The organism is Delftia sp. WSY_10 (assembly GCF_043104705.1).
Taxonomy (GTDB): Bacteria; Pseudomonadota; Gammaproteobacteria; order Burkholderiales; family Burkholderiaceae_C; genus Comamonas; species Comamonas tsuruhatensis.
On record NZ_JBICKY010000046.1, the window covers coordinates 1 to 54,448 of the forward strand.

Annotated in this window: 51 protein-coding genes and 1 pseudogene (1 of these 52 cut by a window edge); 26 read left to right on the forward strand and 26 right to left on the reverse strand. The window is 69.4% G+C overall.

The window, feature by feature from the left end; all coding sequences use genetic code 11:
- Positions 1-485: pseudogene (locus ACF8ML_RS18430) on the reverse strand (phenylacetate--CoA ligase); the annotation flags it as partial.
- Positions 486-633: 148 nt separating this feature from the next.
- Here ACF8ML_RS18430 and paaN point away from each other — a divergent pair.
- Positions 634-2,292: a phenylacetic acid degradation protein PaaN gene (paaN, locus tag ACF8ML_RS18435; RefSeq protein WP_392407602.1), complete on the forward strand. Its 1,659-nt coding sequence runs from the start codon at positions 634-636 to the stop codon at positions 2,290-2,292.
- A gap of 15 nt (positions 2,293-2,307) precedes the next feature.
- On the opposite strand, the gene ACF8ML_RS18440 is transcribed toward paaN, so the two are convergent.
- Positions 2,308-2,943, reverse strand: coding sequence for a TetR/AcrR family transcriptional regulator (locus tag ACF8ML_RS18440; RefSeq protein ID WP_012202739.1), 636 nt, complete (start codon positions 2,941-2,943; stop codon positions 2,308-2,310).
- Positions 2,944-3,134: 191 nt separating this feature from the next.
- On the opposite strand from ACF8ML_RS18440, the gene ACF8ML_RS18445 reads away from it, so the two are divergent.
- Together ACF8ML_RS18445 and ACF8ML_RS18450 are read left to right on the forward strand one after the other, a co-directional pair.
- Positions 3,135-3,818 (forward strand): response regulator transcription factor, encoded by a 684-nt coding sequence (locus ACF8ML_RS18445; RefSeq protein ID WP_016449578.1) that lies wholly within the window; start codon positions 3,135-3,137, stop codon positions 3,816-3,818.
- 5 nt (positions 3,819-3,823) lie between these two features.
- Positions 3,824-5,794: an ATP-binding protein gene (locus ACF8ML_RS18450; protein WP_392407603.1), complete on the forward strand. Its 1,971-nt coding sequence runs from the start codon at positions 3,824-3,826 to the stop codon at positions 5,792-5,794.
- Here ACF8ML_RS18450 and ACF8ML_RS18455 read toward each other — a convergent pair.
- Positions 5,763-7,322, reverse strand: coding sequence for a serine hydrolase (locus ACF8ML_RS18455; RefSeq protein WP_074923602.1), 1,560 nt, complete (start codon positions 7,320-7,322; stop codon positions 5,763-5,765). The two genes, ACF8ML_RS18450 and ACF8ML_RS18455, sit on opposite strands and share 32 nt — an antisense overlap.
- Before the next feature lie 142 nt (positions 7,323-7,464).
- Positions 7,465-8,583 (reverse strand): tRNA 2-thiouridine(34) synthase MnmA, encoded by a 1,119-nt coding sequence (gene mnmA / locus ACF8ML_RS18460; RefSeq protein WP_065347090.1) that lies wholly within the window; start codon positions 8,581-8,583, stop codon positions 7,465-7,467.
- A 102-nt stretch (positions 8,584-8,685) separates the two neighbouring features.
- On the opposite strand from mnmA, the gene ACF8ML_RS18465 reads away from it, so the two are divergent.
- Positions 8,686-9,612, forward strand: coding sequence for a LysR substrate-binding domain-containing protein (locus tag ACF8ML_RS18465; RefSeq protein ID WP_013804639.1), 927 nt, complete (start codon positions 8,686-8,688; stop codon positions 9,610-9,612).
- Positions 9,613-9,614: 2 nt separating this feature from the next.
- On the opposite strand, the gene ACF8ML_RS18470 is transcribed toward ACF8ML_RS18465, so the two are convergent.
- From ACF8ML_RS18470 to ACF8ML_RS18495, 6 genes are read right to left on the reverse strand one after another with little or no spacing between them, the layout of a single operon-like run.
- Positions 9,615-10,391 (reverse strand): enoyl-CoA hydratase, encoded by a 777-nt coding sequence (locus ACF8ML_RS18470; RefSeq protein ID WP_047328030.1) that lies wholly within the window; start codon positions 10,389-10,391, stop codon positions 9,615-9,617.
- An 11-nt stretch (positions 10,392-10,402) separates the two neighbouring features.
- Positions 10,403-11,425 (reverse strand): Bug family tripartite tricarboxylate transporter substrate binding protein, encoded by a 1,023-nt coding sequence (locus ACF8ML_RS18475; protein ID WP_392407604.1) that lies wholly within the window; start codon positions 11,423-11,425, stop codon positions 10,403-10,405.
- Positions 11,426-11,461: 36 nt separating this feature from the next.
- Positions 11,462-12,628, reverse strand: coding sequence for a CaiB/BaiF CoA-transferase family protein (locus ACF8ML_RS18480; RefSeq protein ID WP_174538926.1), 1,167 nt, complete (start codon positions 12,626-12,628; stop codon positions 11,462-11,464).
- Positions 12,629-12,676: 48 nt separating this feature from the next.
- Complete coding sequence (locus ACF8ML_RS18485) at positions 12,677-13,462, reverse strand: citryl-CoA lyase (RefSeq protein WP_392407605.1); 786 nt, start codon at positions 13,460-13,462, stop codon at positions 12,677-12,679.
- Between the two features lie 31 nt (positions 13,463-13,493).
- Positions 13,494-14,993, reverse strand: a complete 1,500-nt coding sequence (locus ACF8ML_RS18490) for a class I adenylate-forming enzyme family protein (protein ID WP_392407606.1) — start codon at positions 14,991-14,993, stop codon at positions 13,494-13,496.
- A 56-nt stretch (positions 14,994-15,049) separates the two neighbouring features.
- Positions 15,050-16,078, reverse strand: a complete 1,029-nt coding sequence (locus ACF8ML_RS18495) for a tripartite tricarboxylate transporter substrate binding protein (RefSeq protein ID WP_392407607.1) — start codon at positions 16,076-16,078, stop codon at positions 15,050-15,052.
- A gap of 153 nt (positions 16,079-16,231) precedes the next feature.
- On the opposite strand from ACF8ML_RS18495, the gene ACF8ML_RS18500 reads away from it, so the two are divergent.
- The 5 genes from ACF8ML_RS18500 (at position 16,232) to ACF8ML_RS18520 (ending at position 21,961) form a co-directional block, all read left to right on the forward strand.
- Positions 16,232-17,038: an IclR family transcriptional regulator gene (locus ACF8ML_RS18500; protein WP_133072503.1), complete on the forward strand. Its 807-nt coding sequence runs from the start codon at positions 16,232-16,234 to the stop codon at positions 17,036-17,038.
- Positions 17,039-17,125: 87 nt separating this feature from the next.
- Entirely contained in the window at positions 17,126-18,088 is a 963-nt protein-coding gene (locus ACF8ML_RS18505) for a LysR substrate-binding domain-containing protein (protein WP_012202727.1), read from the forward strand.
- A gap of 87 nt (positions 18,089-18,175) precedes the next feature.
- Entirely contained in the window at positions 18,176-19,591 is a 1,416-nt protein-coding gene (gene tcuA / locus ACF8ML_RS18510; protein ID WP_392407609.1) for an FAD-dependent tricarballylate dehydrogenase TcuA, read from the forward strand.
- A 141-nt stretch (positions 19,592-19,732) separates the two neighbouring features.
- Positions 19,733-20,938 (forward strand): tricarballylate utilization 4Fe-4S protein TcuB, encoded by a 1,206-nt coding sequence (gene tcuB / locus ACF8ML_RS18515; protein WP_277849119.1) that lies wholly within the window; start codon positions 19,733-19,735, stop codon positions 20,936-20,938.
- A gap of 42 nt (positions 20,939-20,980) precedes the next feature.
- Positions 20,981-21,961 (forward strand): tripartite tricarboxylate transporter substrate binding protein, encoded by a 981-nt coding sequence (locus tag ACF8ML_RS18520; RefSeq protein WP_193726181.1) that lies wholly within the window; start codon positions 20,981-20,983, stop codon positions 21,959-21,961.
- Between the two features lie 15 nt (positions 21,962-21,976).
- On the opposite strand, the gene ACF8ML_RS18525 is transcribed toward ACF8ML_RS18520, so the two are convergent.
- The 3 genes from ACF8ML_RS18525 to ACF8ML_RS18535 all read right to left on the reverse strand — a co-directional run bounded on the left by ACF8ML_RS18525 (position 21,977) and on the right by ACF8ML_RS18535 (position 24,892).
- Positions 21,977-22,480, reverse strand: a complete 504-nt coding sequence (locus ACF8ML_RS18525; protein WP_034398063.1) for a carboxymuconolactone decarboxylase family protein — start codon at positions 22,478-22,480, stop codon at positions 21,977-21,979.
- Between the two features lie 137 nt (positions 22,481-22,617).
- Entirely contained in the window at positions 22,618-23,604 is a 987-nt protein-coding gene (locus ACF8ML_RS18530) for a tripartite tricarboxylate transporter substrate-binding protein (RefSeq protein ID WP_017405899.1), read from the reverse strand.
- A gap of 52 nt (positions 23,605-23,656) precedes the next feature.
- Positions 23,657-24,892, reverse strand: a complete 1,236-nt coding sequence (locus tag ACF8ML_RS18535; protein ID WP_392407610.1) for an alpha-hydroxy acid oxidase — start codon at positions 24,890-24,892, stop codon at positions 23,657-23,659.
- Positions 24,893-25,003: 111 nt separating this feature from the next.
- Between ACF8ML_RS18535 and ACF8ML_RS18540 the strand changes: the two genes are divergently transcribed.
- From ACF8ML_RS18540 to ACF8ML_RS18550, 3 genes are read left to right on the forward strand one after another with little or no spacing between them, the layout of a single operon-like run.
- Positions 25,004-26,041, forward strand: coding sequence for a LysR family transcriptional regulator (locus ACF8ML_RS18540; RefSeq protein ID WP_392407611.1), 1,038 nt, complete (start codon positions 25,004-25,006; stop codon positions 26,039-26,041).
- A complete protein-coding gene (locus ACF8ML_RS18545; RefSeq protein ID WP_392407612.1) occupies positions 26,022-26,750 on the forward strand; it encodes a HipA family kinase in 729 nt (242 codons plus the stop codon). Before ACF8ML_RS18540 ends, ACF8ML_RS18545 begins: the two co-directional genes overlap by 20 nt.
- A complete protein-coding gene (locus tag ACF8ML_RS18550; protein ID WP_099734931.1) occupies positions 26,747-27,580 on the forward strand; it encodes a DUF3037 domain-containing protein in 834 nt (277 codons plus the stop codon). Before ACF8ML_RS18545 ends, ACF8ML_RS18550 begins: the two co-directional genes overlap by 4 nt.
- A gap of 33 nt (positions 27,581-27,613) precedes the next feature.
- On the opposite strand, the gene ACF8ML_RS18555 is transcribed toward ACF8ML_RS18550, so the two are convergent.
- On the reverse strand, positions 27,614-28,633 hold the full coding sequence (locus tag ACF8ML_RS18555) for a LacI family DNA-binding transcriptional regulator (RefSeq protein WP_392407613.1): 1,020 nt from the start codon (positions 28,631-28,633) through the stop codon (positions 27,614-27,616).
- 177 nt (positions 28,634-28,810) lie between these two features.
- Here ACF8ML_RS18555 and ACF8ML_RS18560 point away from each other — a divergent pair, with 177 nt between their 5' ends.
- From ACF8ML_RS18560 to ACF8ML_RS18585, 6 genes are read left to right on the forward strand one after another with little or no spacing between them, the layout of a single operon-like run.
- A complete protein-coding gene (locus tag ACF8ML_RS18560; RefSeq protein WP_209672404.1) occupies positions 28,811-29,800 on the forward strand; it encodes a substrate-binding domain-containing protein in 990 nt (329 codons plus the stop codon).
- Positions 29,801-29,813: 13 nt separating this feature from the next.
- On the forward strand, positions 29,814-31,313 hold the full coding sequence (locus ACF8ML_RS18565) for a sugar ABC transporter ATP-binding protein (RefSeq protein WP_392407615.1): 1,500 nt from the start codon (positions 29,814-29,816) through the stop codon (positions 31,311-31,313).
- Positions 31,306-32,340, forward strand: a complete 1,035-nt coding sequence (locus ACF8ML_RS18570; RefSeq protein ID WP_392407616.1) for an ABC transporter permease — start codon at positions 31,306-31,308, stop codon at positions 32,338-32,340. Before ACF8ML_RS18565 ends, ACF8ML_RS18570 begins: the two co-directional genes overlap by 8 nt.
- Entirely contained in the window at positions 32,337-33,374 is a 1,038-nt protein-coding gene (locus ACF8ML_RS18575) for an ABC transporter permease (RefSeq protein WP_392407617.1), read from the forward strand. The genes ACF8ML_RS18570 and ACF8ML_RS18575 overlap by 4 nt, the downstream gene beginning before the upstream one ends.
- Entirely contained in the window at positions 33,371-34,240 is an 870-nt protein-coding gene (locus tag ACF8ML_RS18580; RefSeq protein WP_392407619.1) for a sugar phosphate isomerase/epimerase family protein, read from the forward strand. Before ACF8ML_RS18575 ends, ACF8ML_RS18580 begins: the two co-directional genes overlap by 4 nt.
- Positions 34,237-34,878, forward strand: a complete 642-nt coding sequence (locus ACF8ML_RS18585) for a nucleoside/nucleotide kinase family protein (protein WP_392407620.1) — start codon at positions 34,237-34,239, stop codon at positions 34,876-34,878. The genes ACF8ML_RS18580 and ACF8ML_RS18585 overlap by 4 nt, the downstream gene beginning before the upstream one ends.
- A 21-nt stretch (positions 34,879-34,899) precedes the next feature.
- Here ACF8ML_RS18585 and ACF8ML_RS18590 read toward each other — a convergent pair whose 3' ends face one another.
- Together ACF8ML_RS18590 and ACF8ML_RS18595 are read right to left on the reverse strand one after the other, a co-directional pair.
- Positions 34,900-36,501 carry a gamma-glutamyltransferase family protein gene (locus tag ACF8ML_RS18590; protein ID WP_392407621.1) on the reverse strand — a complete coding sequence of 534 codons (1,602 nt, stop codon included), beginning with the start codon at positions 36,499-36,501 and terminating at the stop codon, positions 34,900-34,902.
- A gap of 172 nt (positions 36,502-36,673) precedes the next feature.
- Complete coding sequence (locus ACF8ML_RS18595) at positions 36,674-37,681, reverse strand: tripartite tricarboxylate transporter substrate binding protein (RefSeq protein WP_310037120.1); 1,008 nt, start codon at positions 37,679-37,681, stop codon at positions 36,674-36,676.
- Between the two features lie 153 nt (positions 37,682-37,834).
- On the opposite strand from ACF8ML_RS18595, the gene ACF8ML_RS18600 reads away from it, so the two are divergent.
- From ACF8ML_RS18600 to ACF8ML_RS18620, 5 genes are all read left to right on the forward strand, one after another.
- Entirely contained in the window at positions 37,835-38,755 is a 921-nt protein-coding gene (locus ACF8ML_RS18600; RefSeq protein ID WP_016449550.1) for a LysR family transcriptional regulator, read from the forward strand.
- A gap of 445 nt (positions 38,756-39,200) precedes the next feature.
- Positions 39,201-39,869, forward strand: a complete 669-nt coding sequence (locus ACF8ML_RS18605) for a hypothetical protein (protein WP_392407624.1) — start codon at positions 39,201-39,203, stop codon at positions 39,867-39,869.
- Positions 39,866-40,414, forward strand: coding sequence for an ATP/GTP-binding protein (locus tag ACF8ML_RS18610; protein WP_392407626.1), 549 nt, complete (start codon positions 39,866-39,868; stop codon positions 40,412-40,414). The genes ACF8ML_RS18605 and ACF8ML_RS18610 overlap by 4 nt, the downstream gene beginning before the upstream one ends.
- Entirely contained in the window at positions 40,404-40,787 is a 384-nt protein-coding gene (locus ACF8ML_RS18615; RefSeq protein ID WP_016449547.1) for a roadblock/LC7 domain-containing protein, read from the forward strand. The genes ACF8ML_RS18610 and ACF8ML_RS18615 overlap by 11 nt, the downstream gene beginning before the upstream one ends.
- 95 nt (positions 40,788-40,882) lie before the next feature.
- The gene (locus ACF8ML_RS18620; protein WP_047328008.1) at positions 40,883-41,242 is read left to right on the forward strand and encodes a hypothetical protein; all 360 of its coding nucleotides are present in this window, start codon (positions 40,883-40,885) and stop codon (positions 41,240-41,242) included.
- Between the two features lie 27 nt (positions 41,243-41,269).
- On the opposite strand, the gene ACF8ML_RS18625 is transcribed toward ACF8ML_RS18620, so the two are convergent.
- The gene (locus tag ACF8ML_RS18625; protein ID WP_016453989.1) at positions 41,270-41,983 is read right to left on the reverse strand and encodes a Crp/Fnr family transcriptional regulator; all 714 of its coding nucleotides are present in this window, start codon (positions 41,981-41,983) and stop codon (positions 41,270-41,272) included.
- An 89-nt stretch (positions 41,984-42,072) separates the two neighbouring features.
- Between ACF8ML_RS18625 and ACF8ML_RS18630 the strand changes: the two genes are divergently transcribed.
- On the forward strand, positions 42,073-44,103 hold the full coding sequence (locus ACF8ML_RS18630; RefSeq protein ID WP_392407627.1) for an alkyl/aryl-sulfatase: 2,031 nt from the start codon (positions 42,073-42,075) through the stop codon (positions 44,101-44,103).
- Here the strand turns inward: ACF8ML_RS18630 and ACF8ML_RS18635 are convergent.
- Positions 44,097-44,828, reverse strand: a complete 732-nt coding sequence (locus ACF8ML_RS18635; protein WP_017405881.1) for a uracil-DNA glycosylase — start codon at positions 44,826-44,828, stop codon at positions 44,097-44,099. The genes ACF8ML_RS18630 and ACF8ML_RS18635 overlap by 7 nt on opposite strands.
- 233 nt (positions 44,829-45,061) lie before the next feature.
- Between ACF8ML_RS18635 and ACF8ML_RS18640 the strand changes: the two genes are divergently transcribed.
- Together ACF8ML_RS18640 and ACF8ML_RS18645 are read left to right on the forward strand one after the other, a co-directional pair.
- Positions 45,062-45,535 (forward strand): HipA domain-containing protein, encoded by a 474-nt coding sequence (locus ACF8ML_RS18640; RefSeq protein WP_392407628.1) that lies wholly within the window; start codon positions 45,062-45,064, stop codon positions 45,533-45,535.
- A gap of 5 nt (positions 45,536-45,540) precedes the next feature.
- The gene (locus tag ACF8ML_RS18645) at positions 45,541-45,864 is read left to right on the forward strand and encodes a helix-turn-helix transcriptional regulator (protein WP_016449541.1); all 324 of its coding nucleotides are present in this window, start codon (positions 45,541-45,543) and stop codon (positions 45,862-45,864) included.
- Here ACF8ML_RS18645 and trpC read toward each other — a convergent pair.
- The 8 genes from trpC to ACF8ML_RS18685 form a co-directional block, all read right to left on the reverse strand.
- Positions 45,861-46,664 (reverse strand): indole-3-glycerol phosphate synthase TrpC, encoded by an 804-nt coding sequence (gene trpC / locus ACF8ML_RS18650; RefSeq protein ID WP_012202702.1) that lies wholly within the window; start codon positions 46,662-46,664, stop codon positions 45,861-45,863. The genes ACF8ML_RS18645 and trpC overlap by 4 nt on opposite strands.
- 50 nt (positions 46,665-46,714) lie before the next feature.
- Positions 46,715-47,749 carry an anthranilate phosphoribosyltransferase gene (gene trpD / locus ACF8ML_RS18655; protein ID WP_013804671.1) on the reverse strand — a complete coding sequence of 345 codons (1,035 nt, stop codon included), beginning with the start codon at positions 47,747-47,749 and terminating at the stop codon, positions 46,715-46,717.
- 29 nt (positions 47,750-47,778) lie between these two features.
- Positions 47,779-48,366 carry an aminodeoxychorismate/anthranilate synthase component II gene (locus ACF8ML_RS18660; protein WP_046240302.1) on the reverse strand — a complete coding sequence of 196 codons (588 nt, stop codon included), beginning with the start codon at positions 48,364-48,366 and terminating at the stop codon, positions 47,779-47,781.
- Positions 48,367-48,764: 398 nt separating this feature from the next.
- On the reverse strand, positions 48,765-49,388 hold the full coding sequence (locus ACF8ML_RS18665; RefSeq protein ID WP_392407629.1) for a hypothetical protein: 624 nt from the start codon (positions 49,386-49,388) through the stop codon (positions 48,765-48,767).
- Positions 49,389-49,416: 28 nt separating this feature from the next.
- A complete protein-coding gene (locus ACF8ML_RS18670; protein ID WP_392407630.1) occupies positions 49,417-51,027 on the reverse strand; it encodes a substrate-binding domain-containing protein in 1,611 nt (536 codons plus the stop codon).
- A 2-nt stretch (positions 51,028-51,029) separates the two neighbouring features.
- A complete protein-coding gene (locus ACF8ML_RS18675; protein ID WP_392407631.1) occupies positions 51,030-52,262 on the reverse strand; it encodes a toxic anion resistance protein in 1,233 nt (410 codons plus the stop codon).
- A 22-nt stretch (positions 52,263-52,284) separates the two neighbouring features.
- Positions 52,285-53,397, reverse strand: coding sequence for a hypothetical protein (locus ACF8ML_RS18680; protein WP_392407632.1), 1,113 nt, complete (start codon positions 53,395-53,397; stop codon positions 52,285-52,287).
- 163 nt (positions 53,398-53,560) lie between these two features.
- Positions 53,561-54,448 carry the 3' portion of a hypothetical protein gene (locus ACF8ML_RS18685; protein WP_392407633.1) on the reverse strand. It continues 615 nt past the right edge of the window, so the window shows 888 of its 1,503 coding nt (coding positions 616-1,503); its start codon lies off the right edge, out of view — the gene reads right to left on this strand; its stop codon occupies positions 53,561-53,563.

Genomic DNA, 54,448 nt, shown 5'->3' on the forward strand with positions numbered 1-54,448 from the left:
GTGCAGCCCGCGCGCTCGGCTCCGTAGTGCGCGCCCAGCCCGCCCGTGAACAGGCCATAGCCATAGGCCACATGCACCATGTCGCCAGGCCGCCCGCCCGCAGCGCGGATGGAGCGCGCCACCAGGTTGGCCCAGCTGTCGATGTCATTCAACGTGTAGCCCACGACCGTGGGCTTGCCCGTGGTGCCCGAGGAGGCATGCACGCGCGCCACCTTCTGGCGCGGCACGGCGAACATGCCGAACGGGTAGTTCTCGCGCAGGTCCTTCTTGGTGGTGAAGGGAAAGCGGGCCAGGTCGGACAGCGTGCGCAGGTCGGACGGATGAACGCCCTTCTCATCGAAGGCGCGGCGGTAATGCGGCACGTTGTCGTAGGCATGCTGCAGCGACCAGCGCAGGCGCTGCAGCTGCAACGAGGCGATCTCGTCGCGGCTGGCGGTTTCGATGGGGTCGAGTTCGCCGGGGGCGGGGCGCAGGTCTTTGTTCATCGGGGTTCTGGCGTCGTGAGGCAAGGGGTTCAGAATAATTGACCGACCGGACGGTAGGATTATAAGATGCAGCTTTCTTGAGCAACAAGGCTTGTTGTCCGGTACTAACCCTGATAGCGACGCCACATTCCAACCCAGGAGACATCCCATGCCCGCCCACGCCCTCTACGAACGCCACCGCCCCCTGCTCGACGACGCCCTGCAGGCCCTGTCCCGCCGGGGCCACTGGTCGCCCTTCCCCGAGGCGCCCTCGCCCAAGGTGTATGGCGAGACCGCCCAGGCCCAGGGCCACGCCGCCGTGCAGGCGCTGTTCGGCAAGGACTATCCGCTGCGGCAGCCCGGCGAACGCGCCCGCGTGGCCACCGAGCAATCGCCCTATGGCGTGGCCCTGGACATCCGCTACCCCGAGTGCGATGCCCAGGCGCTGGTGGATGCCGCCCAGGCGGCCGAGCCTGCGTGGCAGGCGCTCGGACCCCAGGGCCGCACCGGCGTGCTGCTGGAGGCGCTGACGCGCATCCACCAGCGCAGCTTCGAGATCGCGCATGCGGTGATGCTGACCACGGGCCAGGGCGCGATGATGGCCTTCCAGGCCGGCGGCCCCCATGCCCAGGACCGCGCCCTGGAAGCCATTGCCGTGGCCTGGAAGGCCATGGCCGACGTGCCTGCCGAGGCCGTCTGGGAAAAGCCCCAGGGCAAGCATGCGCCCGCCGTGCTGCACAAGCGCTTCGAGATCGTGGGGCGTGGCGTGGCCCTGGTCATCGGCTGCGCCACCTTCCCGACCTGGAACACCTACCCGGGCCTGTTCGCCGCGCTGGCCACGGGCAACCCCGTGATCGTCAAGCCCCACCCCAACGCCGTGCTGCCGGCCGCGCTCACCGTGAGCGTGTTGCGCGATGTGCTGACCGAGCAGGGCCTGGACCCCAACCTCGTGACCCTGGCCGTGAGCGACAAGCCCGAATTGACCCAGGCCCTGGCCACGCACGCCGCCGTGGCCTCCATCGACTTCACCGGCGGCAATGCCTTCGGCCAGTGGCTGCAGTCCAACGCGCCGCAGGCACGCCTGTATGCCGAGATGGCCGGCGTGAACCTGGTGGTGATCGAGTCCACCGATGCCTACGCAGGCATGCTGCGCAATCTGGCCCTGTCACTGTCGCTGTACAGCGGCCAGATGTGCACCACCACGCAGAACCTGCTGATTCCGGCCGGCGGCATAGAGACTGACCAGGGCCACAAGAGCTTCGAGCAGGTCGGCGCCGATCTGGCCACCGCCATCGACCAGTTGCTGGCCGATCCCAAGGTGGCCTTCACCGTGCTGGGCGCCATAGGCTCTGCGCAGACCGTGGAGCGCGTGGAACAGGCCGCCACCGTGGGCCGCGCCGTGCGCGCCTCGCAAAAGCTCACCCATCCCGAGTACCCACAGGCCGAGGTGCGCACGCCCGCGCTGCGTGCGCTGGACGTGGCGGACGCCGCCATCTACGAGCGCGAATGCTTCGGCCCCGTCTCCTACCTGGTGGCAGTGCCCTCGGCCCAGGCCGCGCGCGAGCTGGCCGAGCGCAGCGTGCGCGCGCATGGCGCGATGACGCTGGGCCTGTACTCCACGGATGCGGCCTTCGTCGATGCCGTGGCGGCCTCGGCGCTGCGCTCGCGCGTGGCCCTGTCCATCAACCTCACGCAGGGCGTGATGGTCAACCAGTCGGCCGGTTTTTCCGACTTCCATGCCACGGGCGGCAATCCCGCGGCCAATGCCAGCTACACCACGCTGGCCTTCGTGGCCGACCGCTTCGTGGTCGTGCAGCGCCGGTGGTAAGGGACCGGGCCGAGCCTAGGCCTGGCGGGCCTTGCGCGGCTTCTTGCCATCCGGCACGCTGACCGCGCGCACGCCGCCGAAGAACAGCTGGGACACCATGGTGCCAATGGCGTCATGGTCCAGCGTGCCGCCCGGCTTGAGCCAGGTGAAGGTCCAGTTGATCATGCCGAACAGCAGCATGGCCAGGGGCTTGCCCAGGGCGCTGTCGGCGGGCTCGCCGCGCACCTGGGCAATGGTCTGCGCAAAGGCGGCGACCACGCGGCGCTCCACGTCCAGGATGCGCTGCTGGTCTTCCTCGCGCAGGAAACGCACGTCCTCGGTCAGCACGCGGTGGGCATTCTGGGCCTGGGCGTACTCCTGGCCGAAGCCGCGGATCAGCGCATGCAGGCGCTGCTCGGGATCGGCATGGGCCTGCAGGGTGTCGTTGACCAGGGCTTCGAGGCGCAGCACATGCTCTTCGGCAATGCGCACGGCCAGGTCGTGCTTGTCGAGCACATAGTGGTAGAGCGTGGCCTTGGAGACGCCGCAGGCCGCAGCCACCTCGTTCATGGAGGTGCCCGCATAGCCGCGCTGCGCGAACAGCTGGGCGGCGTGGGAGAGGATCATTTCACGCTGGCCATCGTAGCCAGCAGGGTCACGTACGCGTGCCATGCGGCGGCGTCCTTTCGGTAGATGTCGTTGCCAGGGTCCGCCCGTGCGGCCCGGGCCGGAATTATGGACGGCGCAGCGGCGCGCGCCCCCGCGATTACCAGTTTTCAGGGATATGCAAAGATGCGGGCTTCGCCCACAGTCGGGCGGCCATCCTGCCCCTTTTTACGCCCGCCGCTGCGCACGCCTTTTCCATGCCCGCCCACCTGCTTGTCCCAGAGTCCACGCTTCCGGCCCCGGTGCTGGTGGTGGAGGACGAGCCGCTGATCCGCCAGCGGCTGCAGTCCGTGCTGGGCCAGCTGGGCTACACGCCCGATGCCCTGCTGTTCGCCGGCTCCCTGGCCCAGGCCCGCGCCTGCCTGGCCGAGCCCGTGGCCCTGGCCCTGGTGGACCTGGGCCTGCCCGACGGCAGCGGCATCGACCTGATCGCCGAGATGCGCAGCGCAGACCCGGCCGTGGGCATCCTGGTGATCTCGGCCTGGAGCACGGAGGACGCCATCCTCGCGGCGCTGCGCGCAGGCGCCACCGGCTATGTGCTCAAGGAGCGCGACGACCTGGAAGTGTCGCTGTCCATCCGCAGCGTGCTGCGCGGCGGCGCGCCCATCGACCCCTTCATCGCGCGCCGCGTGATCGCCGAGCTGCAGGGCGCGGCACCCGCCACGCCGGAGAGCACCGGCACCGAGTCCACGCTGAGCGCGCGCGAAAGCCAGATCCTGCGCCTGGTGGCCGACGGCCTGACCAACCGCGAGATCGCCGAGCAGCTGCACCTGTCGCGCTACACGGTGGAATGCCACATCAAGCACATCTACCGCAAGCTGGCCGTGTCCTCGCGCACGCGCGCCGTCAACACGGCACGCGTGCGCGGATTGCTGGGCTGACGGCCATGGGCTGGGGGCGCAGGTGGTGCGGCCTGGTGCGGCACTTCGCCCTGGGCCTGGCGGTTCTCCTGTGCAGTAGCTGCGCCTTGGCCCAGGCCTGCCTGCCGCAGATCCTGTCCATCCAGTCCGCCAAGGCCGCAGGCCAGGGACCGCCGCCCATCGCCAGCGCGGTACGCGACTGGCACAACGTGACCCTGCCCGACCACTGGCTGGACCGCTGGCCCGGCTACAGCGGCGCCGTCTGGTACCGCATCGACTGGCAGCGCGGCTGCGCTCACCCCGCTGCCGCCGCTGCCACCGCTCCCGCCGCCGCCGATCCCGTGGCGCTGGCCCTGCACTCCATGGTCATGGCCGGCGAGGTCTTCGTGAACGGCGACCTGCTGTGGCGCGACCGGCACCTGGTCGAGCCCCTGTCGCGCAGCTGGAACATGCCGCGCTTTTGGCTGCTGCCCGAATCCGCCCTGCATGCGGGCACCAACAGCGTGTGGATCCGCGTGCACGGCCTGGCCGAGCAGACGCCGGGCCTGGGCGAGGTGCGCCTGGGCGAGCCCGAGGCGCTGCGCCGGTGGCACGCGCAGACCTGGTGGAACCAGCGCACGCTGTTTGCCATGAACATCGTGGTCTCGCTGGTGCTGGGCGTGCTGTTCGCCTTTGCCTGGCTGCAGCGGCGCGCCAGCAAGGCCTTTGGCTGGTACGCGCTCAATGCCTTCTGCTGGGCGCTGTTCCTGGCCAATATCCTGGCCACCGAGGCCTGGCCCTTCCCCGACACCCTGGCCGTGGCACGCGGCAACCTGCTGGTCTTCTTGCTGTTCAGCCAGAGCTTTTGCCTGTTCACCTGGCGCTTCGGCAGGCTGCACCTGCCCCGGCTGGAAAAGCTGCTGTGGGCGCTGACGCTGGCCGGCATGGCCGCCGCCATCTTCGCGCCCTGGTGGCTGGTGGACGGCGTGCTGCACATCGGCCTGGTGTACTTCGGCATCTGCGTGGCCGTGTCGCTGCACTTTCCGCTGCACGCCTGGCGCACGCGCGAGCCGGGCCACCTGGTCTACGCGGCCTGCCTGCTGGTCTTCCTGTGTGCGGGCCTGCACGACATGCTGGCGCTCAAGAAAGTGATCGGCCCCGCCACGCCCTGGATGCCCTATACCGCACCGCTGACCATGCTGGCCCTGTCCATGGTGCTGGGCCGGCAGTTCGTGCTCAGCATGCGCCGCATCGAGCAGTTCAACCAGGAGCTGACCGACAGCGTGGCGCGTGCCTGCGACGAGCTCGGCGGCACGCTGGCGCGCGAGCATGCGCTGGCGCTCAGCCACTCGCGGCTGCAGGAACGGATGCAGCTGGCGCACGACCTGCACGACAGCCTGGGCGGCTCCCTGGTGCGCTCCATCGCCATGGTGGAGCAGGCCGGCACCCCCATGCACAACCGCCAGTTCCTGTCCGTGCTCAAGCTGCTGCGCGACGACCTGCGCCAGATGATCGACAGCGGCACCAGCGTCTCCGTCACCGTGCCGGACACGCCCCAGGCCTGGATTGCGCCGCTGCGCCACCGCTTTGCCAGCCTGTTCGACGCGCTGGACATGCAGTCCGACTGGCAGGTGCCGGCCGCCTGGCCGCAGCCGCCCGGTGCGCTGCAGTGCCTGGCGCTGACGCGCGTGCTGGAGGAAGCGCTGGCCAATGTGATCAAGCACAGCCGCGCCCAGTGCGTGCAGGTGCAGCTGCAGTGGCCCGAGCCGCATTGGCTGATGCTGCGCATCACCGACGACGGCGCAGGCTTTGACGTGGCCGCCGTGCAGCAGGCCGGCATGGGCGTGGGCCTGCGCAGCATGCAGGCGCGCCTGCAGCGCCTGGGCGGCCATCTGGACATGGATTCAGAGCCCGGCGCCACCGTGCTGGCCGCCTGGCTGCCCGTGCCCGGCGATCACCTGCACGACGGCGCGGAGCAGGCCACCCTCAGCGCGAAAAGCGCCCTATCCCCGCACTGACGCCGGCCGGGGTCAGCACATCGTCGAAATACTCCAGCGTGAGCTGGTTGCCGTCGAACGTGGCCTTGGACAGGCTGCCCGGCGAATCGCCCTCGGGCACGAAGCTGAAGACCTCGCCATCCCAGTGGCTGAGCAGCATGCGCTGCGAACCCAGGCTGACCTGCAGCCCACCGCCGCCCGTCTGCAGGCTGACCTGGGCCGGCCCGTAGAAGCGGTTGGCGTAGCTGCCCACATAGGCGCCCAGCGGCCGGGGCGGTCGGGGAAAGCTGGGCCGGGTCTTGCCCACCAATTCGCCATGCGGCTGCATGATGGGTGCCAGCCGCTTGGTCCAGATGCTCTCCCAGTCCTGGCGCTGGCGGCCCCATTCGACCTGGTCCAGGAACTGCGAGACCACGATCTCGGGCACGCCGATGGGCATGCCGTTGGTCAGCACCACGATGCCCAGCTTGAGCTCGGGCATGACGGTGAAGCTGGTCGCGCTGCCCGTGCCGAAGGCGCCCGAGTGGCTGTAGGTGGTGCGCCCCGCCTCGGACACGCCCACGTTGAAGCCGAAGCCGTAGTAGCGCGCAGGCTCGCCGTTGCCGGCCGGCGACTGCAGCATCTGCGGCGACAGCGCCGTGCGCAGCGCCTGCGCATCGACCACCTGGCGGCCCTCGAAGCGGCCTTCGTCCAGCAGCATGGTCATCCAGCGCGCCATGTCGCGCACCGTGGAGCTGACGCCGCCGGCGGCCGACTGCGCATCGGGCCGGCGCACCGGCCCCGTCTGCCACACGCCGTTGACGCGCAGGTGGCCGGCCGCGCGGTTGGCGCGCGCCTCGAAATCTGCAAACAGCGAGCTGGTCTGCGTCATGCCCAGCGGGCCGTAGACGGCCTGCTGCGACAGCGCCGCCCAGGACTGGCCCGCGATGGCAGCCACGGCCTCGGCGCCCGTGGTCAGGCCGAAGTTGCTGTAGGCGTACTGGGTGCCCACGGGCCGCAGCGGCAGGTAGCGCAGGCGCTCCAGGATCTGGCGCTGGCTGAAGCCCAGTTCCTCCAGCGCATCGCCGGCCTGGCCGGGCAGGCCCGAGCGGTGGGCATACATGTCGCCCACGGTGATGCGCTGGGCAGCGTCGGCGTCCTCCAGCGTCCACCAGGGCAGGCCCTGCTGCACGCGCGTGTCCCAGGACACGCGGCGCTGGCCCACCTGCTGCGCCACCACGGTGGCGCCCACGGACTTGGAGACGGAGGCGAGCTGGAACACCGTGTCCGCATCCACGGCCAGCGACGAGCCCAGACGGCGCACGCCCATGCCCTGGGCATAGACCAGGCGCCCTTCATGCACGACCGCCACGGCCACGCCGGGCACGCCCGTGCGCCGCATCTGCGCGCGCACCTGGCCGTCGAGTTGATCGAGCGCACGCTTGACGCGGTCCGTCACGGGCGGATCGATGGGATCGCCCCAGGACACCTCGCCGTTGCATCCGGCCGTGGCCACGGCGCCCAGGGCCGCTCCCAGAAAATGCCGGCGCGCAAGAATCGATGAAGCCATGGGGTCTCCTGTGGTGCTGTCGTGAAGAACAAAAGGAAAAAGAAAAAGGGGCGGTTGTGCCGCCCCCCGTGACGATAGCAAAACGCGACGGGCCGAATCCTGCCCGGCATCAATGCCGCATCAGTGCCGCGTCAGTGCTGCATCAGTGCGGATCCACCGCCGCGATGATGCCGCCGCCCAGGCACACGTCGCCGTCGTAGAGCACGGCCGACTGGCCGGGCGTGACGGCCCATTGCGGCTCGGGAAAATCCAGCCGGAAGCCCTCGGGCGTGGCGCCCGAGATCAGGGCCGGCGAGTCGGGCTGGCGGTAGCGCGTCTTGGAGCCGTAGGCCTTGCCCTCGGCGGGCGCGTGGCCGGCCACCCAGCTGACCTGGTCGGCCAGCAGCGACTGCGACAGCAGCCAGGGATGGTCATGGCCCTGCACCACGCGCAGCGTGTTGGTGTCCAGCTCCTTGCGCGCCACGAACCAGGGCTCATGGTCGCCGCCACCGCGCGGCGCGCCCTTTTCCTTGACGCCGCCGATGCCCAGGCCCGAGCGCTGGCCCAGCGTGTAGAACGACAGGCCCACATGCTTGCCCAGCTTGCGGTTGCGGTCGTCGAGGATGTTGCCGGGCTCCTTGCTGATGTAGCGGTTCAGGAAGTCGCGGAACGGCCGCTCTCCGATGAAGCAGATGCCCGTGGAGTCCTTCTTCTTCGCGTTGGGCAGGCCGATCTCCTCGGCAATGCGGCGCACCTCGGTCTTCTTCAGCTCGCCCACGGGGAACATGGACCTGGACAGCTGGGCCTGGTTGAGGCGGTGCAGGAAGTAGCTCTGGTCCTTGGCCGGGTCCAGCCCCTTGAGCAGCTCGAACAGCTGCGTGTCGGGGTTCTGGCGCACGCGGGCGTAGTGGCCCGTGGCGATCTTCTCGGCGCCCAGGCGCATGGCGTGGTCCAGGAAAGCCTTGAACTTGATCTCGGCATTGCACAGCACGTCGGGGTTGGGCGTGCGGCCGGCCTGGTACTCGCGCAGGAACTCGGCGAAGACGCGGTCCTTGTACTCGGAGGCGAAGTTCACATGCTCGATCTCGATGCCGACCACGTCGGCCACGGCGGCGGCATCGACGAAATCGACATTGGACGAGCAGTATTCGCTGTCGTCGTCATCTTCCCAGTTCTTCATGAAGATGCCGACCACTTCATGGCCCTGTTGCTTGAGGAGATGGGCCGTGACAGCGGAGTCCACACCGCCCGACAGGCCCACCACGACGCGGTGTTTAGTCATGGCAGCGATTATCCCAGCGCCCTTCAAAGGCTGCGCGCCACGGGCTTTGCAGCCCTGCGCCAACAGGAATAATGGCCCTCTTGCCCCCTAGGAAACGCCCGCATGCGCTACGACCTGACCGATCTCAAGCTGTTCATGGCCATCGCCCAGGCCGGCAATCTCTCGCGTGCCAGCCAGGCGCGGCACCTGACGCCCTCGGCCGCCAGCCAGCGCCTGCGCAACCTGGAGCAGGCCCTGGGCTGCCAGCTGTTCACGCGCGAGCACAAGGGCATGCGGCTGACCGAGGAAGGCCACGCCATGCTCGAGCATGCGCGCGGCGTGTTCGCCGCCATCGACGGCATGGAGGCCGAGGCCGCCCTGCTGGGCAGCAGCCTGCAGGGCAAGGCAACGCTGGCAGCCAACAGCTCCTCGCTGCACGGCTTCATCGGTCCGCACATCGGCGAGTTCCTGACCGCCTTTCCCGAGGTGAACCTGACCCTGGTCGAGCAGACCAGCGAGACGATTGCCGCCAGCGTGGCCGAGGGCGAGGCCGACCTGGGCATCTACGCGGGCGAGCCCATGGCGGGCGCCGTGGCCTGCGAGACCTTTGCACTGGACCGCCTGGTGGTGATCGCCCCGCCCGGCCATCCGCTGGTACCCCAGCCGGGCGAGAGGCAAGACGACGGCGAAGGCCCTTCCTGCCGGTTCTTCGACACCCTGTCCCATGCCTTCGTGGGCATGGCGCTTACCAGCAGCAACTACGCCTTTCTGCGCGAGCTGGCCAAGCGCCATGGCCGGCCGCTGCGCTGCCGCATCCACGTGGATGATTTCACCTCCATCGTGCGGCTGGTCTCGCAGGGCGTGGGCCTGGCCATCATTCCGCACAGCATCTACCGCAGGCTCGGCACCGCGCATGCGGTGGCCTGCCTGCCGCTGGAGGAAACCTGGGCACGGCGCCCGCTGCAGCTGGTGCGCTCCAGCGAACGGCCGCTGACGCCCACCGCGCAGCGGCTGCGCAGCTTTCTGAAAGGGCTGGCCGACAAGGCCTAGGTTCAGGGCTGGGCCTGGGCCTTGGCCTGCTTGCGCTCCAGGAAGGCATTCATGTGGTGCTGCGGCTCGCCCGTGTTGAAGGCCGCGCCGAACTCGGCCACGCTGTCGGTGATGGCCGAGTCCACGCCCATGCCCTCCCAGCGGCGCAGCAGGCGCTTTTGCTGGCGCAGCGCCTCGATGCCGATCCCGCCCAGCCCCTCGGCAATCTGCGCGATGCGCGCATCGAGCTGGTCGCCGGGCACGCATTCGTTGAGCAAGCCCCAGCGCTCGGCCTGCAGGGCGCCGATGTTCTCGCCCGTGAGCAGCAGCCAGCTGGCGCGCGTGCCGCCGATCTGCGCGGGCATCATGGCCGCGTGGATCACCGAGGGAATGCCGACCTTGACCTCGGGCATGCCCACCACGGCATCATCGGCCGCGATGCGCAGGTCGGCCGCCATGGCCAGCTCCAGCCCGCCGCCCAGCGTATGGCCCTGCAGCCGGGCGATCACGGGCACGGGGAAATGCCGCACCGCGTTGCACAGATCGCGCAGCCCGCTGATGAAGGCGCGTGCCGAGGCGGCGTTGAGCGACGCCATCTCGCGGATGTCGGCCCCCGCCACGAAGGCGCGCGTGCCCGATCCGCGCAGCACCAGGCAGTGCAGATCGGGGCGCTCGGCCAGCTCGGCCAATTGCGCGGTCAGCGCGCGGATCACGGGCGTGCCCAGGATGTTCAGCGGCCCGCCGCCGGTGATGGTGAGCACGGCGGTCTGCGGGGTGGGAAAGGTCACTTGTGCATGCACGGCAGATCTCCTCAAAGTTTCTCGAATCCGATGTCGCGGATCAGCTGGGACCAGGCCCGGTTGGAGCGCTCCACCGTCTGCCTGAACTGCGCAGGCTCCTGGAAGTCCACGACGGCGCCCTGCTGCTCGATGGTCTTGATCAGCTCGGGCTTTTGCAAGGTCTTGCGCATGGCTTCGCTGAGCCTGGCAAGAATGGCGGGATCGAGCCTGGCAGGCGCGCCCAGGCCGTACCAGGACATGTCGTTCATGGGCTTGAGCCCGGCCTCGGCATAGGTGGGCACGCCGGGCAGGGCCGGAAGGCGCACGGGGCTGGACACGGCCAGCGCACGCAGCTGGCCGCCCGCGATCAGCGCGCCAGAGGACGGCATGTTGTCGAACACCACATCGAGCTGCCCCGCCATCAGGTCGTTGAGCGCCGGCCCCAGCCCCTTGTAGGGCACATGGGTGAGGGTGGTGCCCGTGGTGCTGCCGAACAGCGCACCGCTCAGGTGGCTGAGCCCGCCATTGCCCGAGGAGCCGTAGTTGAGCTTGCCCGGCGCGGCGCGCGCCGCGTCGCTGACGTCCCTGGCGCTCTTGTAGGCCGAGCCTGCGCTGACCACCATCACGCCCGGCACGTTGGCGATGTTGGTGATGGGCGTGAAATCCCTCACGGGGTCATACGCAGGCTTGGCGTAGACGTTGGGGTTCACGGCATGCGAGCTCTCCACCATCATCACCAGGGTGTAGCCGTCGGCCGGCTGCTTGGCCGCATAGGCCGAACCCGTGCTGCCGCCCGCGCCGGGGCGGTTTTCCACCACCACGGCCTGGCCCAGCGTCTCGCCCAGGTAGCGGGCCGCCACGCGCGCGATCACATCGGTGGCGCCGCCCACCGCATAGGGCACGACCAGGCGTACGGGCCGCTCGGGATAGCTTCCGGCCCCCGGTGCCCCCGGTGCCCCCGCTGCCCCCGCTGCCCCCGCTGCATATGCCAGCGGCATCCCCGCCAGCGCGGCGGCTGCCACGGCGGCCTTCAGTGCTTTCATGCGTTTCGTCATCCTTGTCTCCTTCTTGGCTTGTCGATGTCTAGGGATTCAGAGGTCCTGCGGCGCCGCACCGAGCACGGGCGGCGGCGGCACCTGGGCGCCACTGCCGGCCGGCACCATGGGGTTGCGCACCAGCCTCAGCGTGCCCAGCTGCGGGTGCTCCACCGTCTGCAGCATCTGGCGGTGCCGCACCTGCGGATGGGCGAAGACCTGCTCCATGGTGTTGATGCAGCCCCAGGGCACCTGGGCGGTGTCCAGCGCATCGGTCAGGGCCTGCAGCGGCCAGCGGCCCAGCGCCGCGCGCAGCAGCGGGCGCAGCTGCGCCATGCCGGTCAGGCGCGCGGCATTGGTGGCAAAGCGCGCGTCCAGGTGCCAGTCCGTGCCCAGCACGGAGCACAGGGCGGCGAACTGCCCGTCATTGCCGATGGCCAGGATGAAATGCCCGTCTGCGCAGGCAAACACCTCGTAGGGCGCGCAATTGGGATGGGCGTTGCCCGTGCGGCGCGGGTTCTCGCCGCTGACCAGGTAGTTGGCCGCCTGGTTGGCATTCATGGCCACGGCCACGTCCAGCAGGGCCAGGTCGATGTGCTGGCCGCGCCCCGTGCGCTGGCGCTGCACCACGGCCGCCAGCACGGCGCTGGTGGCATACATGCCCGTCATCAGGTCCACCACGGCCACGCCCGTGCGCAGCGGGCCCGCGCCCTCCTCGCCATCGGCCACGCCCGTGTAGCCCATGAGGCCGCCCAGCCCCTGGAACACATAGTCGTAGCCGGGCTTGTGCGCAAACGGGCCGCTCTGGCCGAAGCCCGTGATCGACAGGTAGATCAGCCCGGGGTTGATGGCGGCCAGCGCCGCGTAGTCCAGGCCGTGGCGCGCCAGCGCGCCGGCCTTGTAGTTTTCCACCAGCACGTCGGCATCGCGGATCTGGCGCAGCAGCCAGGCATGCGAGGCCGGCTCGGTGAAGTCCAGCGCCACCGACTGCTTGCCGCGGTTGCAGGACAGGAAGTAGGCCGACACGGTCTCGCCACCGGGCGCCTGCACGAAGGGCGGGCCCCAGGCGCGCGTGTCGTCGCCCGTGCCGGGACGCTCGATCTTGAGCACCGATGCGCCCAGGTCGGCAAGGTTCTGGGTGCACCAGGGTCCCGCCAGGATGCGGGACAGGTCCACCACGCGCAGGCCGTCGAGGGCGCTGGACAGTCCATGGGTTTGTTGCATGGACTCCATGCTCGCGGCATGGCGCGCGGTGGTCCATCGGTCATTGCTTCACGCAGCGTTCGCGGAAACTGCATGCCCCGCGTAGGGGATGGCCTCCTCCACCGTTTCCCAGATGAACCGGCCCGACGGGCTTTGCTGCTCCTCCACCACATGCGCCACCAGCCCGGCCGCCCGCGAGATGACGGCAAAGCCGCGCATCACGGCCGTGGGCACGCCGATCTCGCCCAGCAGGGCGGCCACGGCCCCCGTGGCATTGATGGTGATGGGCCGGCCCGCTGCGGCGTCCACGGCGGCGGACAGGGTTTCGAGCGCGCGGATTCTGCTGCCCGCCAGTTCGGGTTCGGCACGGCCCATGTCCAGCAGCTTGTAGGCGCGCGGGTCCACGGGCTTGTGCAGGTGGTGGCCGAAGCCGGGCACGGGGCTTTTCAACGCCTTGTGGTGCTGGGCGATGGCGAGGGCCTCGGCCTCTGGGTCGGCGGCGGCGGCAATGCGGTCGAGCAGCGCGGCGCAGTTCTCCATGGTGCCCACGAAGGAGCTGCCCACGGCCAGCAGGCCGGCCGAGACGGCGCCCTGCAGGTTCTCGGGCGCGCTCATGTAGATGAGGCGCGTGGCGATGGCGCTGGGCGTGAGGCCATGCTCCATGAGCACGATGAGCACCACATCGGCGATGCGCAGGTCCACGGGGCGCGGCGTGCGGCCCAGGATCTGCATCAGCATCACCTCGGTGAAGGTCTTCTTGCCCATCAGGTCCTCGACCAGGTCGGCATCGCGGTAATGCAGGCTGGTGAGGGTGTGGGTGCACAGGCGGGTGACGGGGGGTTGGGGGGTTGCCATGGCCAGGGTTTCCTTGTGATGGTGTGCGGGATCAGCGGGGTGCCAGCGCAAGCTCGCGCACGGCCGTCTTGAGCAGCTTGCCCACGGGCGAGCGCGGCAGGCTGGCGTGAAAGTGGATGCGCTTGGGTGTCTGCACGGGGCCCAGGCGCTGGCGCACGAAGGCGATCAGTTCGGCCTCGTCCGGCCGCTGGTCGGGGCGCAGTTCGGCGCGCAATTGCACGGCTGCCTGCACGGCCTCGCCCCAATGGTCGTCGGGGATGCCGAAGACCACGCACTCATGCACGGCCGGATGCTGGCCCAGGGCGTTTTCCACATCCACGGGATAGACGTTGAAGCCGCCCGTGATGACCAGGTCCTTCAGGCGGTCCTTGAGGTGCAGGTAGCCCTGCGCATCGATCAGGCCCCGGTCCCCCGTGTGCAGCCAGCCGTTCACCAGGGTCTCGGCCGTCTTGCCGGGCAGGCGCCAGTAGCCGCTCATCAGCAGATCGCCGCGCGCCACGACCTCGCCCACCTCGCCCCGGGGCAGCAGGCGGCCGTCGGGCGCCATGATGGCCAGGTCGCTGAACCAGGTGGCCCGGCCCACGGAGGTCCACAGGCCTTCGTCCTCGAAGTCCTCGGGCCGCATGGCCGTGAGGATCTGCGGCGCCTCGGTCTGGCCATAGGTGGTGGACAGCACGGGGCCGAAGAAGGCGCGCACCTGGCGGATTTTCTCGGGCGGCATGGCGGCGCCGCCGTAGATGAGGCGGCGCAGGCCGGGGAAGTCCGCACGGCTGGCGCCCGGCAGCGCCATCAGCATGTAGATCAGGGTGGGCGGCATGAAGCACACGGTGCCGCCGCGCACGGCAAAGGCGCTGCGCACGGCCTCGGCACCCGCACCATCCAGCAGCACATGGCAGCCGCCCTGCGCCAGGATGGGCAGCAGGTAGGTGGACGTGCCATGCGTGATGGGCGCGGCCATGACGTAGCGGTCATGCTCATCGAACCCCCAGGCCTGGATCTGGTTGGCAATGCCGGCCATCCAGGCGCGGCAGGGCTGCATCACGCCCTTGGGCAAGCCCGTGGTGCCACCCGTGAACTTGATGGCCTGGATGGCATCGGCGGGCAGGTCGGGTGTCACAGGCAAAGCGCCGGTCTGCGCCTGCTCCAGGGCCGCCGTGCCCTCGCCCAGCACCAGGTGGATGCCCGGCGCCCCTTGCACCAGTGCAGCGCCACCCGCATCGCACAGCACGATGGAGGGCTCGGTGGCATCGATGATGCGGCGCACCTCGGACTGCGTGCTCTTGGGATTGAGCGGCACCCAGACCTTGCCGCTGGCCATCACCGCCAGCAGGGCGGCGACATGGTCTGCGCTGTTGCCCGCGCAGATGCCCACGCGGCTTTGCACGGCGGGCTCCAGCACCTGCAGGCCGGCCGCCAGCGCGGCCACCTTGCGGGCCAGCGCGTCATAGCGGATGCAGCCGCCCGGTGCGTCGATGGCGATGCGCTGCGGCCAGCGTTCGGCCGCGCGCCAGAAAAAATCAATGGGTTGCATGGGGGTCGTCTCCTTATGGGGCGGTTGTGTTGAGCTTTTGCCGAACGTGTGCCGAACTACTGGGCGGTGGCGCCCGAGGCCTTGACCACCTCGCGCCAGCGCTTGATCTCCGACGCCGCAAAGCTGCGCATCTGCGCCGGGGTGCCGGGCTCGGGCGTGGCGGCCATCTCGCCCAGGCGCTGGCGCAGCTCGGGTGCGGCCAGGGCGGTATTCAGGGCATGGTTCAGGCGCTCGATCACGGCGGGCGGCGTGCCCGCAGGGGCGGCCAGGCCGAACCACGACTGCACGTCGAAGCCCGCATAGCCCGACTCCGCCAGCGTGGGCACATCGGGCAGCAGCGCCGAGCGCCGGGCGCTGGTGATGGCGATCGCGCGCAGCTTGCCGGCCTGCACATGGGGCAGGGCCGAGGGCGCGTTGTCGAACATGGAATCCACCTGCCCGCCCAGCAGGTCGGTGATGGCCGGTGCGCTGCCCCGGTAGGGCACGTGCAGCATGCGCAGGCCCGACAGCTGCCGGAACATCTCGCCCGACAGGTGGATCGACGAGCCGCTGCCCGACGAGGCGAAGCTGATGCCCTGCGCACTCTGCCGGGCATGGCGCACATAGTCGGCCACGTTCTGTATGGGCAGGCGCGGGTTGACCACGAGGATGTTGGGAATCTTGGCGATCAGGCCGATGGGCTCGAAGTCCTTGACCGGGTCATAGCCGAGCCGGGGGTAGAGCGAGGCATTGATGGTGTTGGCAATGGTGTAGACATACAGCGTGTAGCCGTCCGCAGGCGCCCGCGCCACGGCCTCGGCGCCCACATTGCTGTTGGCGCCCGTGCGGTTGTCCACCACCACGCTCTGGCCCAGCTGCTCGCCCATCCGGGCGGCCACCAGGCGTGCGATCACGTCGGTGGCGCCACCGGCCGCATAGCCCACCACGAGCCGCACGGGCCGGGCCGGCCAGGACGCCGGCTGCGCCAGCACGGGTGCGGGCGCCAACGCCACGGTCGCGGCGGCCATGCCGGCCAGTGCGCAGGTGAAGGAACAGGCCAGCAGGCGCCGGCGCGCCCACGGATTGAAACGGGCAGGGGTTGTCATGTCTTGTCTCCAGGTGATCGTTCTGATGTCCGCTGATGTCTGCTGATGTCCGCTCATGTCTGCCTGTGTGGGCTTTCGACGGCCTGCGGCACACTGCGCGCTGCACGCAGGCCCTTTTCTGCCCTGCCTGCAATCACCGGGAAATTCTTTTCCATGCCTTCGCGCAGCACCAATCCAAACGTCCGGCCAGCGGACATTCCACTCTCCGCCGACGATGCCGGCAGCCGCACGCTGCGCCGTGGCCTGCAGGTGCTGGACGCCGTGCTGGCCGCAGGCCGCGAGGGCCTGCGCGTCGCCGACCTGTGCCGCGCCACGGGGCTGGAGCGCGCCACGGTGTACCGCCTGCTGTCCACCCTGGTGGACAGCGGCTATGTGGCGCACAGGGGGCGCTTCGCCTATGCGGCCGGCCACCGGCTGGCGGCCACGGCCGCCAGCGCGGGCCAGCCCAACATGGCCGTGCGGCTGCAGCCCGTGCTGGAGCGCGTGAGCGCGGGCTGCGCGGACGCGGCCTTTGCCATCGTGCGCGAAGGCGCGGCATCGCACTGCATCGCCCGCCATGTGGGCACGCATCCGGTGCAGATCCTGGTGATCCAGGTGGGCACGCGCCAGCCGCTGGGCGTGGGAGCGGCGGGCCTGGCCCTGCTAGCCGCCCTGCCCGATGCCGAGGTGCAGGCCGCGATGGCGGCCAACGCGCCCGTGCTGGAGCAGTACGGCGGCATGACGCCCGAGCGCATGGCCCTGCTGGTGAAGGCCACGCGCCAGCGCGGCTGGTCCGTCATCGGCAACCACGCCACGCGCGGCGTGCTGGCCGTGGGCATGGCGGTGCGCAATGCCGAAGGCGAGCCCGTGGCCGCCGTCAGCGTGGCCTCCACGCTGGAGCGCATGCCCGGCGAGCGCCAGAAGCTGATTGCGCGCTCGATAGGCGAGGCCCTGGCGGCCCTGCTGCCGCGCGGCATCTGAGGCCAAGCCCCCGGTGCAGCGGCCCGCCCGGTCTGCACCGAGAATCTGCACCGACAATCGCCGCTGCCATCCACAAGCGCCGCCCCCATGGAACTGAGACAACTCCGCTACTTCGTCCGCATCGTCGAACTCGGCTCCATGAGCCGCGCCGCCCTGGACCTGGACATGGTCCAGTCCGCGCTGAGCCAGCAGGTCAGCCGCCTGGAAAGCGAGCTGTCCACCCGGCTGCTGCAGCGCACGCCGCGCGGCGTGGTGCCCACCGAGGCGGGCGTGGCCTTCTTCCGCGAGGCCCAGCTCACGCTGCGCCATGCCGAGCAGGCCGTGCGCAGCGCGCAGCAGGCGCGGCTGTCGGGCTCGGTCAGCGTGGGCCTGGCGCCCACCACCTCGGCCATGCTGGGCCTGCCCATGATGCAGGCCATGCGCGCGCGCTACCCCGATGTGCGCCTGCACATGGTGGAGGGCATGTCCGGCCACCTGACCGACATGCTCAATGCGCGCGCGCTGGACATGGCCGTGCTGTTCGACGCTCGCCTGCACGGCGGTCAGGCCCGCGCAGGCGGGCGGCGCTGGCAGGTGCACCCGCTGATCGAGGAAGAACTGTTCCTGATCCGCGCGCGCGGCCACCACCCCGAGCCGCTGCCGCCGCAGATGGCGCTGGCCGACCTGGCCGGCGAATCGCTGATCCTGCCCACGGGCCTGCACGGCCTGCGCAGCACGCTGGACACGGCCTTCTCGCAGGCGCGCTTCACGCCGCATCTGGTGCTGGAGGTGGACTCGCTGTCCATGGTCATGGCGGCCGTGGATGCAGGCCTGGGCAGCACGGTGCAGCCCTGGGCCTCCATGGGCCGCTATGCCGATGCCGCGCAGCGCTTCGAGTGGTCGCGTATCACGGACAAAGATGCCCTGCGCACCAACCTGCTGTGCAGCCTGTCCGAGGATGAGCTGTCGCCCGCCGCCCTGGCCGCGCGCGTGGTGCTGATCGACTGCGTGCGCCAGCTGCTGCGCGGCGGCGCCTGGGCCGGCACGGCCCTCATCCATCACGAAGACTGATACCCCCATGCCGACGGGCCCCTGCCCGCCGGGCGGCGTTCTCCCTACATTCGCAATCCCCACGATGGCGAATGCAAGGAGAACTCCATGGACCCCGATGTCCTGGTCATAGGCGGCGGCAATGCCGCCCTGTGCGCGGCCCTGATGGCGCGCGAGGCAGGCCGCAGCGTGCTGCTGCTGGAGGCGGCGCCGCGCGACTGGCGCGGCGGCAATTCCGGCCACACGCGCAACCTGCGCTGCATGCACGACGCGCCCCAGGACGTGCTGGTCGAGGCCTACCCCGAGGAGGAGTTCTGGCAGGACCTGCTCAAGGTCACGGGCGGCATCACCAACGAGCACCTGGCGCGCATGGTGATCCGTGCCTCCTCCACCTGCCGCGACTGGATGCGCCGCCACGGCGTGCATTTCCAGCCGCCGCTGTCGGGCGCCCTGCATGTGGCGCGCACCAATGCCTTCTTCATGGGCGGCGGCAAGGCCCTGGTCAATGCCTACTACCGCAGCGCCGAACGGCTGGGTGTGCAGGTGCGCTACGCGTCGCCCGTGGACCGGCTGGAGATCGAGGACGGCGAGTTCAAGGCCGCCTGGGTGGGCGAGCAGCGCATCACCGCAAAGACCTGCGTGCTGGCGGCGGGCGGCTTCGAGTCCAACCGCGAGTGGCTGCGCGAGGCCTGGGGGCAGAACGCACGCGGCGAATGGCCGTCCGACAACTTCCTGATCCGCGGCACGGCCTTCAACCGCGGCGTGCTGCTGCGCCACCTGCTCGAAGACCATGGCGCCGACCGCATCGGCGACCCCACCCAGGCCCACATGGTGGCCATCGATGCGCGCGCGCCGCTGTACGACGGCGGCATCTGCACGCGCATCGACTGCGTCTCGCTGGGTGTGGTGGTCAACCGCGAGGCCGAGCGCTTCTATGACGAGGGCGAGGACTTCTGGCCCAAGCGCTATGCCATCTGGGGCCGCCTGGTGGCCCAGCAGCCGGGCCAGACCGCCTGGTCCGTCATCGACGCCAAGGCCATAGGCCGCTTCATGCCGCCGGTCTTCCCGGGCGTGCGCGCCGACTCCCTGCCCGAGCTGGCACGCAAGCTGGGCCTGGACGAGGACCGCTTCATGCAGACCCTGGATGCCTACAACGGGGCCTGCCGCGTCGGCCACTTCGACCACACGGCGCTGGACGACTGCCATACCGAGGGCCTGGCGCCCGCCAAGACCCACTGGGCCCGCCCCATCGACACGGCGCCCTTCTACGGCTACCAGCTGCGCCCCGGCGTGACCTTCACCTACCTGGGCCTGGAGACCGACGACACGGCGGCCGTGCGCTTTGCCGGCCAGCCCAGCACCAACCTGTTCGTGGCCGGCGAAATGATGGCCGGCAACGTGCTGGGCAAGGGCTATACGGCCGGCGTGGGCATGTCCATCGGCACGGCCTTCGGCCGCATCGCGGGCCGCAACGCAGCCCTGGCCGCCGCCGGACAACCCGCCGTGCGCGGCGCAGTGAGATGAAGACCCCCCTGAGTCGCTGCGCGCCATCCCCCAAGGGGGACGACAGCCTCGCTGCGGGGCGGCCCTTGCTCGCTGTCCCTGGTCAGGAGCAGGCCTACTTCAAGCGCTGCGGGCGGCAAGCCAACCCCATGGACGACACATATGCAAAACACAATTAGCGCCCTGGCCCAAGAAGCCCAGGACCTGGCCGCAGGCCGGGTCATCCCCATCCTGCCGGTCTCCACCGAAACCGCCGCCGAAGGCGAGGTGGCGCGCGCCCTGCAGATCTGCAACGCCTGCCGCTACTGCGAAGGCTTTTGCGCGGTCTTCCCGGCCATGACGCGGCGGCTGGAGTTCGGCAAGGCCGATGTGCACTACCTGGCCAACCTGTGCCACAACTGCGGCGCCTGCCTGCATGCCTGCCAGTACGCGCCGCCGCACGAGTTCGCCATCAACATCCCCAAGGCCATGGCCGAGGTGCGCGGCCAGACCTATGCCGACTACGCCTGGCCGCCCGCCCTGGGGCGCCTGTACCAGAGGAACGGGCTCACGCTGTCGCTGGCCCTGGCCGCAGGCCTGTCGCTGTTCCTGGTGCTAGCCGTGGCCCTGCAGGGCGGCCCGGGCCGGCTGTGGGGCGCCGACCTGGGCGCCAACTTCTACAACCTGTTCCCGCACAACCTGCTGGTGGGCATCTTCGCGCCCGTGTTCCTGTTCGTGGTGCTGGCGCTGGCCATGGGCGTGCGCCGCTTCTGGAAGGACGTCAAGCCCGCCACCGGCGGCGTGGACGTGGGCACGCCGGCGGCGGCCGAGGCCGCGCACGACGTGCTGCGCCTCAAATACCTGGACGGCGGCCACGGCGAGGGCTGCCACAACGAGGACGATGCCTACACCCTGAGCCGCAGGCGCTTTCACCACCTGACCTTCTACGGATTCATGCTGTGCTTTGCGGCCACGGCGCTGGCCACGGTCTACCACTACGTGTTCGGCTGGGCCGCGCCCTACGAATTCCCCAGCCTGCCCAAGCTGCTGGGCGCCGTGGGCGGCACCAGCCTCATGCTGGGCACCGCAGGCCTGTGGCGCCTGAACCGCAGGCGCCACCCGCTGCATGGCGACGCGCGCCAGAAACCCATGGACCTGGGCTTCATCGCCCTGCTGTTCCTGGTCGCGGCCAGCGGCATGGCGCTGTGGCTGGGCCGCGGCACGCCGGCCCTGGCCCTGCTGCTGTGCCTGCACCTGGGCGCGGTGATCGCCCTGTTCGCCACCCTGCCCTACGGCAAGTTCGCGCACGGCGTGTTCCGCACGGCGTCCCTGCTGCGCCACAACACCGAAAAGCGCCAGCCCAGCCCCATCGGGCTGGGCGCCGACTAGCCGCATCCGCCCCGATTCCCAGCCAATGACGGAGACAACCCCATGATGAACAAGCGCAACTTCCTGCACGCCAGCGCCCTGGCCGCCTCCCTGCTCGCACTGGCCGCCAGTGCGCAGGCCCAGGACTTTCCTCCCAAAAAGCCCGTGTCCCTGGTCGTGGGCTTCGCCGCCGGCGGCGCCGCCGATGCGGCCGCGCGCCTGATCGCCAAGAAGCTGGGCGAGAACATCGGCCAGAGCGTGGTGGTGGAGAACAAGGGCGGCGCGGGCGGCAACATCGCCCACCAGCAGGTGGCCAATGCCGCGGCCGACGGCTCGGTGCTGCTGTTCGGCTCGGTGGGGCCGCTGACCATTGCGCCGCACCTGATGAAACTGCCCTACGACCCCTTCAAGGACCTGGCGCCCATCTCGGGCGGCGTGAACTTTCCCAACGTGCTGGTGGTGCACAAGGGCGCGGGCGTGAAGACCCTGGCCGAGTTCGTGGCCAAGGCCAGGAAGAACCCGGGCACGGTGGACTACGCCTCGACGGGCGCGGGCTCGGCCTCCCACCTGGCAGGCGAGCTGTTCAACCAGCGCGCGGGCATCGACATGGTGCACGTGCCCTACAAGGGCGGCGCGCCCGCGCTGCAGGACCTGCTGGGCGAGCGCGTGACCAGCTACTTCGCAGCGCCGCCCACGGCCCTGCCCCACATCGAGGCCGGCAAGCTGATCCCGCTGGCCACCACGGGCCTCACGCGCCCGGCGTACATGCCCGACATCCCCACGGTGGCCGAAGCCGGCTATCCCGGCTTCGAGGCACTGAACTGGTATGCCTTCGTGGCACCGGGCAAGACGCCCAAGCCGATGCTGGACCGCTGGAACACCGAGATCGTCAAGGTACTCAATGACCCCGGCGTCAAGGACGCGCTGAACAAGCACGGCCTCACCCCCCAGCCCACCACGCGCGCCGAGTTCGCGGCCTTCATGAAGAAGGAGTACGAGCAGTGGGGCAGGCTGGTGAAGGAGCGAAAGCTCTCGGCGGAGTGAGTGGCTTGCAGGCGTTCAGAGCTTGATCGGCTTGCGTGCCACGGGCGCTGCAAAGCCCGCGCACAGGCGGTTCCAGACATTGATGCTGCCGATGGCATAGGTCAGCTCCACCATCTCGCGCTCGCTGAAATGCGGGCGCAGCGCCTCGAAGTCCTGCTGCTCGGGATGGGCCTGGCTCAGGCGCGTGCAGCGCTCGGCCCAGTTCAGGGCGGCGCGCTCGCGCCCGTCGTAGAAATCCACCTCGGGCCAGGTGACGATGCTGTTGATGCGCTGCAGGTCCTCGCCCCGGGACAGCAGTTCGCGCGTGTGCATGTCCACGCAGAAGGCGCAGCCGTTGATCTGCGAGACGCGCAGGAACACCAGCTCCAGCAGCTGGATGCCCAGGCTGGACTCGTGCAGCAGCGCGTTGATGCCGGCCTGGGCCTTGTACAGCTCGGGGGCCACGGCCTGGAAGTTCAGGCGCGGCGTGGGGGCGGCAAGAGGACGGGCGCCGGTGGCGGCGGAAGACGAAGCGGTCATGGAAAACACTCCTTGAGGGATGTAGCAGCCGGCCGGAATGGCTGGCCCATACCTTCAAGACGCGCGGGGCGTGCGCGTTGTGACAGCGTTGGCGAAAATTTTTTCGCAGCCCCTATCCCCCTTCCGCCGGCTGCCCCTCAATCCGCCACGATGCGCCGCTCCGTGGCGATCTTGCGGTACAGGGCGTTCTCGGCCGCGATCTCGCGCGCGAACTCCTCGGGGCGGTTGCCGATCACGCGCGAGCCCGTGTCCTCGATCTGGCGGCGCACCTCGGGGCTGGCCAGCGCGCGCTGGGCGGCCGCATGCAGGCGCGCCACGATCTCGGGCGGCAGCCCCTTGGGGCCGTAGATGCCATAGAAGGCGCTGCGGTTGACAGGCTCCAGCCCCAGCTCCTTGAAGGTGGGCACCTGGGGCAGCTGGGCCAGGCGCTCGGGCGCGGCCACCGCCAGCGCGGTGAGCCGGCCCGCCTTGATGAAGGGCAGGGCCGAGGGCAGGTTGTCGAAGACGATGGGCACCTGGCCCGCCACCGCATCGTTGAGCGCGGGGCCCGATCCCCGGTAAGGCACATGCGTGAGCGACAGCCCCGAGCGGCTGGACATCAGCTCCATCAGCATGTGGCCTATGGAGCCCGTGCCCGCCGTGCCGTAGGCATGCTTGCCGGGGTTCTTCTTCACCTCGTCCACGAAGGCCGCAAAGCTCTGCGCCTTGAAGCCCGGATGCACGGCCAGCACATTGGGCGTGGCCGCAATGTTGGTGATGGGCGTGAAATCGGTGAGCGGGTTGTAGGGCAGGCGCGGGTTGATGGCCGGATTGGTGGCCGTGGTGGACACGGTGGCCACGCCCAGCGTGTAGCCGTCGGGCTGGGCACGCGCGGCCTCGTGCGCGCCGATGGCGCCTCCGCCGCCGCCCTTGTTGTCCACCACCAGCGGCTGGCCCAGGGCCTCGGCCATGCGCGGCGCAATCGCGCGCGCCACGATGTCGGTGGTGCCGCCGGCTGCAAACGGCACGATCAGGCGCACCGGGCGCGTGGGATAGGCACCGGCATCGGCCGCCATGGCGCCCGGTGCGGCGCCTGCGGCCAGCAGCAGGGCGCACAGGCTGCGGCGTGAAGTGAAGTGGTTCATGGGATGTCTCCTGGGAATGGCTGTGTTTTTGAACGGACGGTGGAGGTTTCTGTCAGGCCGATGCGCGGCGCACGATGTGCGAGCGGTCCAGCGCGCCGCAGGAGGAGGCGCCCAGCATGGCCAGGTTGCGGTCCACCTCGTCGCGCAGCAGGCCGATGGCGTGCAGCACGCCGGCCTCGCCGCCCACGGCGGCGGCATAGTTGAAGGGCCGGCCCACCAGCACCATGCGCGCGCCCAGCGCAAAGGCCTTGAGCACATCGGAGCCGCGCCTGAAGCCCCCATCGATCAGCACGGGATAGTCCGGCCCCAGGGCCGCCACCACGTCCTCAAGAATGCGCATGGCCGACACCGCGCCGTCGAGCTGCCGCCCGCCATGGTTGGACAGCACGATGCCGTCGGCCCCCACGCGCCGGGCCTGCAGCGCGTCCTCCACGCTGAGCACGCCCTTGATGACCAGCGGCCCCTTCCAGCGGCGGCGGATGGCCTCGATGTGGTGCCAGCACAGGTGGTCGCGTGCCGAAAAATCGCGCATCACGCTGGACGACATGATGGGCGCACCGCGCGTGGCAAACGAGTTCTCGAAATGCGGCATGCCGTGGCGCAGCAGCGTGCGCAGGAAGGTGCCGGCCACCCAGCCCGGGCGCACCATGCCGTCCCAGGCCAGGCGCAGGCTGGGCTTGAGCGGCGTGGAAAAGCCGGTGCGGATGTTGTTCTCGCGGTTGGCGGAGATCGGTATGTCCACCGTCACCACCAGGGTGCGAAAGCCTGCGCGCTCCACGCGGTCGATCAGCGCGTCGATGCGAGCCTGGTCACCGGGGATATAGGCCTGGAACCAGGTGGCCGGGCTCTCGCGCGCCACCTCCTCCATGGGGATCAGCGAGGTGCCGCTCATCACCGACACAATGCCCGCGCGCTGGGCCGCGCGGGCCAGCACCAGGTCGCCCCGGTAGGTGGACAGCGCATTGATGCCCATGGGCGCAATGCCGAAGGGGCTGGCATAGCGCTCGCCGAACAACTCCACGGCCTGCGAGCGCTGCGACACATCGGCCAGCACGCGCGTGGTCAGGCCCCATTCGCCGAACACCTCGCGGTTGTCGCGCAGCGAGGCGTTGTCCTCTGCCGCCCCGGCGATGTAGCCGAAGATGGGTCGGGGCAGCCTGCGGCGCGCGGCTTCCTCGAAATCATGCAGCGACAGCATGCGGCGCAGCACGGCCGGGGCGCGCGGCGCCGGCAGGGCGGATGCCGAAGGCGTGGAGGCAGAGGCAGAGGAGGAGGCGATGGCGGCCATGGTGCGGACCTCGGAATGTTCAGGAGCCGGCGCCACTGTAGGCCGCGCATCCATTGAATGAAAGTGGATTATTTAGAATGCACTTGTTCGCTTTTTGCCAATGACAAGCCCATGTCCACACCCTCGGTCAAGCAGCTCGAAGCCTTCTGGTGGGCCGCCACCTGCAGCAACTTCGCCACGGCCGCGCAGCGCGTGCACCTGTCCGTGTCCTCGCTGTCCAAGCGCATCACGGAACTGGAGTCCGCGCTGGGCCAGCCGCTGTTCGACCGCAGCGGCCACCGCGCCGTGCTCACCGACGCCGGCCAGCGCCTGCTGCCCGCCGCGCTGGAGGTGCTCAACGCCATGGCCGCACTGGGCCAGGCCCTGGACACGCGCGAGGCGCTGGCCGGGCATTGCCGCTTCGGCGTGGGCGACCTGTCGGCGCTGACCTGGCTGCCGGCCTTCGTGGCCGCCGCGCGCCAGGCCCATCCGCAACTGGTGCTGGAGCCCCATGTGGACGTGGGCGGCGTGCTGGAGCAGCGCCTGGACGACGGCGAACTGGACTTTGCCGTCATCGCGGGCCGCTCCTCGCGCAGCAGCCTGCTGTCCCGCCCCGTGGGCGCCGCACGCTTTGCCTGGGCCGTGGCCCCCGGCCTGGCAGGCGCGGGCCACCTGGGCGCCACGGCCCTGCTGCAGCGCCATGCACTGGTCACCCTGCCCCCGCAGGCCGGCACCACGCGCCTGCTGGACGACTGGCTGCTCGCCCAGCGCGCCAGCGTGCGCGAGCGCATCCTGTGCAACAGCTGGGGCGCCGTGGCCGGCATGCTGCGCGCCGGCCTGGGCGTGGGCTTCCTGCCCACCGGCTGGATCGCCGCCCTGGGCCTGCGCGCCGTCGGGGGCGCCCATCCCAAGGCCGCCCTCGCTCCCCTGCACTACGCCTTCCAATGGCGGCGCGGCGACGCCCGCGCCCTGATCCCGGCCATGCAGCAACTGGCGCAGGCTCAGGTGGATTTCACGGTGATGCCGGGGTTGGTGGGTGCAGGGCCGCACGCCTCGCCGCATCACACTCGCAGCAAAGGCCATCCAGCCGAAATCGGGCAAGATGGCACTTGGAAGCAGACCTCCCGTAACCTGTACGACACAGACGAAGATGCCGCCTGCCATCGCTGAAGTCATTGAAATCCAGGGCCGCTCCGAGCAAGGCGCGCAAAAGCCGTTTCTGTGCCGGGCCGACGATGGCCAGACCTACTACGTCAAAGGACGGCAGACGGATCGGTCCAGCCTGTGCAACGAGTGGATCTGTGCGCATCTGGCCGTGCAGTTGGGCCTGCCGCTGCCGCCCTTCAAGCTGCTGCATGTCAGCCAGGAACTTCTGGACGAGGCGCCCAGGCCATGGCGTGAATTGGGCTGCGGCATAGCGTTCGGCTCGCAGCGTCATCCCGGATGCACCTGGTTCGACAAAGCCCAGATCCTGCATGTACCGCAGGACCTGCAGGCCAGCATCCTCGCCTTCGACTGGTGGGTACAGAACGTGGACCGCATGGACGGCAACTCCAACCTGCTGTGGGATGCGCATCGCAGCGCATTGGTGGTCATCGACCACAACCTCGCCTTCGACCCGCATCTGGACGCCGCAACCTTTATCGAGAATCACATTTTCAGAGGCTGCTGGCAGAAGACAGATCTTGTGTCGCGCGACCGGCTACAGGATCAACTTTCCGAGGCGATGGATGCCGTTTTCCGCTTTGCCTGCGACAATATTCCACCGGAATGGCATTGGAACAACCCGGAATGCGACATCCCCGCCAGGGTGGACATCAATGCCATTGCCGCGACGCTTGCGAAGTGCAAATCGCCCGACTTTTGGAGGTTCACATGAAGCCTCTTGCCTGCCGCTATTCGATAGTCCAATTTGTCCCGTATGCCGAGACCGGCGAGTTCGCCAACGTCGGCATTGTGCTGACCTGCCCGCAAAGCGGGTACTTCGGTTTTCTGCTGCAAAGCCGCAAGTCCAAGCGCGTCACCGATTTCTTCGATGCGCTTGACAGGGATTTTTACAAGAGCGCAGTCAAGGCCGTGGAGGAAGAGTTGTCGCGGCTCGAGACCCTCGCCCACAGCCTGGCGCCGCAGGCGAAGACAGATGCTTTGAGGGGGATGATGGCCGCGCTCGAGCAGCCACGCGAAGCCATTGTGCGCTTCAGCCCCGCCAAAGTGGTGCTCACCCAGGATCCGGCCCGGGAGTTGCAGCAGCAGTTCGACCACTATGTCGACCATGCTTTTGCCACGCCCGAGTACGTGGAACGCACGATGAACGAACGCCTGAGGGCTTTGCTGGGCGGCCTCGAATTGGATGCGCCGTTCAGGCCGGCGCGCATAGGCAACGAGTACGTCAGTGCCCGGTTCGACTTCGTGCAGACGGTGGGCGACAAGCCCCGCAAGATCATCAAGGCCCTGCATCTGGGCCAAAGCGATGCCAACGACATTGCTGCGCATGGCGACGTCTGGACCGGCAAGATCGCGCGACTGATCCGGCAGCGTGAATTGCCCGGAGACATCCTCGTCAACGTGAACCTGCCTCCACAGGACAAGCAGGCTCACAGGGAAGTCAGCCAGGACATCATGCGGGAGCTAGAGCACCACAAGGTGATCGTGGTGGCTGGCGAAGGCCAGTCCGCCATGCAGAGCATCAAGGAATTCGCGCAGCATTAGGCGCAGCCCTGCGGGCACAGCGCCGTCCAGCGGTCAGCCCTCCCCCCACTCCACCAACTGCGGCCGCACCTGCACCACCTGCCCCGCGCGCAGGCCTTCGCCGTCGATGGCGCGGAAGGCCTCGGCCATCAGGCCTTCGACGTTCTGGCGCACCATGTGCACCGGAAAGCGCAGGCATTCGGCATAGGGGTCCCAGTCATAGCTGCCAAAGCTGCATTGCGCCAGTTCCGCATCGGGCAGTGCGCGCAGGAAGCGGATGGCGCCTTGCAGCGTGATGCCCGATGAGAACAGCAGCGCGCGCGGCAGGCCGCCCAGGCGCTGGTAGAGCGCGGCCATGGCAAGGCGGGCCGCTTCGGGGTCGTAGCCGCAGCAGACGATGTGCTCGTCCGCCACCGGCGTGTGGGGCGCCAGGGCTTCGCGAAAACCGGCCAGGCGCTGCTCGGTGGCGTACTCCTTGCGGACGCCGCCCAGAAAGCAGACCGCGTCCTGCGGCGCACCTGCCGGGGGCCTGGAGCGCGCCAGCAGCAGGCGCGTGAGTTCGGCCGCACCCCAGCGGTTGTCGCTGGTGACGGAGGGCGCCTTCTTCCCGGGCAGATCCACGTTGACATGGCGCACGCCGGCCTGGCGGCATTCGGCGCTGATGGCGTCGGGCCGGGTGGCGCCCGTGACGATGAGGTGCTCCACGCGAAAGGCGATCAGCGAGCGCACGGTCTCCACCTCCAGCGCGCCGTCGCGCAGCGTGCTGACCACCAGCGGGCACAGGCCGCGCGCGTGGGCCATGCGCTCGAAGGCCTGGGACAGCGCGCCGAAGAAGCGGTCCTCGTGCGTGGGAATCACCATGCCGATCAGCCCCGAGCGCTGGCGGCGCAGGCCGCTGGCCTGGCGGTTTACGGCAAAGCTGTGTTCCTGGGCGAGCTGCTGCACGCGGCGCGCGGTCTCCTCGCTGATGCGCCGCGACTGCCAGCTGCCGTTGAGGATGGCGCTGACCGTCGAGGCCGAGGTGCCGGCCAGTTCGGCCAGGTCGTAGATGGTGGAGGTTCGGGGGCGGTTCACGGTGCTCTGCAGGGGTTGGGACGGGAGCGCTCGGCGGCCATCGTAGCCGCTGCGGCGGCCGCGCGGACCGCGCCAGGCCGGCTCTGCGGGCGCGCTCGGGAAATCCCGCATCGGCAATCGACAGTCGCATGTCTATAGTTTGCACAATCGATTGCGCAAAACAGAGGGAGGGACACCATGCTTCATGCATTCAGCCGTTTTTCCAGGATCCTGGCGGCCTGCGCAATGGCGGCGCTGGCAGGCGCGGCCAGCGCCGAGGACGTGTCGGTGGTGGCCAAGGTCGGGGGCATTCCGTGGTTCAACGCCATGGAGACCGGCATCCGCAAGGCGGGCCGCGAGCTGGGCATCTCCAGCGGCATGGTCGGCCCCACCGAGGCCGATGCGGCCCAGCAGGTGCGCGCGGTCGAGGACCTGATCGCGCGCCGCAGCAAGGTCATCGCCGTGGTGCCCAACGATGCCAGGGCGCTGGAGCCCGTGTTCCGGCGTGCGCGCAGCGCAGGCATCAAGGTGCTCACGCACGAGTCGCCCGACCAGAAGGGCGCCGACTGGAACATCGAGCTGAGCAGCGTCGCGGGCTTTGGCGAGCGCCACATGGACAGCCTGGGCAAGGCCATGGGTGGCGAGGGCAAGTACGTGGTCTTCGTGGGCTCGCTGACCGTGCCGCTGCACAACGCCTGGGCCGATGCGGCCATCGCCCACCAGAAAAAACAGTGGCCGAAGATGCAGCTGGTGTCCGAGCGCTTCGGCGTGGCCGAGAGCCTGGACGACTCCTACCGCAGCGCCCAGGACCTGATGCGCGCCCACCCCGACCTCAAGGGCTTTCTGGCCTTCGGCAGCCAGGGCCCCATTGGCGCGGGCCGCGCGGTGGCCGATGCGCGCAAAGCCGAGCGCATTGCCGTGGTGGGCTCGTTCTCGCCGGGCCAGGGCGCCAAGCTGGTGCGCGACGGCGTGATCCGCGAAGGCTTCATCTGGAACCCCGCGCTGGCCGGCGAGGTGATCGTGCATGTGGGCAAGATGCTGATCGACGGCCGCGAGCCCACGGACGGCATGGAGATACCGGGCCTGGGCAAGGTCCAGGTAGACCGCGAGCGCCGCAACATTCAGGGCCAGAAGCTGGAGCCGATCAACCGGCAGACCATAGACCGGCTGGTCGGCCTGGGCCTGTGAGCCGGGCTCTGCCATGGATGCCACCACAACGGCGCTGGTCCGCATGCAGGCGGTCACCGTGCGCTTTGGCGAGGCCACCGCGCTGCATGCGCTGGACTGGGACGTGATGCCCGGCGAGGTGCACTGCCTGATGGGCAGCAACGGCAGCGGCAAGAGCACGGCGATCAAGGTGCTCAGCGGCGTGCACGCGCCGCAGCCGGGCGCGCGCATCGACATCGGTGGACAGACGGTGCAGCGGCTGGACCCGGCGCTGGCCAAGTCCCTGGGCATCCAGGTGATCTACCAGGACCTGTCGCTGTTTCCCAACCTGAGCGTGGCCGAGAACATCGCCTTCGACCAGGCCATGGGCCGCTGGTGGGCGCCTGTACGCCGCAGGCGCCAGCGCGAGGCGGCCCAGGCCGTGTTGCGGCGCCTGGGCATTGCGCTGCCGCTGGATGCGCGGGTGGGCGACCTGCCCATTGCGGGCCGCCAGCTCGTGGCCATCTGCCGGGGCATGGCGGCCCGGGCCAGGCTGCTGTTCATGGACGAGCCCACGGCCTCGCTCACGCGTGCCGAGGTCGATGCGCTGCTGGCCGTGGTGCGCCGGCTCCAGGCCGGTGGCATGGCCATCGTCTTCGTGAGCCACAAGCTGGACGAGGTCATGGAGATCGCCGACCGCGTCACCGTGCTGCGCGACGGGCGCAAGCTGGGCACCTGGCCCGCCGCGCAACTGTCGAGCAGGCAACTGGCCACGCTGATGACCGGGCAGGAAGTGGATGAGCGACTGCATGCGCGCGACATGTCCGCCGCGCCCGCGCTGCTGGAAGTGCGCGGCCTGGGCCGCGACGGCGACTACGAGGACGTGAGCTTCGATGTGCGCGAGGGCGAGATCCTGGGCCTGACCGGGCTGCTGGGCGCGGGCCGCACCGAGCTGGCCCTGGGCCTGTTCGGCATGCGCCGGCCCGATCGCGGCAGCATCCGCCTGGGCGGCCGCACGCTGGCGCTGCGCAGCAACCGCGACGCCATGGCGGCGGGCATTGCCTATGTGCCCGAGGACCGCCAGTCCCTCGGCCTGAACCTGCGCCAGTCCGTGCAGGACAACCTGGTGCTGGCCATGCTGCCGCGCCTGTCCGGCCCGCTGGGCTGGCTGCCCGCCCGCCGCCGCGCCGCCACCGCAGCCCAGTGGCGCGACCGCCTGCACATGCGCCTGCCCGCGCTGGACGCACCCGTGCACCAGCTGTCGGGCGGCAATGCCCAGCGCGTGGTGCTGGCCCGCTGGCTGGCGACCGCGCCACGCCTGCTGATTCTCGACTCGCCCACCGTGGGCGTGGACATCGGCAACCGGCAGGGCATCTTCGAGATCGTGCACGGGCTCGCCGCACAGGGCATGGCGGTAATCGTCATCTCGGACGAGGTGGCCGAGGTCCATGCCCACTGCGACCGCGTGCTGCACATGCGCGGCGGACGCATCGCTGGCGAGTTCGTGCCGGGGGTGCATTCCGAAAGCCAGATCGAGGAGGCCGTCCATGCCTGAACACGCACACGCGCTGCTGCAGCACCCCGTGGCCCGGCTCGGCCTGGCCATTGCCGCCATGGCCCTGCTGTTCGGCGCCCTGGCGCCGGGCTTCTGGACGCTGGGCAACTGGATGGACGTGGCCGAGGGCGCATCGGTCACCGCCATCATGGCCGTGGGCCTGCTGGTGGTGCTGGTCGCCGGCGGCATCGACATCTCGTTTGCCGCCACGGCCACGGTGGCGCAGTACCTTGCGGCCCTCGCGGCCACACGCCTGGGCTGGGCACCGGCGGCCAGCATCGCGCTGGGCCTGGCCACGGGACTGGCGCTGGGTGCATTCAACGCCCTGCTCATCCACCGCCTGCGCGCCACCTCCATCATCATCACCATCTCCACGCTGAACCTGTACTTCGCGCTGCTGATGCATGGCACGGGCGGCCGGTCCATCTACGATCTGCCGTCGTGGTGGAGCGACTCCGTGGTGCTGGCCCGCTTCGCAAGCGCCGACGGCGCAGACCCCGTGCGCCTGACCCTGCCCATCGCTGTGGCCGGCGCAGCCGCCGTGCTGACGGCGCTGCTGCTGGGCCGCAGCGCGCTGGGGCGGCGCCTGTACGCCTTCGGCGGCAACCCCGAGGCCGCGCACCGCATGGGCATCGGGCTGGGCGCCATCCAGGGCGTGGCCTATGGCTGGCTCGGCATGATGGCGGCCATCGCAGGCCTGGTGCAGGCGCACCGCGTGGGCGAGTCGGTGCCCAACGCCCTGGTCGGCACGGAGCTGTTCGTGCTCGCGGCCGCCGTACTGGGCGGCGCCAGCCTGTTCGGCGGCACGGGCAGCGTGGGCGGCGTGCTGATGGGCGTGCTGCTGCTGGCCGTGCTGCGCAACGGGCTGAACCTGATGGGCGTGTCGCCGTATTTCTTCCAGGTGCTGCTGGGCGCCGTGGTACTGGCCTGCGCCGCCGCAACGGGACTGCGGCGCACGCAGCGACGCACCCCGCAGCGCAGCGCTGACGCCACCCCTGCAGCGCCTTTGGCGGGGGCCGCGCCATGAACCGCAGCACTGGCGCGCCGCTGGGCCTGATCGCGCTGCTGGCGCTGCTGTGCGCCGTGTTCACGCTGCTGCTGCCCGGCAGCTTCGCCACCCTGGGCACGCTGCAATCGGTACTGCTGCAAATCCCGGAACTGGGCCTGCTGGCAATGGCGCAGATGCTGCCGCTGATCAGTGGCGGCATCAACCTGGCCGTGGTCGCCAGCGCCAACATGGCGGGCCTGACCATGGCCTGGGTGCTGGTGGGAGGCCTGTCGGCGCTGGGCCTGGACCTGTCGGGCCATGAGGGCCTGCTCATCGCCGCAGCACTGACTGTGGGCGCCCTCGCCAGCCTGCTGGTGGGGCTGGCCAGCGGCTGGCTGGTGGCGCGCGTCAACGCCCATCCCATCCTCGTCACGCTGGGCACCATGTCGCTGATCAACGGCCTGTGCGTCTGGCTCACGCGCGGCAAGCCCATTGCAGGCTTTCCCGAGGCCTTCCAGGCCCTGGGCTCGGCCCAGTGGCTGGGCCTGCCGCTGCCGTTCTGGATCTTCGCGGCCGTGTGCCTGCTGGTGGGCCTGTACCTGGGCAGCACACGCCACGGGCTGGCCATCCGCATGGTCGGCTCCAATGCCGAGGCCACGCGCCATGCGGGCATCGACACGCGCCGCGTGCTGATCGGCGTCTACACCCTGTCCACGCTGCTGTGCTGGATCGCCGCCGTGCTGATGATGGCGCGCTTCAACTCGGCCAGCGCGGGCTACGCCCAGTCCTACCTGCTGGTCACGGTGCTTGCGGCCATCCTGGGCGGCACCGATCCCATGGGCGGCTTTGGCCGGGTGTCGGGGCTGTTCGTCGCCCTGCTCGTCCTGCAGGTGCTGTCCAGCGGGGTGAACCTGCTGGGCGCCAATGCCCAGCTCACGCAGGCCCTGTGGGGCGCCACCATGATCGCCGCCGTGGCCGCGCGCCACCTGCTGGCGCGCTGGCGGGGCCGTGCCCGGGCACCCGCCGAACCCGCCCCTTCACGCTCTCGCAGCGTCCAACCGGAGCCCCTATGAACCCCCTCGGCATCCACGCCCTTGTCTGGGCCGGCGACCTGTCGCCGGCCTCCACCCGCCATGTGATCGAGCAGACGCGCCAGGCCAGTTACGACCTGGTCGAGCTGTCCCTGCACGGCCCCCGGCTCATGGACCTGGCACTCACGCGAGATCTGCTGCAGGAGCATGGCCTGGGCGTGGGCTGCTCGCGGGGCCTGACCTTCGAGGCCGATGTCTCCAGCGAAGACCCCGCCGTGGTCGCGCGCGGCCTGGCGCTGCTGCAAGAGGGCGTGGACATCACGGCGCGCCTGGGCGGACGCTATTTCGGCGGCATCCTCTACGGCGCCATGGCGAAATACGGCCACCCCTGTTCGCCACGGGGCCGGCGCAACGCGATCGAGGCCGTGCGGCGCATTGCCGACTTCGCGGGCGAGCGCGGCGTCACGCTGGGCCTGGAGGTGGTCAACCGCTACGAAAGCAATCTGCTGAACACGGCCACGCAAGCGCTGGAGTTCATCGACGAAGTCGGCCAACCCCATGTCTGCGTGCACCTGGACACCTACCACATGAACATCGAGGAAGCCGACCTTGCCGCCCCCGTGCTGGCCTGCGGACAGCGGCTGGGCTATGTGCACATCGGCGAGAACCACCGTGGCTACCTGGGCGCGGGCCACATCGACTTCGCGCAGTTCTTCGGTGCGCTCGCGCAGATCGGCTACCAGGGCACCGTCACCTTCGAGAGTTTCTCCTCGGCCATCGTCAACGAGCAGCTGTCGAACGCGCTGGCCATCTGGCGCCCCATGTGGGAAGACGGCATGGACCTGGCCCTGCACGCACGCGGCTTCATGGCAGACGGGCTGGCCAGAGCGCAGCAGGCACGCGCATGACGGCCATCCTGCCGCCCGAAGCCCTGGCGCGTGCGCTTGCGCTGGCACGCTCCGGCCCCCGCCGCCTGCTGGGCCTGGCGGGCCCGCCCGGTGCAGGCAAGAGCACGGCCTGCGCGGCCCTGCTGCAGGCGCTGGGCCCGCTGGCGGCGGCCGTGCCCATGGACGGCTTCCACCTGGCGCAGTCCGCGCTGCAGCGCCTGGGCCGCGCGCAGCGCAAGGGCGCACCCGACACCTTCGACTCGGCCGGCTACGTGGCCCTGCTGCGCCGCCTGCACACGCCCGTGGCCGGTGAAACGGTCTACGCCCCCGAATTCCGGCGCGCCATCGAGGAGCCCATTGCAGGCGCCATCGCCATCGCGCCCGGCGTGCCCCTGGTCATCACCGAAGGCAACTACCTGCTGATGGAGGAACAGGATGCGCCAGGCACACACTGGCATGCCGTGCGCGCGCTGCTGGACGAGGTCTGGTACGTGGACATGGACGACCGCCTTCGCATCGAACGCCTGACCCGCCGCCACGAACTCCACGGCCGCAGCCCCCAGGCCGCACGCGACTGGGTGGCGCAGGTGGACGAGCCCAATGGGCGCCGCATTGCGGCAACGCGGGGGCGAGCGGATTGGGTGTTGCGCTGGGGGTGAGGCTGCCGGACACAGCCCCGCTCAGAACGCCACCACGCCCCCATCCTTGCGCGGGTCCGATCCGCCGATGTAGTGGTCGCCGTCGCGCAGCACCAGCTGCGCGCCGCCGAAGGCGAAGACGCCATGGCCTTCCTCCACCGTGACTTCGTGGCCGCGTGCGCGCAGGGCGGCGACGACCTCGGCGTCGAAGGCGGGTTCCACGGCCACGCCCTTGCCGCCCGTCACGCGCCAGCGCGGTGCGTCGGCGGCGGCCTGGGGGTTCTGGCCGTAGCGCAGCACGCGCAGGGCCATCTGCAGGTGGCCCTGGCTCTGCATGGGGCCGCCCATCACGCCGAAGGCCATCTGGGGCGTGCCGTCGGCGTTCATCGCAAAGGCCGGGATGATGGTGTGCGAGGGGCGCTTGCGTGGCGCGACCTCGTTGGCATGGCCGGCTTGCGTGGTGAAGCCGTGGCCGCGGTTTTGCAGGCTGATGCCGGTGCCCGGCACGACCACGCCCGAGCCGAAGCCCATGTAGTTGGACTGGATGAACGAGACCATCATGCCGCTGGCATCGGCCGCCGCCAGGTAGACCGTGCCGCCGGGGCGCGGTGCGCCGTAGGTGGGCGCGCTGGCGCGCTCGCGGTCAATGAGCGCCGCGCGTTCGCGCAGGTAGCGGGCGTCCAGCAGATGGGCGGATTCGACGCGCATGTGGTCGCCGTCGGCGTTGTATTCGTGCAGGTCGGCCAGGGCCAGCTTCATGGCCTCGACCTGCAGGTGCACGGACTCCACGCCGTCCAGCGGCTCGGCGCCCACGCCCAGTGCATCCAGCATGCCCAGCGCCATCAGCGCGGCAATGCCCTGGCCGTTGGGCGGGATCTCGTGGATCACCGAATCGCCAAAGGTCTGCGACACCGTGCCGACCCAGTCGGCCTGGTGGGCGGCCAGGTCGGCCTCGGTCATGGCGCCGCCGCAGGCCTTGGCGTGCTCGGCCATCGAGCGCGCCAGTGCGCCGCGGTAGAAGGACTCGCCCCGGGTGGCGGCGATCTCCTCCAGCGTGCGCGCATGGGCTTCGCTGCGGAACACCTCGCCCGCCTTGGGGGCCTTGCCATCGGGCAGGAAGCATTCGGCAAAACCGGGCTGGTCGCCGAGCTTGGCGCCGCCCAGCGCCCACAGCGTGGCGATGGTGGGCGAGACCGCAAAGCCGTCGCGCGCATAGCGGATGGCGGGCTGGACCAGTTGCTCGAACGGCAGCTTGCCGAAGCGGCGCGACAGCTCCACCCAGGCCGAGACGGCACCGGGCACGGTGACGGCGTTCCAGCCCTTCTCGGGGATGCCGCCCAGCGCGGCGAAGTACTCGGGCGTCCAGGCCTGGGGCGAGCGGCCCGAGGCATTGAGGCCGTGCAATTCCTTGCCGTCCCACAGGATGCAGAAGGCATCGCTGCCCAGGCCGCAGCCCGTGGGCTCGACCACGGTCAGCGCCATGGCCGTGGCAATGGCCGCATCCACCGCATTGCCGCCGGCCAGCAGCATGGACAGGCCGGCCTGCGCGGCCAGCGGCTGCGAGGTGGAGACCATGTTGCGGCCCAGCACCGAAGAGCGGTGCGAGGCGTAGGGAAGTGTCCAGTCCGTAACAGTGCTTGTCATATCAATTTCCATAGCGCCAACGCGCCACCGATAGCTTGAGGAACCGCAGGCACGGCCCAGCTCAGGGACGCCAAGCAAGGGCCTACGCCGGCCGCGCCACCCCGCAGCAAGGGCGTCGTTCCCCTCCCGCAGGAGAGGGGGAAGCGGCAAAGCCGCTCAGGGGGTGCTTCACTCAATCCAATGTGATTTTGTTGTCTTTGATGACCTGCGCCCAGCGCGCGCTGTCGGCTTGCACCATGGCAGCGAACTGCGCGGGCGTGCGGGGCGATGCGGCCTCCACGCCCTGCCTGGCCAGGCTGGCCACCACCTCGGGATTCTGGATGGCCTTGTTGAAGGCCTGATTGATCCGCGCCACCAGCTCGGGCTTCATGCCGGCCGGGCCATAGACGCCGAACCAGGTGACCGAAGAATAGCCAGGCAGGCCGGACTCGGCCACCGTGGGCAGGTCGGGCGCCAGCGCGCTGCGCTTGTCGCCGGTCACGGCCAGGGCGCGCAGGCGGCCGCTGGCCACATGGGGCATGCCGGTGGGAATGGAGTCGAACAGCAGGTGCACCTGGCCAGCGGCCAGGTCGGTGATGGACTGGGCCGTGCCCTTGTAGGGCACATGGGTCAGTTGCAGGCCCGCGCGCGCCGCGAAGGCCGCAGCGTTCAGGTGGACGATGGTGCCGTTGCCGCTGCTGGCGTAGTTGAGGGCGCCCGGATGGGCCTTGGCATAGGCGATCAGCTCCTGCACGTTGCGCACGGGCAGCGAGGGCGTGACCAGCAGGATGCTGGCCGCGCCGCCGATCTCGGCAATGGGCGTGAAATCCTTGTCGGCCTTGTAGGCCAGACGGGTCATCAGGTGCGGCGAGATGGCATGCGTGCTGCTGGTGGTGAACAGCAGCGTGTAGCCGTCCGGCGAGGCCTTGGCGGCCTCGCCCGTGCCGATGGTGCCGCCCGCGCCGGGGCGGTTGTCGATGACCAGCTGCTGGCCCAGGTCCTGGGACATGCGCTGCGCCACCACGCGCGCCACGAGGTCGGTGGCGCCGCTGGCCGGAAAGGGCACGACCAGCCGCACCGGGTGCGAGGGCCAGGACGCCTGGCCCTGGGCCACGGCGGGCAGGGCCATGGCGCCAGCCAGGGCACAGGCCGCAGCCACGAGGGTGCGGCGTGGAAGTAAAACGCTGGGCAATGCCTTCATGGGCACACTCCTGGTCAGAGGGTTGGACAGCTGCAGCCGCTGCTCCCTGCAACGCCGCAACAGGCCATCGTAGAACCCTCGCCCCTTTGCCGCCATCAGCAAATTTGCAAACCTGCGTTGCCTCTGCGGCAAATTGATGACAATCGGGGCGACATGCCCGACGCCCGCCACCTTCTCCTGCAGGACACCGCGCTGCGCTACTTCCATGAAGTGGCGCAATGCGGATCGCTGACCGAAGCATCGGCGCGGCTGCATGTGGCGGCCTCGGCCATCAGCCGCCAGATCGCCGCACTGGAGGGGCTGCTGGGCACGCCGCTGTTCGAACGCCACCCGCGCGGCATGGTGCTCAATGCGGCCGGGGAGATCCTGGCCGACCATGTGCGCCGCGCCGGCCTGGATGCCGAGCGCGCGCTGGGCGAAATCGAGGCCCTGCAGGGGCTGCGCAGCGGCCGCGTGCGCATCGCAAGCTCCGACGCCTTTGCCAACGAGTTCCTGCCGCGCCTGTGCGCGGCCTTCCAGCGCGAGCACGCCGGTATCGTCTTCGAGGTCATGGTACTGCCCACGCCCGCCGTGCCCGAGGCCGTGCGCAGCGGCACGGCCGACATCGGCCTGTGCTTCAGCCGCGCGCCCGAAAAAGGCATTGCCGTGGCCTGCCGCGTGGCCGCGCCGCTGGTGGCCCTGGTCGCCCCCGGCCATGCGCTGGCGCAGGCGCGGCGCCTGTCGCTGGCCCAATTGGTGCGCCATCCGCTGGCGCTCACGCCGGCCGACACGGCCGTGCGCCAGCTGCTGGACGCCGCCTGCAGCCGCCAGGGCCTGATGCTGATGCCGGTGATGGAGAGCAACCACGGCAAGACCCTGCTGAACTTTGCAGCCCAGGGCGCCGCCGTGGCCGTGGCCAGCGAGATCGCCGCGCGCCACATGGTGGCCACGGGCGCGCTGGTGGCCGTGGCGCTCAGCGACCGGGGCATGGACCTGCGCGACATCGAGGTGCAGACCCTGGCCGGCCGCACGCTGCCGCATGCGGCGCAGTCCTTCCTGGAGATGCTGCAGCTGCGGTTGCCCGGTCCCTGGTAACCGGAGGACACGGCGGGCAGCGGGCAGCGCCCGCCAGGCACCACCCACACAAGGCCGGCCAGAAAAGAGACCACAGTCCGACCAGGGATGCAGGGACAAAACTCGGAAAGCTCCGATTTTTACGGCCCTGCAGACCCGCGATTCATCCATCGCCCTTGCTCGATCCGCTCAGGCTGGGAGCGGATTGGGCACGAATCGGATAGGACAACTCTGATTCTGACCCAGCCGATTCTGATTCTCCAGTGCGACCGGACAGCCAGCCGCCGGCGCCATTCCTATCATCCGCAGCTCTGTCGTCGGGCTTCCCCTTGCGGGATTCCGGGACTCCCGTTCCTGAATGAATTCATGGACAACCCGGCCATCGCCGGACCTACAAAGAAGAGGCAAGGCATGTACACGAACCAGACCGGAGGGCGCAGGCGGCAATTGCAGCGGGAGGCACAGCATGGATGAGCGAACCGAGCTGACCTTCATGCTGCATGGCCTGCCGGACCGCGACGCCAAGCTGTTCCGCTCCTATGTGCTGATGGTGAATCACCGCACACGGCACCGCTGGACGTGGCGCGAATCCCAGGCGGACATGACGGTGGTGCATGGCGAACTGGCCCAAGCGCCTGCCGCCCCGCCCGCGCTGACGCTGCGCGTGGGAGGGCCACCGAGGGGAGCCTTCCCTGCGGGTGGCCACCTGGGCATGCCCCTGCGCGCCGAGGCGCTGGAGGAATGCCTCAACACCATGGGCGCACGCATCCTGTCGGTGCACGGCAAACCGGCCAGCGCCAAGGCACACGCCAGCGGCCTGCCCACGCAGCATCAGCTGATGCTGCTGCAGCTGCGGCGCTGGCCGTCGCCGCAACTGCTGACGAGATCCCACCATATCCGCCTGGCCACCTTGCTGACAGGCCAGCCCACGACGATGCAGACCCTGTGCCAGCGCTCGGGCCTGCCGCCCGAGATCTGCGCCGGTTTTCTGAACGAGCTGGACGCCGCCGGCCTGCTGCGCTGGGCCTCGGCCCGCCCGCCCGCCGCACCGCACCCCGGCAACCCAGCGCCGGACAGGGGTGTGCTCGAACGCATACGCCTTCGCCTGGCCCGGTTTGCAGGAGCGCGCCCATGAACGAACTCAAGATCCTGATTTCCGGCCCTCCAGGCGCAGGCAAGACCACGGCCATCCGCTGCGTCAGCGAGATCGCCCCCGTGAGCACCGACGTGCGCAACACCGATGACACCCTGGACAAGGCGCTGACGACGGCCGGCATGGACTATGGCGAGCTGACCCTGGACAACGGCGAGAAGCTGTACCTCTACGGCACGCCCGGGCAGGAGCGCTTTGACTTCATGTGGCGCATCCTCTCGCGCGGCGCGCTGGGCGTGATCTTGCTGATCGACAACAGCCGTTCCGATCCGCTGGCCGACCTGGATACCTATGTCCAGGGCCTGTCCGATGTCTTGCGCAGCACGGCATGCGTGGTGGCGGTATGCCGCATGCAGGAGTACACAGCGCCTGATCTGGACAGCTTTGCCGTGCACCTGCAATCGCGCGGCCTGCTGTGCCCCGTGGTGCCGGCCGATGTGCGCAACCCCCAGCAGGTGGTGGCCCTGATCGAGCTGTTGCTGCTGCAGATCGAAGCCCTTGCCCAGGAGAAGTCCCATGAAGAATGACGCTGCCTTGAAGGCTGCAGCCCAGGCGGCGGTGCAGTCGCTGATGAGCAGGTTGCACGGCGTGCGTGGCTGCGTGGTCAGCACCGAGGACGGCTTCGAGGTGGCCGCCCGTGCGCAAGGCCAGGGCAGCACGGCGCGGCTGTCGGCCATGGCCAGCTCGATGGCGGCGCTGGGCATGATCGCCGGCGAGGAGAACCAGCTCGGGCATTGCGCCAACGTGGTGGTCGAGGCGGCCGAGGGCTTCATCGTCATGCTGCAGGCACAGCGCCCGGGCCTGACGCTGGTCATCAGCGTGGTGGCCTCGCGCGAGGCCGTTCTGGGCCAGGTTCTCTATGTCTCGCGCGAGGCCGTGCGGACGCTGGAACAAGCGTGATGGCAAAGGCAGGCAAGGGCTGCTCCTATGCATCCGGCAAGAAGGCACCGCGAAGGTGCAGAACATTTTCGCAACACAAGGGAGTTAGGAAAACAATGGCCAATATCAAGCAAACCATGGATGAACTGATGCGCTGCGACGGCGCCATGTGCGCTGCACTGGTGGACTACAACAGCGGCATGATCCTGGGGCAGGACGGCTCGGGCGTGGACCTGGAGCTGGCTGCCGCCGGCAACACCGAACTGGTGCGCGCCAAACTCAAAACCATGCGCTCGCTGGGCCTGGAAGACACCATCGAGGACATCCTCATCACGCTGAGCAAGCAGTACCACATCCTGCGCCCCTCCACCCACCACGAGGGCCTGTTCCTGTACCTGGTGCTCGACAAGGCCAAGGCCAATCTCGCGCTGGCGCGCCGCAAGGTGCAGGACGTGGAGAATGCGCTGGTGGTCTGAACAACAGCCCCTGACTGGCTGCGCCGCTCAGAACCGCTCGGCGCACAGCGCCTGCCATTGCAGGATCTCGATCTCGCCGCGCTGCACCCGGATGAGGCCGCGCGCCTGCAGGCCCTGCAGCAGCACGTTGGTGGTCTGGCGCGAGATCGACAGCATGCGCGCCAGCTGCTCCTGCGTGATATCCAGGCGCGGCCGGGCCGGCACATCGTCCAGCCGCTCGCCGTAGCCGCGCGCCATGGCCACCAGGCGGCGCGCCAGCCGCTGGGGTGCGGGCATCAGGGCCAGGTCCTCCAGCGCCGCGAAGGCCGCGCGCATGCGCCCCGACATCAGCACGCCCAGGTCATGCCAGTGCGCAGGATGCTGCTGCAGCCAGTCCAGCAGCGGCTGGCGCGGCACCTGCAGCACCTCGCTGGGCTCCATGGCGTGGGCATCATGGGTGCGCGGCGAGCCGTCGAACAGCGCGATCTCGCCAAACCAGGTGGCCGGGCCCATGCGCGTGAGCAGAGCCTCGCGCGCCTGCTCGCTCTGGCCGCCCACACCGGAGAAACCGATGCTGCCGCGGACCACGGCGAACAAACCGCCCTCCAGCGCATCGCCGCGCAGGAACAGGGCTTCGCCCGCCTCCAGGCGGCGCGGCTGTGCCAGCGCCAGCAGCAAATCGGCAAACTGCGGCGCCAATGCGCTGAACCAGCGGCCAGCGCGCAGCGTGGGCAGGTAGGAAGAGGCGAGGGAAGCTTGCATGGAAAGGGATGTCGGGTGGCTGACAGACACAGCCGGCGGGCCTGCGTATTTTCGCCGCTGACACCGAACACATGCCAGGAGACCTTCCCATGCAAGCCTCACACCCCCTGCCCCGCGCGCTGGCGCGCCCTTGCCGCCTGCTGGCCTGCCTGGCCGCCGCCCTGCTGAGCGCCTGCGCAGGCAGCAGCCTGCCGGTCTCCGACATGGCCCGGCCACAGGCAGCCAGCGCGGCCACGCGCGCGGCCCAGCAGGCTGCGCTGGCGCAGCAGCCTCAGGACGACGCCCAGGCCATGGAGGACGCGCAACGCGGCCTGATCGCCTCGGCGGATGCGCTGGTGGTGCGCAATGCCCAGGGCCGGCCCATCTGGGGCATGCAGGCCTATGCATTCCTGCAGCAGGACCAGGCGCCCGACACCGTGCACCCCGCGCTGTGGCGCCAGGCACAGCGCAACCGCGTCAGCGGCCTGTTCCAGGTGACGGACGGGCTCTACCAGGTGCGCGGCCTGGACCTGTCGAACATGAGCATCATCGAGGGCGAGACGGGCCTGATCGTGGTCGATCCGCTGATGTACACCGAGACCGCCCAGGCCGCCATGGACCAGTACTACCAGCACCGACCGCGCAAGCCGGTGGTGGCCGTCGTCTACTCGCACAGCCATGTGGACCATTTCGGCGGCGTGCGCGGCGTGGTGCGCCAGGAAGAGGTGGATGCGGGCCGCGTGCAGGTCATCGCGCCCGCTGGCTTCATGGCCGAGGCCGTGGGCGAGAACGTCATCGCCGGCCACGCCATGGGCCGGCGCGCGCTCTACCAGTTCGGCATGCTGCTGCCGCGCGATGCCAGGGGACAGGTGGACGCAGGGCTGGGCAAGGCGGGTGCGCCCGGCACCATGGGGCTGATCGCGCCCACGCGCGTGATCGACAAGCCGCGCGAGACCCTGCGCATCGACGGCGTGGACATCGAGTTCACGCTCACGCCCGGGGCCGAGGCGCCGGCCGAGATGATCATGTACTACCCCCAGCTCAAGGTGCTGAACATGGCCGAGATCGCCGTGCACACCCAGCACAACCTGCTGCCGCTGCGCGGCGCCCAGGTGCGTGACGCGCTGGGCTGGTCCCGCCACCTGAACGACGCCCTGCACGCCTATGGCGGCAAGGCCGAGATCCTGATCGCCCAGCACCACTGGCCGGTCTGGGGCCAGCCCCGGCTGCAGCGCATGCTGGCCGGCCAGCGCGACACCTACAAATACCTGCACGACCAGACCGTGCGCCTCATGAACCACGGCTACGTGGGCTCGGAGATCGCCGAGATGCTGAAGATGCCCGAATCCCTGGCCCGCGACGGCGCCACACATGCCTTCTACGGCCACCTGCGCCACAACATCCGCGCCATCTACCAGCACTACCTGGGCTACTACGAAGGCAACCCGGCCCAGCTGGAGGCGCTGCCGCCCGTGCCCGCGGCGCGCAAGACCGTGGAGTACATGGGTGGCGCCGACGCCGTGCTGCGCCGTGCGCATGCCGACTACGAGCGCGGCGAATACCGCTGGGTGGCGCAGATCGCCTCGCAGCTGGTCTTTGCCGACCCGGCCAACCAGGCCGCGCGCCGCCTGGCCGCCAATGCCTATGAACAGCTGGGCTACCAGATGGAATCGGCCACGGCCCGCAACGCCTTCCTGCAGGGCGCGGCGGAGCTGCGCCAGGGCGTGCCCCAACTGCCCAGGCCCGGCAGCGCCGCGCGCGACCTGGTGCGCAGCCTGCCGCTGGAGATGTTCTTCGACTACCTGGGCGTGCGGCTGGACGCGGGCAAGGCCGCAGGCCAGCGCATCGTGCTCAACTGGACCTTCACCGACACCGGCGAGCAGCGCAGCCTGAACCTGGAGAACAGCGCCCTCACCCAGAGCCCGGGCCTTGCGCCCGCCGCCCATGCCAGCCTGCGCCTGACACGCGCCACGCTGGACGCCATTGCAGGCCAGGAGACCACGATGGCCGAGGCCATCAAGAGCGGCCAGCTGCGCATCGAGGGCGACGCCTCCAAGGTGATGGCGCTCATGTCCATGCTGGACCGCTTCGACAGCGTGTTCCCCATCGTGGAGCCACGCCCCGAGCGGGCCGCTCAGTAGCCGTGCTGGGCGCGGAAGTCGCGCGCCTTGCCGAAGTGCCCGTTGCCGATGAAGGGCACGGGCGGGCGCAGCGCCGACAGCGGCGAGGGATGGTTGCTGGTCAGCACCAGATGGCCCCGGTCGGCCGGAATGAAGGCGCGCTTGGACTGCGCATGGCTGCCCCAGAGCATGAAGACCACGGGGCGCGTGCCCTGGGCGATGTGCCGGATCACCGCATCGGTCAGCAGCTCCCATCCCTTGCCAGAGTGGCTGGCCGCCTGGCCTTCCTCCACCGTGAGACAGGTGTTGAGCAGCAGCACGCCGTTCCTGGCCCACTTGACCAGGCTGCCGCCCGGGTTGGGGAACGGCGGGAAGGGCACGCCCAGGTCACGCTGCATCTCCTTGAAGATGTTCTGCAGCGAGGGCGGCATGCGCACGCCCGGCGCCACCGAGAACGACAGGCCTTCGGCCTGCCCCCGGCCGTGGTAGGGGTCCTGCCCCAGGATGACCACGCGCACCTCATCGGGCGGTGTCAGCTCCAGCGCGCGCAGCGGCTGGGGCGGAAAGATCACCGCGCCAGCTTCCAGGCGCTGGTGCAGGAAGGTCAGCAGCTGCTGGCCCGTGGCACCCGCGAAGAAGTCCTCGACCAGGGGCTGCCAGTCGGGCGCAACGGGCCAGTCGGCGGGATCGGCGGATTGGAGTTGGTCGGCTTGCGCCGGGGCGATTGCGTCGTCTTGAAGGGCCATGGCGGATGGGGGCACCGCCGCCACATGCCGAGGCAGCAGCCTCCCTCAAAAAAGTACAGCTGAAATGCATGGGCGCAAGCGCCATGCCTGTTGGATCACGGCAAGCATACCTTTGCCTGCGGTGGGGAGGTACGTCCGCCTCCAATGGCGTCCTAAAGACAGACAATGGTTACACGGAAAAACATACGAAAAACCTTGAGTCAGCCCAATGCTTTACCTAGAACTTCGTGCAAATGAACGCGAACTGCACTCTACAACTGCACCAGGAAGTGCTCGAATACATCAAACGCGACATTGCCAACCTGGCCCTGGGCAACAAGGACAACCACGCGCGCAACACCGCCGTGCAGCGCGGTTTCGACGGCCGCATCGCGCTCACGCCCCTGTACGACTTTGCGCCCATGTATCTCCACCCGGACGGCATTGCCCGACGCATCCGCTGGCGGGATGAACAGGGCGGCCGGCCCGATTGGGGCCGTGTGCTGGATAGCGTCTGTGCGCTGGCCGCGCAGCTCCCTCGAAAACGCCGGGGCACGCAGTCGGATCCGTTGCAGCGCGATCCACTGGTGAAAGGCCTCAAGGCCATGATTCCCGCGCTGGAGCGCATCGCCGCAGACGGTCTGGCGCTAGGGCTGGAGCCCGAGGTTCTCGACCACCTGCGTCCCGCCCTCCTGGCACGTGCGCAGGAGCTCGCTGCGCTGCGCTGAAGACCATGGACAAGCGTTTCACCCCCATTCCCATTGCCCAGCAGCTGGAGCTGCGCAGGCAGGCTATTGACGATGTGCTGGCCCACCCCGAATGGTCTTTGCCGCAGGCCGTGCGGCATCTGAAGAAGACCATGCGGCTGACCACGGCCGAGATGGCCAAGCTTTGCGGCGTTTCCTATAGAACGCTGCAGGACATCGAGCAGGAGCGCAGCGAAGGCAGCGTGCAGACCATGAACCGCATCTTGGCCATGCTGGGGCTCAAGCTCGGGGTGGTGCGCATCGTGCGGACCCCGGATTCACCGGCCGGCCCGCACAACGACGCGTCTTAGGCAAACAGCTTGGCCAGCGCCTCTCCCGGCTCCTTGGCGCGCATGAAGGCCTCGCCCACCAGGAAGCTGTGGATGCCGGCATCGCGCATGGCCTTGACGTCCTCGCGGCTGCCGATGCCCGACTCGGTGACCAGCAGGCGGTCGGCGGGCACGTTCTTTTGCAGGTCCAGCGTGGTCTGGATGCTGACCTCGAAGCTGCGCAGGTTGCGGTTGTTGATGCCCACCAGCGGCGTCTTGAGGCGCAGGGCGCGGTCCAGCTCGGCGCCGTCGTGCACCTCGACCAGCACGGCCATGTCCAGGCTGTGGGCGATCTGTTCCATCTCGGCCATCTGCGCGTCGTCCAGGCAGGCGGCGATCAGCAGCACGCAGTCGGCGCCCATGGCCCGCGATTCGTAGATCTGGTAGGGATCGACCATGAAGTCCTTGCGCAGCACGGGCAGGTGGCAGCTGGCGCGCGCCTGCTTGAGATAGTCCACGCTGCCCTGGAAGAACTGCTTGTCGGTCAGCACCGAGAGGCAGGCGGCGCTGACGCCCTTGCCGTCGCCATCGGCATAGCTTTGCGCGATGTCGGCGGGGATGAAGTCCTCGCGGATCACGCCCTTGCTGGGGCTGGCCTTCTTGATCTCGGCGATCACGCCGGCCTGGCCGGCGGCGATCTTGGCGCGCAGCGCGCCCACGAAGTCGCGCGTGAGCACGCGGCTTTCGGCGTCGCGGCGCATGTCCGCGAAGGGCATGCGCTTCTGGGCGGCGGCCACTTCCTGCACTTTCACGTCGCAGATTTGCTTGAGGATGTCGGACACGTTGCTTTCCTTGGTTTCTTGTATTCGGTGGTCGATGGGGGCTGCGCGGCTCAGGCCGTCAGCCGGGCCGTGTAGGCCACGAGTTCGTTGAGCTTGGCCAGGGCAGCGCCGCTGTCCAGCGCCGCCTGGGCGCGGGCCATGCCGTCCTCAATGCTGGAGGCCACGTTGGCCGCATACAGGGCGGCACCCGCGTTCAGGCAGACGATGTCGCGCGCGGCACTCTTTTCGCCATGGAGCACGCCCAGCAGCATGGCCTTGGATTCCTCGGGATTGTCCACCTTGAAGGCGCGCGTGCCCACCATGCGCAGGCCGAAGTCCTCGGGATGGATCTCGTACTCGCGCACCACGCCGTCCTTGAGCTCGCCCACCAGGGTGCCCGCGCCCAGGCTGATCTCGTCCAGGCCGTCGCGGCCATAGACCACGATGGCGTGCTCGGCGCCCAGGCGCTGCAGCGCGCGCACCTGGATGCCGACCAGGTCCTCGTGGAACACGCCCATGAGGATGTTGGGCGCGCTGGCCGGATTGGTCAGCGGGCCCAGGATGTTGAAGATGGTGCGCACGCCCAGCTCCTTGCGCACGGGCGCCACGTTCTTCATGGCCGGGTGGTGGTTGGGCGCGAACATGAAGCCGATGCCCACGTCGGCGATGCTGCGCGCGATCTGCTCGGGGCTGAGCTGGATGTTGACGCCCAGCGCCTCCATGGCGTCGGCGCTGCCGCTCTTGCTGCTGACGCTGCGCCCGCCGTGCTTGCTGACCTTGCCGCCCGCCGCCGCGATCACGAAGATGGAGCAGGTGGAGATGTTGAAGGTGTTGGCGCCGTCGCCGCCCGTGCCCACGATGTCCACCAGGTGGCGCTTGTCCTCCACATGGACCTTGTTGGAGAACTCGCGCATGACCTCGGCCGCGGCCGTGATCTCGCCGATGGTCTCCTTCTTCACGCGCAGGCCGGTGACGATGGCTGCCGTCATCACGGGCGACAGCTCGCCGCGCATGATCAGGCGCATCAGGTGCAGCATCTCGTCGTGGAAGATTTCGCGGTGCTCGATGGTGCGCTGCAGCGCTTCCTGGGGGGTGATCTGGGTCATTGCGGTGTCTCGGTTGGGTGCCGGCCTGCTCAGGCCTTCTGTTCCAGGAAATTCTTGAGCATGGCATGGCCATGCTCGGTGAGGATGCTCTCGGGGTGGAATTGCACGCCCTCGATGGCCAGGCTGGTGTGGCGCACGCCCTGGATCTCGCCGTCCTCGCTGGTGGCCGTGATCTCCAGGCATGCGGGCAGGCTGGAGCGCGCGATGGCCAGCGAGTGGTAGCGGTTGACCGTGAACTGCTCGGGCAGGTCGGCGAACACGCCCTTGCGGTCGGTGGTGATGACGCTGGTCTTGCCATGCATCTGCTGGCCCGCGCGCACGATGTCGCCGCCGAAGGCCGCGCCAATGCTCTGGTGGCCCAGGCACACGCCCAGGATAGGCAGGCGGCCCGCGAAGTGCTGGATGGCCGCCACGGAAATACCGGCTTCGGCCGGCGAGCAGGGGCCGGGCGAGATCACCAGGCGGTCGATCTTCTCGCGCTCGACCAGGGCGATCACCTCGTCCAGCGTGGCCTCGTCATTGCGCACCACGGTGACATCGGCACCCAGCTCGCCGAAGTACTGGACGATGTTGTAGGTGAAGCTGTCGTAGTTGTCGATCATCAGCAGTCTGGTCATACCGGCTCCTGGGTCTCAAAGGGAAAAACGGGTGGCGCGGGCATGCCGCAGCGAAGGCTGGCGCGGGAATGCGCGCAATGCTGCCTGGGTCTGGAAGGGGGAATCTGAGGGCATCTGGGCAATCTCCTGGGTTCTGGGAGCCGCCGTGCCGGGGAGCCATCTGCTGAGTGAGCCTTGCTGCCGTCACGGCGGCAAGGTGCGGTACGCAACCGCGACGACGTGCCGCTTCCTTATTGGAAGCGCCACCACTGTGCAACGATGATCGAAACGGGCGTACCGTTCATGGCTGTCTTGGATCGAGAGTTCAGGTGTCTGGAAGACGGGAATGCAGCAGGCTGCATGGCGGAGCATGCTAACACAGGGTCCGCGCAGCGTGGCGGGACGACCCTGCGGGCGCCTCACTTCAGGAAATCCGGCTGGTCGAACTTCTGCTTCAAGAAGCGCCCGTTGGCCAGCAGCGCCTGCGCATCGCTGGCCGCCACATGGGCCACCACCTGCTGCATCTGCCCGGCCAGCAGCGCCAGCTGCTCGGTCAGCAATTGCCTGGGCGTTTTGCCGTCCTGCACGGGCTGGGTGACACGGAACAGCGGCGGCAGCGCCGCATAGTGCGACAGCGTGGCGGGCAGGTACTGCAGCACCGTTTCGCGCACGGTGAACAGGCCGTCGTTGAAGACCGGGCCGGCGTCGGCCAGCGAGGGCAGCACCTCGTGCACCGAGCTGCGCACGCTGTCCAGGTGCTTTTGCATCTCGGGCGTGAGCATCGGACGGGCCTTTTGCACCAGCTCGTCGATGCGTTCGCGGATGTCCTCGGCGCTCCAGTGCTGCTGCAGCGCCCGCTCGAAGCTGGCACCCACGGGCTGCAGGGCCCAGCCCAGCAGCAGGCCCGCGACGTACAGCCCCAGCGTGATCCAGCCCCAGCCGGCGCCGATCACGCCGGCAAACAGCAGCACCGGCCCCAGCAGGGCCAGCGCCAGGCCGGCGAGGTTGCCGTTGCCGTAGAAGAAAAGCTGCAGGCGGCGCATCAGGCAGGTCCGATCGCTGGCGGAGTTGTCACTGGTAGCCCCGGATTTCCTTGAACACCAGCGGCAGCCCGCTCTTGCCGGTGTTGCGCGCATCGAAGGCGCGCCCGCCCGTCAGCGCGGCCAGGGCCTGCATTTCGCCGGACTGCGCCTCGCCAAAGATGATGGGAAAGACGCGCACCAGCGGCGCGCCGCCGTCGCGCGCCATGCGCTGCTCGCGCTCGAATGCGGCCCAGTCGCGGCCGGCCGTGTTGGCGCCATCGGTCAGCAGCACGATGCTGACGAAGCGCTCGGGATCGGCCCGCAGTTCCTGGCGTGCCTGCTGCTGGGCCAACGTGAGCGCGTCATAGATGGCCGTGCCGCCGTCGGCCACCAGGCTGTCGGCATAGGCCAGCACCTGGGCGCTTGCGGCCTGCAGGTCGCCCGCCGCGAACTGCACGCGCGCGGGCTGGCCGACCAGGCCCGAGAACGGAATCAGCAGCACGCGCTCGCGCGCCTGGAAGGCGGCATAGCGCTGGCTGGCGGCCGAGGCCTCGGCGCCGGACAGCAGCTTGAGCGCCTCCTTCATCTGCGCCAGCCGCGCACCCTTCATGGAGCCGCTCACGTCCAGCACGAAGATGCTGGTGGCCGGACGGCGCAGATCGCTCTGGTAGGCCGAGAGCACGGCATCGATCACCTCCAGCCGGTTCGGAAAGCTCAGCTCCACCACGGGCGCCGTGGGCAGGGCCGGGCTGGCCTGCGCCTCGGGGCTGGCGGGGCGCAGCTGGGCCTGGCGCAGCGGCTGGCCCTGGAAGGCGGGGGCCTTGAACTGGGCGACCAGCCGGTCATAGTCTGCGCGCCGCGCAGCGTTGAGCAGCATCAGCGGATAGTCGGCCGAGATCACGCCGTCGCGCGGGTAGACCAGGGTCAGGCGGTCGGCGGCGGGCAGCTTCTCGTTCAGGCGCAGGATCACGGCCTCGTAGTTGACCAGCGCATCGACGGCGCCGGGCTCGCGCTCGAAGGCCTCGGCCAGCCAGCCGGAGCTGCCGGCGGTGAGCTTGTGGCCCGACAGGAAGTCCTTGAGCACCTTGGCATTGACCTCCCTGGCGTCCAGGTCCTCGGTCTTGCCGGCCACGGCCGAGGCCACGGCGAACAGTGCGCTCATGCCGGTGTTGGAACTGGCCGGATTGGTCATGCCGTAGCGCAGCCGGCCCTGGGCGGCAGCGCGTGCGATGTCGGCCCAGGTGGGCGGTGCCTTGTCCCAGCCCAGCTTTTGCAGCACGGGAGCCTTCACGCCCAGGGCCACGCGCGAGTAGAAAAGCTTTTCGCGCGCCAGCGGCTTGTTCGCCAGCGCCAGCGCGGGATAGGCGCCATTGGGCGGCAGGATGGCGTCGTACTGCTCGCCCGCATTGATGCGCTCGACCATCTCCAGCGTGCCTGCATAGCTGAGCTTGAGCGGCACGCCCGCCGCCGTGGCGGCCTGCTCCAGCGCGGGCGCCACGTCCTTGAGTTCGGAGCCGGCCAGCACGGTGAATGCACCCTGGGGACCAGCAGGCGCATCGGCCTTTGCCGCGGCCTGCGGCGCGGGTTCGGGCGACTTGCCGCAGCCGGCCAGGGCCAGCGCCAGACCCAGCAGCCACCAGGCCGCCAGGCGCTGGAACATGCTCACAGCACCACCTCGCCGGCGGGCGCCTGCAGCGCCTCGCGCACGTCCTCGCGGCGGCTCTTTTCCAGGTAGGCGCGGGACTTGTCCACCTCCTGCGACAGCGTGTCCACCGTGGTCTGCATGGAGGCCAGGGCCTTGACCTTGAAGTCGGCCATGGCGTCCATGGTCTGGTAGATGTTGCCGAAGGCCTGCTGCAGCCTGGCGATGTCGATGGTGCTGCCGGCCGCCTGCTCGTGGATCTTCCCGCTTTGCTCGCGCAGCAGCTCGCTGGTGCCGGCGATCAGGTTGCCCGTGGTGGTGTTCAGCGCCGTGATCTGGTCCAGCACCAGCTTCTGGTTGGCCAGCGCCTGCGCCACGATGACGGCCGTGCGCAGGGCGGAGACCGTGGTGGTGGTCGCGCGGTCCACGCCCTTGGCCAGTTCGAGGTTGTTCTTGCGCACCAGGTCCAGCGCCAGGTAGCCCTGCACGTTCACCGCCATCTGGGTGAGCAGGTCGGTGACCTTCTGGCGTGCGTAGAACAGCATGTCCTCGCGCACCACGCGCGCCTTTTCAGGGTCGCTGGCGTCCAGCTGCGCCGCCTTGGCCTCCAGCGCCGCGTCCAGCTTCTTGCCGATGTGGATGTATTTTTCCAGCCGCTCCATCAGGCCCCACAGGTTGGCCTTTTCCTGCTCAATGGCGGCGTTGTCGCGCAGCAGCTCGTCCTTGCCGCGCTTGAGGCTGTCGATGATGGCGTTCAGGTGGCTCTGGCTGGACTGGAACTTGTCGAAGTAGTCCACCAGCCTGTTGCCCATGGGGATCAGGCCCAGCAGCTTGCGCGGCTTGAACAGGTCGTCCTGGCGCGAGGGGTCCAGCGCCTCCACCTGGCGGCGCAGGTCGATCAGGCCCTGGCCGATCTGGCTGCCCTGGTCGAACAGGCCGTTGTTCAGCGTCTTGACGGGGCGCTCCAGCATGCGGCTGGAGACGGCGGCAGCGGCCTGCACCTCCTTGTTGCCCATGCCGTGGATGCGCTCGACCGCGCCCTTGAAGGCGGGCGACTGGCTGTCGTTGGCGGTGACGTCGTCGATGAACTGCGCCACCTGCGCGTCCAGCTGCTGCACTTCCTCGGCCTTGAGGCGGACCTTGCCGCTGGCCGACTCGATGGGCACGGGCAGGGCGGGCGCGGGCGGCTCCAGCACGAAATCCTGCTCCTGCGCAGGCACGGCGGCAGTGGTGGCCTGGGGGGTGTTGCTCATCGGTTGCTCCTGGGTCCTTGAGTCATTTGAAGCGCTGCTCCATGTCCACGATCATTCGCTCCAGCCACTCCTGGCTGGGCGGATCGATCACCTCCACCAGCTGCGCGGGCGCCTGCACGCCCTGCCCGGCCCAGCGCTCGGGCCCGTGCGTGTCGCCGCCGGTGCGAAAGCCGTATTCCTGCGCCAATGCGCGCAGCTGCGGGTCGGATTCGAGCAACTGGCCCACGCGCTCGCCTGCCGGCGTGTAGGGCACGAGCACATGCTTGGAATACAGCGTGGGCTGCGGGTAGAGCATCACCATCTCGCCGCTCCTGCGCTGCGGGTGACGCAGCAGGAACTCCACCAGCTGCGATTCATAGGCCACCAGCAGCGGCGTCTTGCCCATGCCCAGGGCCAGGTAGTCCTCGAAGGGGCCGGCCGATGAGCTTTCCTGGAAGCCCTGGCGCAAAAACAGCGGCGCCACCTGCGGCATCACGCGCTCCAGGTCGGCCGGGCTTTGCACCACCTGCTGGCCGTTGAGCACATAGCTGGCCAGCGCCAGGTACATGGCGGCGCTGTTGGAGCTGCGCACATCGGTGCTGGCGGGCAGCACGGCCTTGCCGGTGGCAAAGGCGCCGGAGGCCTTCAGGTCACGCCAGCGCGTGCCCTTGCCGGCCATGGCCAGCAGGGCCGGCAGATCGGTCACGTAAAAGAATTCGCCCTGCTTTTGCGCAACGCCATTGGCGATCAGGATCTCGGCAATGGGCCGCCAGCTGGCGAACACGATGGGCGTGTAGAACGGCGTGTAGACCGTGGCGGCCCTGGCCGCCGCCTTGAGCTGGGCCGCAGCCGGCGCCCCCGAGGGAAAGCCGAAGTCGTACTGCTTGGGGTCGTAGCTGTTGGCAATGCTGCGCGAGCCGGCCTTTTGCACCGTCACCGTCACGCCGTGGCGCGCCAGCACGTCGCGCACGCGCTCGTCCTGGAAGAAGGCTTCCTTCTCGGAGCCGATCAGGCCGCGTGCCGTCACGGACTGCTGCTGCGTCAGCTGCGCCTGGCGGTCCTGCACCAGCTCCGTGCGCGAGTACCAGACGCCGCCACCCACGGCCGCCAGCAGCAGCGCCGCCAGCCCCGCCGCCAAAGCACGGCGCGCGTTCATTGAGAGGCTCCGCCCTGGATGACGGCAAGATGAAATTCGGTCATGAACGCGCGGGCCGTTGTCATGTTCTGTTCAAAAAAACTTCTTATACGGAAGTTTTGTGACACAACGACGACACGCGGCCCGACACGCGCCCCTGCACGCGGTCAGCCCCCCGCAGACACTACTTCACCGCGATCCGCTCCGTGAAGCTGCGCCCGCTGGGCGTCTCGCGTTGCTGGCGCACGCGGTGGTCCACGAGCTGCTCCCAGGTCTGCATCTGGCGCTCGTCCGTCTTGCGCAGCGCGCCGGCAACCCGGTTGTCGGCCGTCTCGATCAGCGTGGTGATGCTGCTGCGGTCCTGCACCTTGATCAGATCGTAGTTGCCCGACTGCGGGTCCAGCATGCCGCGATTGCGCGCCTTCCTGGCATGGGCGTCCAGCGACTCGGTCACCACCTGGGCGATGGACTCGCCCGCCGAGCCCCTGGACTGCCGGGTGGTCTTCTGGCCGACCTGGTAGGCGGCCCGGCCGTCCTCGGTCACGGCGCCGAACTCATTGGTCTTTTCGTAGTCACCGCTGAAGCTGGCCTGGAAATCGGCCAGGCCGCTTTGCGTGGCCTGCACGGCCCGCTCCAGCCCGGACAGCGCAGCCAGCCGGGCCGGCGCCGCAGGGGACTGCGCGCTGTGCAGCTGGGTGAAGGCGCTCTTGAACAGGTCCACCAGGTTCGCGTCCGCGCGCCCGCGCTGCGCGGCCACATCGAAGCGCTTCAGATGCTGGTCCAGCGCGGCCTGGCGCTGCGACGCGCTGGCGCCTGCGGGGGCGTCGGACTCCAGGTTGACGGCCAGCTCGCCGGCCGCGCCCTTCATCGCCACCGATCGGCCATCGGCGCCCACATGCAGGCTGAACGAGGACAGGGGCTGCGAAGGCTTGGGGTTCTTGATGTCCAGGTCCAGGCCGGACAGCACGCTGCGGTCGAAGTCCATCAGCTTGCCCAGTTCCAGCTGGGGCTTGCCCGGCTTTCCCAGGCCTTCCAGCGCTTCGTCCAGCCCGTCGGCCAGCTGGGCAATGGC

What these genes read in the sequence shown, in the direction of transcription:
- ACF8ML_RS18550 (WP_099734931.1), top strand. Translation starts at nt 26,747, where the DNA reads ATGAAGCCTCTTGCCTGCCGCTATTCGATAGTCCAATTTGTCCCGTAT.
- ACF8ML_RS18540 (WP_392407611.1), top strand. Translation starts at nt 25,004, where the DNA reads ATGTCCACACCCTCGGTCAAGCAGCTCGAAGCCTTCTGGTGGGCCGCC.
- ACF8ML_RS18595 (WP_310037120.1), bottom strand. Translation starts at nt 37,681, where the DNA reads ATGAAGGCATTGCCCAGCGTTTTACTTCCACGCCGCACCCTCGTGGCT.
- ACF8ML_RS18575 (WP_392407617.1), top strand. Translation starts at nt 32,337, where the DNA reads ATGAACCGCAGCACTGGCGCGCCGCTGGGCCTGATCGCGCTGCTGGCG.
- ACF8ML_RS18635 (WP_017405881.1), bottom strand. Translation starts at nt 44,828, where the DNA reads ATGGCCCTTCAAGACGACGCAATCGCCCCGGCGCAAGCCGACCAACTC.
- ACF8ML_RS18600 (WP_016449550.1), top strand. Translation starts at nt 37,835, where the DNA reads ATGCCCGACGCCCGCCACCTTCTCCTGCAGGACACCGCGCTGCGCTAC.
- ACF8ML_RS18485 (WP_392407605.1), bottom strand. Translation starts at nt 13,462, where the DNA reads ATGGCAACCCCCCAACCCCCCGTCACCCGCCTGTGCACCCACACCCTC.
- ACF8ML_RS18645 (WP_016449541.1), top strand. Translation starts at nt 45,541, where the DNA reads ATGGACAAGCGTTTCACCCCCATTCCCATTGCCCAGCAGCTGGAGCTG.
- ACF8ML_RS18535 (WP_392407610.1), bottom strand. Translation starts at nt 24,892, where the DNA reads ATGGCCGCCATCGCCTCCTCCTCTGCCTCTGCCTCCACGCCTTCGGCA.
- ACF8ML_RS18580 (WP_392407619.1), top strand. Translation starts at nt 33,371, where the DNA reads ATGAACCCCCTCGGCATCCACGCCCTTGTCTGGGCCGGCGACCTGTCG.
- ACF8ML_RS18465 (WP_013804639.1), top strand. Translation starts at nt 8,686, where the DNA reads ATGCGCTACGACCTGACCGATCTCAAGCTGTTCATGGCCATCGCCCAG.
- tcuA (WP_392407609.1), top strand. Translation starts at nt 18,176, where the DNA reads ATGGACCCCGATGTCCTGGTCATAGGCGGCGGCAATGCCGCCCTGTGC.
- ACF8ML_RS18560 (WP_209672404.1), top strand. Translation starts at nt 28,811, where the DNA reads ATGCTTCATGCATTCAGCCGTTTTTCCAGGATCCTGGCGGCCTGCGCA.
- ACF8ML_RS18530 (WP_017405899.1), bottom strand. Translation starts at nt 23,604, where the DNA reads ATGAACCACTTCACTTCACGCCGCAGCCTGTGCGCCCTGCTGCTGGCC.
- tcuB (WP_277849119.1), top strand. Translation starts at nt 19,733, where the DNA reads ATGCAAAACACAATTAGCGCCCTGGCCCAAGAAGCCCAGGACCTGGCC.
- ACF8ML_RS18665 (WP_392407629.1), bottom strand. Translation starts at nt 49,388, where the DNA reads ATGCGCCGCCTGCAGCTTTTCTTCTACGGCAACGGCAACCTCGCCGGC.
- ACF8ML_RS18640 (WP_392407628.1), top strand. Translation starts at nt 45,062, where the DNA reads ATGAACGCGAACTGCACTCTACAACTGCACCAGGAAGTGCTCGAATAC.
- ACF8ML_RS18520 (WP_193726181.1), top strand. Translation starts at nt 20,981, where the DNA reads ATGATGAACAAGCGCAACTTCCTGCACGCCAGCGCCCTGGCCGCCTCC.
- ACF8ML_RS18505 (WP_012202727.1), top strand. Translation starts at nt 17,126, where the DNA reads ATGGAACTGAGACAACTCCGCTACTTCGTCCGCATCGTCGAACTCGGC.
- ACF8ML_RS18605 (WP_392407624.1), top strand. Translation starts at nt 39,201, where the DNA reads ATGGATGAGCGAACCGAGCTGACCTTCATGCTGCATGGCCTGCCGGAC.
- ACF8ML_RS18545 (WP_392407612.1), top strand. Translation starts at nt 26,022, where the DNA reads ATGCCGCCTGCCATCGCTGAAGTCATTGAAATCCAGGGCCGCTCCGAG.
- ACF8ML_RS18525 (WP_034398063.1), bottom strand. Translation starts at nt 22,480, where the DNA reads ATGACCGCTTCGTCTTCCGCCGCCACCGGCGCCCGTCCTCTTGCCGCC.
- ACF8ML_RS18480 (WP_174538926.1), bottom strand. Translation starts at nt 12,628, where the DNA reads ATGCAACAAACCCATGGACTGTCCAGCGCCCTCGACGGCCTGCGCGTG.
- ACF8ML_RS18500 (WP_133072503.1), top strand. Translation starts at nt 16,232, where the DNA reads ATGCCTTCGCGCAGCACCAATCCAAACGTCCGGCCAGCGGACATTCCA.
- ACF8ML_RS18585 (WP_392407620.1), top strand. Translation starts at nt 34,237, where the DNA reads ATGACGGCCATCCTGCCGCCCGAAGCCCTGGCGCGTGCGCTTGCGCTG.
- ACF8ML_RS18670 (WP_392407630.1), bottom strand. Translation starts at nt 51,027, where the DNA reads ATGTTCCAGCGCCTGGCGGCCTGGTGGCTGCTGGGTCTGGCGCTGGCC.
- ACF8ML_RS18660 (WP_046240302.1), bottom strand. Translation starts at nt 48,366, where the DNA reads ATGACCAGACTGCTGATGATCGACAACTACGACAGCTTCACCTACAAC.
- ACF8ML_RS18450 (WP_392407603.1), top strand. Translation starts at nt 3,824, where the DNA reads ATGGGCTGGGGGCGCAGGTGGTGCGGCCTGGTGCGGCACTTCGCCCTG.
- mnmA (WP_065347090.1), bottom strand. Translation starts at nt 8,583, where the DNA reads ATGACTAAACACCGCGTCGTGGTGGGCCTGTCGGGCGGTGTGGACTCC.
- ACF8ML_RS18490 (WP_392407606.1), bottom strand. Translation starts at nt 14,993, where the DNA reads ATGCAACCCATTGATTTTTTCTGGCGCGCGGCCGAACGCTGGCCGCAG.
- ACF8ML_RS18615 (WP_016449547.1), top strand. Translation starts at nt 40,404, where the DNA reads ATGAAGAATGACGCTGCCTTGAAGGCTGCAGCCCAGGCGGCGGTGCAG.
- trpD (WP_013804671.1), bottom strand. Translation starts at nt 47,749, where the DNA reads ATGACCCAGATCACCCCCCAGGAAGCGCTGCAGCGCACCATCGAGCAC.
- ACF8ML_RS18620 (WP_047328008.1), top strand. Translation starts at nt 40,883, where the DNA reads ATGGCCAATATCAAGCAAACCATGGATGAACTGATGCGCTGCGACGGC.
- ACF8ML_RS18680 (WP_392407632.1), bottom strand. Translation starts at nt 53,397, where the DNA reads ATGAACGCGCGCCGTGCTTTGGCGGCGGGGCTGGCGGCGCTGCTGCTG.
- ACF8ML_RS18610 (WP_392407626.1), top strand. Translation starts at nt 39,866, where the DNA reads ATGAACGAACTCAAGATCCTGATTTCCGGCCCTCCAGGCGCAGGCAAG.
- ACF8ML_RS18630 (WP_392407627.1), top strand. Translation starts at nt 42,073, where the DNA reads ATGCAAGCCTCACACCCCCTGCCCCGCGCGCTGGCGCGCCCTTGCCGC.
- paaN (WP_392407602.1), top strand. Translation starts at nt 634, where the DNA reads ATGCCCGCCCACGCCCTCTACGAACGCCACCGCCCCCTGCTCGACGAC.
- ACF8ML_RS18675 (WP_392407631.1), bottom strand. Translation starts at nt 52,262, where the DNA reads ATGAGCAACACCCCCCAGGCCACCACTGCCGCCGTGCCTGCGCAGGAG.
- ACF8ML_RS18565 (WP_392407615.1), top strand. Translation starts at nt 29,814, where the DNA reads ATGGATGCCACCACAACGGCGCTGGTCCGCATGCAGGCGGTCACCGTG.
- ACF8ML_RS18495 (WP_392407607.1), bottom strand. Translation starts at nt 16,078, where the DNA reads ATGACAACCCCTGCCCGTTTCAATCCGTGGGCGCGCCGGCGCCTGCTG.
- ACF8ML_RS18590 (WP_392407621.1), bottom strand. Translation starts at nt 36,501, where the DNA reads ATGACAAGCACTGTTACGGACTGGACACTTCCCTACGCCTCGCACCGC.
- ACF8ML_RS18625 (WP_016453989.1), bottom strand. Translation starts at nt 41,983, where the DNA reads ATGCAAGCTTCCCTCGCCTCTTCCTACCTGCCCACGCTGCGCGCTGGC.
- ACF8ML_RS18475 (WP_392407604.1), bottom strand. Translation starts at nt 11,425, where the DNA reads ATGACGAAACGCATGAAAGCACTGAAGGCCGCCGTGGCAGCCGCCGCG.
- ACF8ML_RS18445 (WP_016449578.1), top strand. Translation starts at nt 3,135, where the DNA reads ATGCCCGCCCACCTGCTTGTCCCAGAGTCCACGCTTCCGGCCCCGGTG.
- ACF8ML_RS18570 (WP_392407616.1), top strand. Translation starts at nt 31,306, where the DNA reads ATGCCTGAACACGCACACGCGCTGCTGCAGCACCCCGTGGCCCGGCTC.
- ACF8ML_RS18455 (WP_074923602.1), bottom strand. Translation starts at nt 7,322, where the DNA reads ATGGCTTCATCGATTCTTGCGCGCCGGCATTTTCTGGGAGCGGCCCTG.
- ACF8ML_RS18440 (WP_012202739.1), bottom strand. Translation starts at nt 2,943, where the DNA reads ATGGCACGCGTACGTGACCCTGCTGGCTACGATGGCCAGCGTGAAATG.